55 protein-coding genes and 4 tRNA genes are annotated in these 51,083 nt (G+C 40.2%); 48 read left to right on the plus strand and 11 right to left on the minus strand.

What is annotated here, in order from left to right:
• Window positions 1-38: 38 nt before the first annotated feature.
• From KH943_RS00785 to dnaQ, 16 genes are all read left to right on the plus strand, one after another.
• The gene (locus tag KH943_RS00785; protein ID WP_304106363.1) at window positions 39-1,355 is read left to right on the plus strand and encodes a dicarboxylate/amino acid:cation symporter; all 1,317 of its coding nucleotides are present in this window, start codon (window positions 39-41) and stop codon (window positions 1,353-1,355) included.
• Between the two features lie 70 nt (window positions 1,356-1,425).
• Window positions 1,426-2,241 carry a shikimate dehydrogenase gene (gene aroE / locus KH943_RS00790; protein WP_304106364.1) on the plus strand — a complete coding sequence of 272 codons (816 nt, stop codon included), beginning with the start codon at window positions 1,426-1,428 and terminating at the stop codon, window positions 2,239-2,241.
• Window positions 2,242-2,415: 174 nt separating this feature from the next.
• Window positions 2,416-2,492 (plus strand) — tRNA-Met (locus tag KH943_RS00795).
• Between the two features lie 3 nt (window positions 2,493-2,495).
• Window positions 2,496-2,580, plus strand: a tRNA-Leu gene (locus tag KH943_RS00800).
• Window positions 2,581-2,603: 23 nt separating this feature from the next.
• Window positions 2,604-2,678 (plus strand) — tRNA-Gln (locus tag KH943_RS00805).
• 52 nt (window positions 2,679-2,730) lie between these two features.
• A tRNA-Gln gene (locus KH943_RS00810) sits at window positions 2,731-2,805 on the plus strand.
• Between the two features lie 152 nt (window positions 2,806-2,957).
• Complete coding sequence (gene pgi / locus KH943_RS00815; RefSeq protein ID WP_304106365.1) at window positions 2,958-4,598, plus strand: glucose-6-phosphate isomerase; 1,641 nt, start codon at window positions 2,958-2,960, stop codon at window positions 4,596-4,598.
• A gap of 74 nt (window positions 4,599-4,672) precedes the next feature.
• The gene (gene ruvC / locus KH943_RS00820; protein WP_304106367.1) at window positions 4,673-5,251 is read left to right on the plus strand and encodes a crossover junction endodeoxyribonuclease RuvC; all 579 of its coding nucleotides are present in this window, start codon (window positions 4,673-4,675) and stop codon (window positions 5,249-5,251) included.
• A gap of 12 nt (window positions 5,252-5,263) precedes the next feature.
• A complete protein-coding gene (locus KH943_RS00825; protein WP_304106369.1) occupies window positions 5,264-5,548 on the plus strand; it encodes an acylphosphatase in 285 nt (94 codons plus the stop codon).
• A 242-nt stretch (window positions 5,549-5,790) separates the two neighbouring features.
• Window positions 5,791-6,738, plus strand: a complete 948-nt coding sequence (locus KH943_RS00830) for a 2-hydroxyacid dehydrogenase (protein WP_304106371.1) — start codon at window positions 5,791-5,793, stop codon at window positions 6,736-6,738.
• A 110-nt stretch (window positions 6,739-6,848) separates the two neighbouring features.
• Window positions 6,849-8,021, plus strand: coding sequence for a lipoprotein-releasing ABC transporter permease subunit (locus KH943_RS00835; RefSeq protein ID WP_304106374.1), 1,173 nt, complete (start codon window positions 6,849-6,851; stop codon window positions 8,019-8,021).
• Window positions 8,022-8,089: 68 nt separating this feature from the next.
• Complete coding sequence (gene lolD, locus KH943_RS00840; RefSeq protein WP_304106376.1) at window positions 8,090-8,770, plus strand: lipoprotein-releasing ABC transporter ATP-binding protein LolD; 681 nt, start codon at window positions 8,090-8,092, stop codon at window positions 8,768-8,770.
• On the plus strand, window positions 8,770-10,020 hold the full coding sequence (lolE, locus tag KH943_RS00845; protein WP_304106377.1) for a lipoprotein-releasing ABC transporter permease subunit LolE: 1,251 nt from the start codon (window positions 8,770-8,772) through the stop codon (window positions 10,018-10,020). Before lolD ends, lolE begins: the two co-directional genes overlap by 1 nt.
• A 258-nt stretch (window positions 10,021-10,278) precedes the next feature.
• Entirely contained in the window at window positions 10,279-11,475 is a 1,197-nt protein-coding gene (gene recA / locus KH943_RS00850) for a recombinase RecA (RefSeq protein WP_304106379.1), read from the plus strand.
• A 58-nt stretch (window positions 11,476-11,533) separates the two neighbouring features.
• Window positions 11,534-12,040, plus strand: a complete 507-nt coding sequence (gene recX / locus KH943_RS00855; protein WP_304106381.1) for a recombination regulator RecX — start codon at window positions 11,534-11,536, stop codon at window positions 12,038-12,040.
• A 6-nt stretch (window positions 12,041-12,046) separates the two neighbouring features.
• Window positions 12,047-12,811 carry a DNA polymerase III subunit epsilon gene (gene dnaQ, locus KH943_RS00860; RefSeq protein ID WP_304106463.1) on the plus strand — a complete coding sequence of 255 codons (765 nt, stop codon included), beginning with the start codon at window positions 12,047-12,049 and terminating at the stop codon, window positions 12,809-12,811.
• Window positions 12,812-13,023: 212 nt separating this feature from the next.
• Here dnaQ and KH943_RS00865 read toward each other — a convergent pair whose 3' ends face one another.
• Genes KH943_RS00865 through cysB form a run of 5 tightly spaced genes read right to left on the minus strand, consistent with a single transcriptional unit; the run spans window position 13,024 to window position 16,221 of the window.
• Window positions 13,024-13,401 (minus strand): YacL family protein, encoded by a 378-nt coding sequence (locus KH943_RS00865; RefSeq protein WP_304106383.1) that lies wholly within the window; start codon window positions 13,399-13,401, stop codon window positions 13,024-13,026.
• Between the two features lie 37 nt (window positions 13,402-13,438).
• On the minus strand, window positions 13,439-14,173 hold the full coding sequence (gene mtgA, locus KH943_RS00870) for a monofunctional biosynthetic peptidoglycan transglycosylase (RefSeq protein ID WP_304106384.1): 735 nt from the start codon (window positions 14,171-14,173) through the stop codon (window positions 13,439-13,441).
• 57 nt (window positions 14,174-14,230) lie between these two features.
• Complete coding sequence (gene trpR, locus KH943_RS00875; protein WP_304106386.1) at window positions 14,231-14,539, minus strand: trp operon repressor; 309 nt, start codon at window positions 14,537-14,539, stop codon at window positions 14,231-14,233.
• A 43-nt stretch (window positions 14,540-14,582) separates the two neighbouring features.
• A complete protein-coding gene (locus KH943_RS00880) occupies window positions 14,583-15,227 on the minus strand; it encodes a hypothetical protein (RefSeq protein WP_304106388.1) in 645 nt (214 codons plus the stop codon).
• A 10-nt stretch (window positions 15,228-15,237) separates the two neighbouring features.
• Window positions 15,238-16,221 (minus strand): HTH-type transcriptional regulator CysB, encoded by a 984-nt coding sequence (gene cysB, locus KH943_RS00885; RefSeq protein WP_304106390.1) that lies wholly within the window; start codon window positions 16,219-16,221, stop codon window positions 15,238-15,240.
• Window positions 16,222-16,344: 123 nt separating this feature from the next.
• Between cysB and rsgA the strand changes: the two genes are divergently transcribed.
• The 4 genes from rsgA to KH943_RS00905 are packed head-to-tail and all read left to right on the plus strand — an operon-like array spanning window position 16,345 to window position 18,728.
• On the plus strand, window positions 16,345-17,382 hold the full coding sequence (gene rsgA / locus KH943_RS00890) for a small ribosomal subunit biogenesis GTPase RsgA (protein ID WP_304106392.1): 1,038 nt from the start codon (window positions 16,345-16,347) through the stop codon (window positions 17,380-17,382).
• Between the two features lie 3 nt (window positions 17,383-17,385).
• Window positions 17,386-17,982: a ribonuclease HII gene (rnhB, locus tag KH943_RS00895; RefSeq protein ID WP_304106394.1), complete on the plus strand. Its 597-nt coding sequence runs from the start codon at window positions 17,386-17,388 to the stop codon at window positions 17,980-17,982.
• Window positions 17,983-17,994: 12 nt separating this feature from the next.
• On the plus strand, window positions 17,995-18,360 hold the full coding sequence (locus KH943_RS00900; protein ID WP_304106396.1) for an HIT domain-containing protein: 366 nt from the start codon (window positions 17,995-17,997) through the stop codon (window positions 18,358-18,360).
• 11 nt (window positions 18,361-18,371) lie between these two features.
• Window positions 18,372-18,728 carry a YcfL family protein gene (locus tag KH943_RS00905; protein WP_304106398.1) on the plus strand — a complete coding sequence of 119 codons (357 nt, stop codon included), beginning with the start codon at window positions 18,372-18,374 and terminating at the stop codon, window positions 18,726-18,728.
• Window positions 18,729-18,801: 73 nt separating this feature from the next.
• Here KH943_RS00905 and nfuA read toward each other — a convergent pair whose 3' ends face one another.
• The gene (gene nfuA, locus KH943_RS00910; protein ID WP_005706873.1) at window positions 18,802-19,401 is read right to left on the minus strand and encodes a Fe-S biogenesis protein NfuA; all 600 of its coding nucleotides are present in this window, start codon (window positions 19,399-19,401) and stop codon (window positions 18,802-18,804) included.
• A gap of 432 nt (window positions 19,402-19,833) precedes the next feature.
• Here nfuA and KH943_RS00915 point away from each other — a divergent pair, with 432 nt between their 5' ends.
• The 14 genes from KH943_RS00915 to fbp all read left to right on the plus strand — a co-directional run bounded on the left by KH943_RS00915 (window position 19,834) and on the right by fbp (window position 32,664).
• Entirely contained in the window at window positions 19,834-21,162 is a 1,329-nt protein-coding gene (locus KH943_RS00915) for a Na(+)-translocating NADH-quinone reductase subunit A (protein WP_304106403.1), read from the plus strand.
• 2 nt (window positions 21,163-21,164) lie between these two features.
• The gene (locus KH943_RS00920; RefSeq protein WP_304106405.1) at window positions 21,165-22,418 is read left to right on the plus strand and encodes an NADH:ubiquinone reductase (Na(+)-transporting) subunit B; all 1,254 of its coding nucleotides are present in this window, start codon (window positions 21,165-21,167) and stop codon (window positions 22,416-22,418) included.
• Window positions 22,418-23,191 carry a Na(+)-translocating NADH-quinone reductase subunit C gene (locus KH943_RS00925; protein WP_304106407.1) on the plus strand — a complete coding sequence of 258 codons (774 nt, stop codon included), beginning with the start codon at window positions 22,418-22,420 and terminating at the stop codon, window positions 23,189-23,191. Before KH943_RS00920 ends, KH943_RS00925 begins: the two co-directional genes overlap by 1 nt.
• Window positions 23,191-23,814 carry an NADH:ubiquinone reductase (Na(+)-transporting) subunit D gene (locus KH943_RS00930; protein WP_005706902.1) on the plus strand — a complete coding sequence of 208 codons (624 nt, stop codon included), beginning with the start codon at window positions 23,191-23,193 and terminating at the stop codon, window positions 23,812-23,814. The genes KH943_RS00925 and KH943_RS00930 overlap by 1 nt, the downstream gene beginning before the upstream one ends.
• Before the next feature lies 1 nt (window position 23,815).
• Window positions 23,816-24,412, plus strand: coding sequence for an NADH:ubiquinone reductase (Na(+)-transporting) subunit E (nqrE, locus tag KH943_RS00935; RefSeq protein WP_005706892.1), 597 nt, complete (start codon window positions 23,816-23,818; stop codon window positions 24,410-24,412).
• A gap of 10 nt (window positions 24,413-24,422) precedes the next feature.
• Window positions 24,423-25,652, plus strand: a complete 1,230-nt coding sequence (gene nqrF, locus KH943_RS00940; RefSeq protein WP_304106411.1) for an NADH:ubiquinone reductase (Na(+)-transporting) subunit F — start codon at window positions 24,423-24,425, stop codon at window positions 25,650-25,652.
• A gap of 74 nt (window positions 25,653-25,726) precedes the next feature.
• A complete protein-coding gene (locus tag KH943_RS00945) occupies window positions 25,727-26,164 on the plus strand; it encodes a nucleotidyltransferase substrate binding protein (protein WP_304106413.1) in 438 nt (145 codons plus the stop codon).
• Window positions 26,157-26,486, plus strand: coding sequence for a nucleotidyltransferase family protein (locus KH943_RS00950; protein ID WP_304106414.1), 330 nt, complete (start codon window positions 26,157-26,159; stop codon window positions 26,484-26,486). Before KH943_RS00945 ends, KH943_RS00950 begins: the two co-directional genes overlap by 8 nt.
• The gene (locus tag KH943_RS00955) at window positions 26,486-27,526 is read left to right on the plus strand and encodes an FAD:protein FMN transferase (RefSeq protein ID WP_304106415.1); all 1,041 of its coding nucleotides are present in this window, start codon (window positions 26,486-26,488) and stop codon (window positions 27,524-27,526) included. The genes KH943_RS00950 and KH943_RS00955 overlap by 1 nt, the downstream gene beginning before the upstream one ends.
• 9 nt (window positions 27,527-27,535) lie before the next feature.
• Window positions 27,536-27,781, plus strand: a complete 246-nt coding sequence (gene nqrM, locus KH943_RS00960; RefSeq protein ID WP_304106417.1) for a (Na+)-NQR maturation NqrM — start codon at window positions 27,536-27,538, stop codon at window positions 27,779-27,781.
• A 71-nt stretch (window positions 27,782-27,852) separates the two neighbouring features.
• On the plus strand, window positions 27,853-29,139 hold the full coding sequence (locus tag KH943_RS00965; RefSeq protein WP_304106419.1) for an AmpG family muropeptide MFS transporter: 1,287 nt from the start codon (window positions 27,853-27,855) through the stop codon (window positions 29,137-29,139).
• Between the two features lie 310 nt (window positions 29,140-29,449).
• Complete coding sequence (gene leuC, locus KH943_RS00970) at window positions 29,450-30,859, plus strand: 3-isopropylmalate dehydratase large subunit (RefSeq protein ID WP_304106421.1); 1,410 nt, start codon at window positions 29,450-29,452, stop codon at window positions 30,857-30,859.
• 13 nt (window positions 30,860-30,872) lie between these two features.
• The gene (gene leuD / locus KH943_RS00975; RefSeq protein ID WP_304106423.1) at window positions 30,873-31,475 is read left to right on the plus strand and encodes a 3-isopropylmalate dehydratase small subunit; all 603 of its coding nucleotides are present in this window, start codon (window positions 30,873-30,875) and stop codon (window positions 31,473-31,475) included.
• Between the two features lie 184 nt (window positions 31,476-31,659).
• The gene (gene fbp, locus KH943_RS00980; RefSeq protein WP_304106425.1) at window positions 31,660-32,664 is read left to right on the plus strand and encodes a class 1 fructose-bisphosphatase; all 1,005 of its coding nucleotides are present in this window, start codon (window positions 31,660-31,662) and stop codon (window positions 32,662-32,664) included.
• A gap of 640 nt (window positions 32,665-33,304) precedes the next feature.
• Here the strand turns inward: fbp and metK are convergent.
• Window positions 33,305-34,453 (minus strand): methionine adenosyltransferase, encoded by a 1,149-nt coding sequence (gene metK / locus KH943_RS00990; RefSeq protein ID WP_304106427.1) that lies wholly within the window; start codon window positions 34,451-34,453, stop codon window positions 33,305-33,307.
• A gap of 335 nt (window positions 34,454-34,788) precedes the next feature.
• On the opposite strand from metK, the gene djlA reads away from it, so the two are divergent.
• From djlA to qseC, 9 genes are all read left to right on the plus strand, one after another.
• Entirely contained in the window at window positions 34,789-35,658 is an 870-nt protein-coding gene (gene djlA, locus KH943_RS00995) for a co-chaperone DjlA (RefSeq protein ID WP_304106430.1), read from the plus strand.
• Window positions 35,659-35,699: 41 nt separating this feature from the next.
• On the plus strand, window positions 35,700-36,653 hold the full coding sequence (gene dusC, locus KH943_RS01000) for a tRNA dihydrouridine(16) synthase DusC (protein ID WP_304106432.1): 954 nt from the start codon (window positions 35,700-35,702) through the stop codon (window positions 36,651-36,653).
• 1 nt (window position 36,654) lies between these two features.
• A complete protein-coding gene (locus tag KH943_RS01005; RefSeq protein WP_304106435.1) occupies window positions 36,655-37,728 on the plus strand; it encodes a YcjF family protein in 1,074 nt (357 codons plus the stop codon).
• Between the two features lie 147 nt (window positions 37,729-37,875).
• The gene (gene proB / locus KH943_RS01010) at window positions 37,876-38,967 is read left to right on the plus strand and encodes a glutamate 5-kinase (protein ID WP_304106437.1); all 1,092 of its coding nucleotides are present in this window, start codon (window positions 37,876-37,878) and stop codon (window positions 38,965-38,967) included.
• An 11-nt stretch (window positions 38,968-38,978) separates the two neighbouring features.
• The gene (locus tag KH943_RS01015) at window positions 38,979-39,743 is read left to right on the plus strand and encodes a TSUP family transporter (protein ID WP_304106439.1); all 765 of its coding nucleotides are present in this window, start codon (window positions 38,979-38,981) and stop codon (window positions 39,741-39,743) included.
• A complete protein-coding gene (gene nth / locus KH943_RS01020) occupies window positions 39,743-40,378 on the plus strand; it encodes an endonuclease III (RefSeq protein ID WP_304106441.1) in 636 nt (211 codons plus the stop codon). Before KH943_RS01015 ends, nth begins: the two co-directional genes overlap by 1 nt.
• Before the next feature lie 132 nt (window positions 40,379-40,510).
• Window positions 40,511-40,879 (plus strand): YgiW/YdeI family stress tolerance OB fold protein, encoded by a 369-nt coding sequence (locus KH943_RS01025; RefSeq protein WP_304106443.1) that lies wholly within the window; start codon window positions 40,511-40,513, stop codon window positions 40,877-40,879.
• Between the two features lie 70 nt (window positions 40,880-40,949).
• Complete coding sequence (locus tag KH943_RS01030) at window positions 40,950-41,621, plus strand: response regulator (protein WP_304106445.1); 672 nt, start codon at window positions 40,950-40,952, stop codon at window positions 41,619-41,621.
• 10 nt (window positions 41,622-41,631) lie between these two features.
• Complete coding sequence (gene qseC / locus KH943_RS01035; protein WP_304106447.1) at window positions 41,632-42,987, plus strand: quorum sensing histidine kinase QseC; 1,356 nt, start codon at window positions 41,632-41,634, stop codon at window positions 42,985-42,987.
• A gap of 98 nt (window positions 42,988-43,085) precedes the next feature.
• On the opposite strand, the gene cgtA is transcribed toward qseC, so the two are convergent.
• Window positions 43,086-44,261, minus strand: a complete 1,176-nt coding sequence (gene cgtA / locus KH943_RS01040; RefSeq protein WP_304106449.1) for an Obg family GTPase CgtA — start codon at window positions 44,259-44,261, stop codon at window positions 43,086-43,088.
• Window positions 44,262-44,404: 143 nt separating this feature from the next.
• Window positions 44,405-46,132 carry an arginine--tRNA ligase gene (gene argS, locus KH943_RS01045; RefSeq protein WP_304106451.1) on the minus strand — a complete coding sequence of 576 codons (1,728 nt, stop codon included), beginning with the start codon at window positions 46,130-46,132 and terminating at the stop codon, window positions 44,405-44,407.
• A 30-nt stretch (window positions 46,133-46,162) separates the two neighbouring features.
• Here argS and KH943_RS01050 point away from each other — a divergent pair, with 30 nt between their 5' ends.
• From KH943_RS01050 to KH943_RS01060, 3 genes are read left to right on the plus strand one after another with little or no spacing between them, the layout of a single operon-like run.
• Complete coding sequence (locus KH943_RS01050; RefSeq protein ID WP_304106465.1) at window positions 46,163-46,777, plus strand: VOC family protein; 615 nt, start codon at window positions 46,163-46,165, stop codon at window positions 46,775-46,777.
• Between the two features lie 12 nt (window positions 46,778-46,789).
• Window positions 46,790-47,254, plus strand: coding sequence for a glycine zipper 2TM domain-containing protein (locus KH943_RS01055; RefSeq protein WP_304106454.1), 465 nt, complete (start codon window positions 46,790-46,792; stop codon window positions 47,252-47,254).
• A 28-nt stretch (window positions 47,255-47,282) separates the two neighbouring features.
• On the plus strand, window positions 47,283-47,558 hold the full coding sequence (locus tag KH943_RS01060; RefSeq protein ID WP_304106456.1) for a deoxyribose-phosphate aldolase: 276 nt from the start codon (window positions 47,283-47,285) through the stop codon (window positions 47,556-47,558).
• A gap of 58 nt (window positions 47,559-47,616) precedes the next feature.
• On the opposite strand, the gene KH943_RS01065 is transcribed toward KH943_RS01060, so the two are convergent.
• The gene (locus KH943_RS01065; protein WP_005705412.1) at window positions 47,617-48,147 is read right to left on the minus strand and encodes an inorganic diphosphatase; all 531 of its coding nucleotides are present in this window, start codon (window positions 48,145-48,147) and stop codon (window positions 47,617-47,619) included.
• Window positions 48,148-48,292: 145 nt separating this feature from the next.
• The gene (locus tag KH943_RS01070; RefSeq protein WP_304106458.1) at window positions 48,293-49,708 is read right to left on the minus strand and encodes a DegQ family serine endoprotease; all 1,416 of its coding nucleotides are present in this window, start codon (window positions 49,706-49,708) and stop codon (window positions 48,293-48,295) included.
• A gap of 307 nt (window positions 49,709-50,015) precedes the next feature.
• Between KH943_RS01070 and mlaF the strand changes: the two genes are divergently transcribed.
• Both mlaF and KH943_RS01080 read left to right on the plus strand, forming a co-directional pair.
• The gene (gene mlaF, locus KH943_RS01075; protein WP_304106460.1) at window positions 50,016-50,819 is read left to right on the plus strand and encodes a phospholipid ABC transporter ATP-binding protein MlaF; all 804 of its coding nucleotides are present in this window, start codon (window positions 50,016-50,018) and stop codon (window positions 50,817-50,819) included.
• On the plus strand, window positions 50,812-51,083 hold a 272-nt coding region (locus tag KH943_RS01080), incomplete at its 3' end, for an ABC transporter permease (RefSeq protein ID WP_304106462.1). The genes mlaF and KH943_RS01080, both read left to right, overlap by 8 nt.

Here is a 51,083-nt window from a genome sequence, read left to right on the forward strand (position 1 = left end):
AAATTGCTTATTTTTTCAATGAGCTAAGAGGAGCATTTATGCTAACAATTGACGCTAATTCACCACCGTCACCACCACGTAAACCAAGGTTTTATGAGGTTTTATATGTGCAAGTTATTTTTGCCATTATTGTCGGGATTTTATTAGGGCATTTTTTTCCAGAATTCGGGGAAAGTTTAAAACCCTTGGGCGATGCGTTTATTAAACTCGTAAAAATGATTATTGCACCCGTGATTTTCCTTACTGTGGTAACGGGTATTGCGGGTATGAATGATATGAAATCGGTTGGGCGTGTAGCGGGCAAGGCAATGCTCTATTTTTTAACCTTCTCAACACTGGCATTGGTTGTGGGAATGGGTATCGCCAATATTATTCAACCAGGGGCAGGGCTAAATATTGATCCGAGCACACTGCAATCTGCGAAGGTGTCAGAATATGTGAGCAAGGCACAAGAAAGCTCAATGATTGCTTTTTTTATGAATATTATTCCAACCACGGTATTAAGCCCGCTCACGGAAGGGAATATCTTACAGGTGCTATTTGTCTCTGTATTATTTGGTATTTCCTTAGCTTCAGTCGGCGAGCGTGGTAAGCCTATTACAGATTTGCTGCAAGTTGCTGCAGCACCAATGTTTAAATTGGTTTCAATTGTAATGAAAGTCGCCCCTATTGGTGCATTAGGCGCAATGGCATTTACGATTGGCAAATATGGTTTGCATTCTATCAGTAATTTAATGTTGCTCATTGTAACCTTTTATATCACCTCGATTTTATTTGTGCTTTTAATTCTTGGAGCGGTTGCTCGCTATAACGGTTTCTCCATTGTTGGGCTTATCCGTTATATCAAAGATGAACTTTGGCTAGTTTTAGGTACTTCTTCTTCAGAAGCAGCATTGCCAAATTTAATGCAAAAAATGGAAGCTGCAGGCTGTAAAAAATCGGTGGTAGGATTGGTTGTACCAACAGGTTACTCATTTAACTTAGACGGTACAAACATTTATATGACGATGGCAGCCTTATTTATTGCTCAAGCGACCAATACCGATTTAACCATAGGGCAGCAAATCACTTTATTATTGGTGGCAATGCTGAGTTCTAAAGGTGCGGCTGGCGTAACGGGTGCTGGCTTTATTACTTTGGCGGCAACCTTGTCTGTTGTACCAGGTTTACCTGTAGAGGGGATGGCACTGATTCTAGGGATTGACCGTTTTATGTCAGAATGTCGTGCTTTAACTAATTTTATTGGTAATGCGTGTGCAACCATTGTAGTTGCTCGTTGGGAAAATGCGTTGGATAAAGAGCAATTAGGTAAAGCAATGCGTGGTGAGTTAGTGGTTAAAACAGAAATGCACTAATAGCAAATAATGTGAAATAGGCTTTGAGTATGCTATGCTCAAAGCCTATTTTTATATAAGGAATGTGAAAATGAACCAATATGCCGTGTGGGGCAATCCAATTGCTCAAAGTAAGTCACCTCGTATTCATCAGCTTTTTGCGGAACAAGCGGGCAAAAATATGAGTTATGTTGCAAAATTGGGCGATGAGCAAGATTTTGAGCAGCAGCTCACTAAGTTTTTCAAACAGGCTCAAGGTGCAAATATTACCGCACCATTTAAAGAAAGAGCATTTAAGTTAGCGGACGAGCATAGCGAAGGCTGTTTGTTAGCAGGGGCTTGTAACACGTTGAAACGCTTGGAAGATGGGCGTTTGTATGCGGATAATACGGATGGCGTGGGTTTGTGTAATGATTTGGCTCGTTTAGGTTGGCTAAAAGCGGGACAGAAAGTCTTGATTTTAGGCGCAGGCGGTGCAACAAAAGGTGTATTACTAGCAATGTTGCAGGCAGAGCAAGCTATTACGCTATATAACCGAACTTTCGAGAAAGCGGTTGATTTAGCTGAGAAATTTGCAAAATTTGGTAACATTCAAGCCGCTTGTTGGGACGAGGTATGCTCACAAAAATTTAATTTGATCATCAATGCTACTTCGTTTGGTTTACAAGGAAAATGTGTCGAATTGCCTACTCACCTTTTCCGAGATGCTTGCGTTTATGATATGCAATATGGCATTGAGATGAAAACGCCATTTTTGAATTATGCTCGCATGCAGGGTGCGAAAAAATGTCAAGATGGCTTGGGAATGCTGGTAGGGCAGGCTGCCGTTTCATTCCAATTGTGGGAAGGGGTAATGCCAGAAGTTGAGCCTGTTCTCAGACAATTAAAAGCAGAAATGAGTAAATAGCACTATTTCGAGCTGTTATTTAATAAACAAAAAAATGCTGTTTTTATGCCAAAGTGTTGAAATTGTCGGCAAAAGAGATAAAAATCCCATTTTTTGCGAAAAAAAGTTTGACGAGCAGGGATAAAATCAGCATAATGCACCCCGTAAACCGATACGGTGAACGCAAAATAAAATGGCTACATAGCTCAGCTGGTTAGAGCACAACACTCATAATGTTGGGGTCGCAAGTTCGAATCTCGCTGTAGCCACCATTTGCGGGACTGGCGAAATTGGTAGACGCACCAGATTTAGGTTCTGGCGCCGAGAGGTGTGTGGGTTCAAGTCCCTCGTCCCGCACCATTTAGGTTTACAAAAATTAGTGTTGGGGTATCGCCAAGCGGTAAGGCACCGGGTTTTGATCTCGGCATCCCTAGGTTCGAATCCTAGTACCCCAGCCATCTAATTACTTTCAATAAAATATAAAGCTAACATTTGTTAGTTTTTTTCTTTTGGGGTATCGCCAAGCGGTAAGGCACCGGGTTTTGATCTCGGCATCCCTAGGTTCGAATCCTAGTACCCCAGCCATACTTTTCAATATTTTATAATTTCCTTAATTTTCCTTTTTGATTTTATTTGTATTTTATTCTATTGCATTTGCTTCGTTTATCACTTTTGATTTCCTTAAAAATTCATTAAAATACCCCTAATTTTTTATAATTAAATTAAAGGAAATCACCATGCAAAAAATCAACCCAACAACTACAGTCGCTTGGCAAGCATTAGAAGCACATAAATCAGATAATCTTACCATTCCACAGTTTTTCGCAGAAAATCCAAACCGTTTCGAACAATACTCTTTAAATTTTGCCGATCAAATCCTTGTCGATTACTCTAAAAACGCTATCAATGAAAAAACCTTAGGTTTATTACGCCAATTAGCAAGTGAATGCGGTCTAGCATCAGCAATAGAAGCAATGTTTACAGGGCAAAAAATTAACCGCACAGAAAATCGTGCGGTACTACATACTGCATTACGTAACCGTTCAAACACTCCTGTTTTAGTGGATGATAAAGATGTTATGCCAGAGGTGAACGCTGTATTAGCCAAAATGAAAGATTTTTGTGAGCGTGTGATTTCAGGCGAGTGGAAAGGCTATACAGGTAAAGCGATTACCGATGTGATCAACATTGGTATTGGCGGTTCAGATTTAGGTCCTTATATGGTAACTGAAGCGTTACGCCCATATAAAAACCATCTCACAATGCACTTTGTGTCTAACGTGGACGGCACACACATTGCGGAAACCTTGAAAAAAGTAAATTCTGAAACCACGCTTGTGCTAGTTGCTTCAAAAACTTTCACTACACAAGAAACAATGACCAACGCTCACACTGCACGTGATTGGTTATTAAACGCAGCGAAAGATGAATCAGCGGTGGCAAAACACTTTGCAGCACTTTCAACTAACGCAAAAGAAGTGGAAAAATTTGGTATTGATACCAACAATATGTTCGAATTCTGGGATTGGGTTGGCGGTCGCTACTCGCTTTGGTCTGCGATTGGCTTATCTATCGCTCTTTCAATCGGTTTTGAAAACTTTGAGCAATTGCTTTCAGGTGCACACGAAATGGATAAACATTTCCGTACCGCACCAATTGAGCAAAACATTCCTGTAACCCTTGCATTAGTAGGTATTTGGAACAGCAACTTCTTAGGTGCAGAAACTGAAGCATTATTACCTTATGACCAATATTTACATCGTTTTGCCGCTTATTTCCAACAAGGTAATATGGAATCAAACGGTAAATTCGTTGGTCGTGATGGCAAAGTGGTAAGCTACCAAACAGGCCCAATCGTATGGGGTGAACCTGGCACAAACGGTCAGCACGCTTTCTATCAATTGATTCACCAAGGTACCAAAATTATCCCTTGTGATTTCATTGCACCTGCTCAAACACACAATGCCGTAGGCGATCACCATGCAAAATTACTTTCAAACTTCTTCGCTCAAACCGAAGCATTAGCGTTTGGTAAATCAAAAGAAGTGGTTGAACAAGAGTTCTTAAAAGCGGGCAAAAAATTGGAAGAAGTTGCAGAAATCGTGCCGTTCAAAGTATTTACAGGCAACAAACCAACTAACTCAATTTTGGTGCAAAAAATCACCCCATTTACACTAGGTGCATTGATTGCGATGTATGAACACAAAATCTTTGTTCAAGGTGTGATTTTCAATATCTACAGTTTCGACCAATGGGGAGTTGAGTTAGGTAAACAATTAGCAAACCGCATCTTACCAGAGCTTCAAAGCAACGAAAAAGTAACTAGCCACGACAGCTCGACGAATGGTTTAATCAACCAATTCAAAGCGTGGCGTTAATTTTGTAATTTAACTATGATTCAAGCGGTGCAATTCGTAAATCTTTTTGCAAATTGCACCGCTTATTTTTTGATATGGCAATTATTTTAGGCATAGACCCAGGCTCAAGGCTCACAGGCTACGGCGTTATTCGCCAAACAGGGCGACACTTAGACTATCTTGGCAGTGGTGTGATTCGCACTGCAGCAGACGATCTTCCTACGCGTTTAAAACGTATTTATGCAGGCGTCACCGAAGTGATAACCCAATTCCACCCCGAAATGTTCGCAATTGAACAAGTCTTTATGGCAAAAAATGCCGATTCGGCTCTTAAACTTGGACAAGCTCGTGGCACGGCAATTGTCGCAGCAGTGAATCACGATCTGCCTGTGTTTGAATATGCGGCTCGATTAGTGAAACAGACGGTAGTAGGTATTGGTTCAGCAGATAAAATTCAAGTACAAGATATGGTAATGCGAATGTTACAACTCTCTGCCAAACCTCAAGCCGATGCGGCAGATGCTTTAGCGATTGCTATTACTCACGCTCATTCGATCCAGCATTCTTTAGTCGTTGCAAAACAGAGTAGCCCCAAAATAAGTAACGAAAAAGAGCAGATTTTAGCTTTAATGAAAACTCGTTACAGCCGCGGGCGTTTTCGTTTAAAAGGCTAATAGGAGGGAAAAGTGATCACCAAGCAATTCTTTGTTTTTGGGCGAGTACAAGGTGTAGGCTTTCGCTTTTTCACCTTACAACAGGCGGGGAAACTAGGCTTAAAAGGCTCTGTCCGTAACCGCATTGACGGTAGTGTAGAAGTGATAGCCCAAGGCTCAGAAAATCAAATCGCCTTAATGAGAGCTTGGCTTTTAGATGGACCGAAAACAGCGAAAGTGGAAAGAGTGATTGAAAATAATTATTTTGAGAATAAGGTATTTGAGACATTTAGTATTGTATCTACTGTTGAGAAATAAATATAAATACGTTGGCACTATAGTGCCAAGGCTAGGTCATTTGAGATAGAGAAAAATTACGCTCTAATTTTTAAATACTGCTATAAAGTAAACTTTTCGTTTAAATTTTGTAAAAATAAGTGGAAGATCCCATCAAAATACATACAATGAACCAAGCGGTAATATTTGCAAAATGATTTGCAAAATTAACCGCTTGCCTTTCTTCCCCGCATAATTTTTCTTAGCATAAAAAGGAGCTTGCTATGCTAAATATTGTATTCCTAGACCGTACAGGCATTCCTGCCACACACAACATTCCTCGTCCAAGCTTTCCGCACAATTGGGTGGAGTATGACCGTACAAGTAGCGATGAAACCTTTGAGCGTGCAAAAGATGCCGATATTATCGTGACCAGCAAAGTATTGCTTGGGCGTGAATTATTAGCGAAATTACCTAAATTAAAACTGATTGCCATTACGGCAACAGGCACAAATAACGTGGATTTAGTGGCAGCAAAAGAGCTTGGTATTTGTGTGAAAAATGTGACGGGTTACTCTTCTGTTACTGTACCAGAGCACGTATTAGGGATGATTTTCTCGCTTAAACATAGCTTAATGAGTTACCATCACGACCAAGTGACCAGCGACCGTTGGGCGACTTGTGGGCAGTTCTGCTACACCGATTATCCAATTACCGATATTCGTGGTGCAACGCTTGGGGTATTCGGCAAAGGCAATACTGGTGCGGAGGTTGCTCGCCTTGCACAAGCGGTCGGAATGAACGTAATTTTTGCAGAGCATCAAGGTGCAACAACCATTCGTGAAGGCTATACACCGTTTGAGGATGTATTCAAACAAGCGGATGTGATTACTTTGCACTGCCCACTTACCGAGCAAACGCAAAATTTAATTAATGCAGAAACTTTAGCATTGATGAAGCCAACCGCTTATTTGATTAACTGCAGCCGCGGACCTGTAGTAGATGAAAAAGCATTGTTACAAGCGTTAGAATCTCGTCAAATTGCAGGGGCAGCGTTAGATGTTCTGGTAAAAGAACCGCCTGCGATCGACGATCCGTTAGTTCAAGCGGCAAAACGCTTACCGAATTTATTACTGACCCCACATATCGCGTGGGCGAGTGATTCAGCGGTAACGACTTTAGTGAATAAAGTTGCTCAAAATATTGAAGAGTTTGTAAAAACTGGTAAGTAATTAATGTTTTAGCAAAAAGAGGGAAGATGGTAAGATAGTCTTCCCTTTATTTTTTACTTCCCCCCTTCCGTAAATGGAGGGAGTGAAGTACTTTATATGATTTATATAATATGAATTTTATCCCTCTATTTATCGCTTGGCGGTATTGGCGAACGAAAAGTGCCGATCGTTTTGGGCGACTGGTGACCAACCTAGCAAGCTTTGGCATTGTGCTAGGCGTAATGGCATTGGTGATTGTGCTTTCCATTATGAACGGCTTGGAAAATATGCAAAAACGTAATTTGCTTTCCACACTGCCACATGTGGTTGTGATGCCAATTGATGGGCATTTTACAAAAAATGAGCAACTGCCCCAACCAAATTTTGTGATTCAAGCCAACCCAATTAACCGCACGAATATCATTATTCAAAGTCAGCAAGGGATTGAAGCAGGCTCGTTGATTGGCGTGCAAAATGCCCAAGATGATCCGCTTTTAAATGGTAAAAATGTGGCACAACTTCTGCCCGAAGGCGAATTTAACGTGTTAATTAACTGGCAATTGGCTCAAAAATTGAATCTGAATGTAGGTGAAAAAATCCGCATTATGATTACTGAAAACAGCCAATACACACCGATGGGACGCGTACCGATGCAACGTCTGTTTCATATTTCAGGGTTCTATTATGCGAATAGTAATGGCAGCGAACATACGCTATTTGCGAATTTAGCGGATGTGGGACGACTGCTCAGAATTGATAACGAGCATATTCAAGGTATACGCTTATATTTAAACGACCCGTTCCAAGTTACCGAATTAAGCCGTTACTTCCCTGGAGATCAATACCAAATCCACGATTGGCGTGAGCAGAAAGGCGAGTTCTTCCAAGCAGTAAGAATGGAAAAAAATATGATGGGTTTGTTGGTAAGTCTCATTGTCGTGGTCGCAATTTCTAACATTATTACCTCATTAAGCTTAATGGTGGTGGATAAGCAGGGGGAAATTGCGATTTTGCAAACTCAAGGCTTAACCAAACCGCAAGTGATGCAAATTTTTATTTTCCAAGGCTCAATTGTGGGGATTATTGGCTCGATTTTAGGTGTCGTTTTAGGTGTAGTTGCCACAATGAATTTAGATACGTTGATTGCAATGATTAACCCTGCGATTGTGTTGCCAACTTTGATTTCTCCAACACAAATTACGGTGATTGCGGTGGTATCAATTTTATTATCGCTTGCTTGCACGCTTTACCCTGCATTTAGGGCATCGAAAATTGAGCCTGCTCAGGCGTTGAGATATGAGTAAATAATAATTTTATGTAGGAAAAAATATAATTTGCCCCTACAGAAAAATAAATCTAGGTAGATAAATAAATGACAACATTACTCCGCTGTGAAAACATCAGCAAATTTTATAACGAAGGCGATCAGGAAGTGCAGGTATTGAAAGAGGTTTCTTTTTCAATGAATGCTGGCGAGCTGGTAGCGATTGTGGGCAGTTCTGGCTCGGGAAAGAGTACGCTTTTGCATACACTTGGTGGCTTAGATCAACCGAGTTCGGGTGAGGTATGGATACAAGATCAATCCTTGCAGAAACTAAGTGCGAATAAGCTAGCGAGCTTACGTAATCAGCATTTAGGCTTTGTGTATCAGTTCCATCATTTGATGGCGGATTTCACCGCATTGGAAAACGTGATGATGCCGATGTTAATTGGAAAACAGAACAAATCGGAAGCAAAAGATCGTGCTGAAAAGATGTTGCAAGCGGTCGGATTATCGCACCGAATTACACATCGCCCATCAGCACTTTCGGGCGGTGAACGTCAGCGCGTGGCAATTGCCCGTGCTTTAGTGAATAATCCTGATTTAGTGCTTGCTGATGAACCAACAGGGAACTTGGATCAGAAGACCACTGAGAGTATTTTTGATCTGATCAAACAACTCAACGCAGAACAAAATATCGCCTTTTTATTGGTGACTCACGATCTGAGTCTAGCTCAAAAACTCTCACGTCGTTTTATAATGTGTGATGGCATATTACGTGAGGAAGGCTAATGAACACTCCATTTTTTATTAGCTGGCGTTATCAAAAAGGTAAGCAAAAAAACCGCCTTGTGTCGCTGATTGCTTGGTTTTCCACCATTGGGATTGCTTTAGGCGTGGCGGTGTTGATTATCGGCTTAAGTGCAATGAATGGCTTTGAGCGTGAACTTAATCAGCGCGTACTTTCTGTTGTCCCACACGCAGAAGTCTATGCTTACGATGGCACTAAAGAGGGAGTGATTAGAGATCCTATTCAGCTCGAAAAATTGATTAAACAGAGCGGAAATGTGGTTGCTACCGCACCATTTATCACCTTTACAGCTTTGATTGAAAACGGCACTCAACTTAAAATTGCTCAAGTGAGAGGTATTGATCCGCAAAAGCAAGAGGGAGTCAGTCAACTTGGGCATTTTGTACAAGTCAATCAATGGGAAGCTTTCAAAAAAGAGGGCGGTTTAATTTTAGGTGCTGGCATTGCAAAAGCGTTAGAGGTTAATGTAGGCGATGAAGTGACTTTGTTGCTGCCACAATCCAGTGAAAATGAACGTTTGGCTCAACCGTTGCGTTTTAACTTACCGATTACGGGCATTTTGAAACTAGAGGGGCAGCTGGATTATAGTTATGCATTACTATCAATTGAAAAAGCACGAGAATTGTTAGATTACGAACGAGGAGAAGTAACGGGCGTGGAGCTAGCTTTGCGTTCACCATTTGAAGTGCAACAACTAGATCTTTCGCAATTAAATCACTTTAATCAACCGCTTTATTTGAACACTTGGGTTAATAAATTTGGATATATGTATAACGACATCCAGCTGGTTCGCACCGTGATGTATATTGCGATGGTACTTGTCATTGGCGTGGCGTGTTTCAATATTATTTCAACGTTGGTAATGGCAGTCAAAGATAAGCAAGGCGATATCGCGATTATGCGAACACTTGGAGCGAATAACGGTTTTATTAAACGGATTTTCCTCTGGTATGGTTTGCTTTCAGGAATGAAAGGGGCGCTATTAGGTATTCTACTTGGTGTGGTGTTAGCCTTAAATTTAACTAGTATTATCAAAGGGCTAGAGAACTTACTTGGCATTCACCTGCTTTCTGAAGGAATTTATTTTGTTAACTTCCTACCAAGTGAATTGCATTGGCAAGATATTGTTTATGTATTGCTTGCCACGACTGTATTGAGCTTATGTGCAAGCCTTTATCCTGCTTCTCGAGCAGCAAAATTAGAACCTGCGAAGGTGTTAAGTGGGTATTAAATTCTACCATTAAGTCCTAGGGTTTTCTGCCCTAGGAATATAAATATGATAAAATTTTAATCATTTAAAGAGTGAAACTTAATCACTTTATCCACTGTTTCGCTTGTTATCTAATCAAACGATCTCCATTTTCTTATTTTTTCTGCAAAAAAACTTGCAACTGTATAGTAAACCACTATACTGGCATCCAGTTAAATTGTTCAAAATTGAACAGAATACAACCATTTTTAAACTAATTTATGACACAAGGATTAACCTATGGCAGCAGAGAAAAAAAGCAATAAAAACGTTGTGGTAAAACAGACAGATCCAGTACAACGCGAGAAAGCCCTTGCAGCGGCATTAGCGCAAATTGAAAAACAATTTGGTAAAGGCTCAATTATGAAATTGGGTCAAACAGAGAACTTGGATATTGAAGCGGTTTCAACTGGTTCACTTGGTTTAGATATGGCGTTAGGTATTGGTGGTTTACCAATGGGGCGTATCGTTGAGATCTTCGGGCCAGAATCGTCAGGTAAAACAACTTTAACGTTATCAACCATTGCTCAAGCACAAAAAGCGGGTAAAACTTGTGCCTTTATTGATGCTGAGCACGCACTTGATCCAGTTTATGCACAAAAATTAGGCGTAAACACCGATGATTTATTGATTTCTCAGCCAGATAACGGTGAGCAAGCATTAGAAATTTGTGATGCATTAGTACGTTCTGGCGCAGTGGATGTGATTATCGTGGACTCAGTTGCAGCATTAACACCAAAAGCAGAAATTGAAGGCGATATGGGCGATTCACATATGGGTTTACAAGCTCGTTTGATGTCTCAAGCATTGCGTAAATTAACCGCTAACATCAAAACGACTAACTGCTTGGTGATTTTCATCAACCAGATTCGTATGAAAATCGGTGTGATGTTTGGTAACCCAGAAACCACAACAGGTGGTAACGCATTGAAATTCTACTCTTCTGTGCGTTTAGACATTCGTCGTTCAGGCGTGGTAAAAGATGGCGATAACATCATTGGTAGTGAAACTAAAGTGAAAGTGGTGAAAAATAAAGTTGCTCCACCATTCCGTGAAGTAAACTTCGATATTATGTATGGAGAAGGCATTGCTCGCATTAATGAACTACTTATCTTGGCGGAAAAACAAGGCTTTATTCAGAAATCAGGGGCTTGGTTCTCCTATGAAGGTGAGAAAATTGGTCAAGGTAAAAACAATGCGATTAAATGGTTGGCAGAACACCCTGAAGTAACGGCAAAAATTGAAGCTGAGTTACGCGAGCTCTTTATGAAAAACCCAAATAGTATCTTAGCACCAAGTCCGAAAAAAGGAAAAAAAGGTAAAGGAAAAGATGTTGAAGAAGCAGAAGAAATAGAAGAAATCGAAGAGATCGAAGATGATGTAGAAGAATTAGACGCAGATGCCGATGATTTCAACGAAGATGAAGAAGAACTTTAATCTATAATTATGATCAAATGCGACAGAAATGTCGCATTTTTTCTATACTCTAAGCATTATGACAGAACAAAAAACAAACGATAGAAAAACTCATAAGTACAGTGCGTTAAATTACACACTTTACCTACTTTCCAAACGAGATTACACTGAAAAGCAGTTACGTTCCAAGCTCAAATTAAAAGAGTATGAAGCGGTCGAAATTGATGAGGCTATTGCAAAAGCCCAAGAGCATAATTGGCAAAGCGATGAGCGTTTTTGCACTTCTTTTATTCGCTATCGCTCTCAACAAGGAATTGGACCGCGTCGCTTAAAGCAAGAGTTGAAAATGAAAGGCGTGCCAGAATATTTGATTACTGATGCGATAGACAATGCCGAAGCAGAAGAAGAGATTGATTTCTACGATATTGCAGAGCGAGTCTTTGAGCGAAAACGCCCACGAGTTTGGGATATGAAAGCAAAGCAGAAAATGTGGCGGTTTATGGTGAGCCGTGGGTTTTATCAGGATCATTTTAGTCATTTGATGGAAATAGATTATAATGATGACGATGATGAATTTAACGAATAAATAATGATGCAAGAACAAAAAATACACAGACAAGTGGTGCTCGATACCGAAACCACAGGGATGAACTTCAACGGTGCTCCGCACATTGGGCATAATATTATTGAGATTGGTGCGGTCGAGGTCATCAATCGCCGTTTAACAGGGCGAACCTATCACGTCTACATCAAGCCACCACGTGAAGTAGAAGAGGAGGCAATTAAAGTTCACGGTATTACCAACGAATTCTTGCAAGATAAACCCTCTTTCGCCGAAATTGCTGACGAGTTCGTAGATTTTATTAAAGGTGCGGAACTTGTGATTCATAACGCCCCCTTTGATGTGGGCTTTATGGATCATGAATTTTCATTCTTAAAAAATCCGCCACCGAAAACGGCGGAGATGTGTACAGTGACAGACAGCCTCGCAATGGCACGTAAAATGTACCCTGGCAAACGGAACAACTTAGATGCACTCTGCGACCGCTTAGGTATCGATAATAGCAAGCGTGTACTTCACGGGGCGTTACTGGATGCGGAAATTCTAGCTGATGTTTTCCTGATGATGACAGGTGGTCAAATCGCCCTGTTAGCGGATGAAACGGAAGAAAACACACAAGCGGTTGAATCTCAAGAAGAAATTGTAAGGGAGGATGTTGATTCCAGTGGAACTATTGTGTTCCAAGCCAACACTTCAGAACTTGAAGCCCACGAAGCATTTCTGGCATTAATCAATAAAAAATCGAAAGAGAATTGCATTTGGTTGGAGCGGTTGGAAAATAAAACCGAACAGTAATTGAAACAAGAATTCAATATTATAATACACAAGAATGGCTATGGTTTATTAAAAGAAAAACGCGATTACCCAGTTTCATTAGCAATTTCTCCAGGAGTAATTTTAGATTTAATTTGCTTTATAACTACAATTTAAAAAAAGATGTTTCAAAAGACCAAATTCAACTGAGTTTGGTCTTTTGCATTTTTATTAAGAAATTTTACCGCTTGCTTTTAATGGTAGGTTCTTAAAAACTTTTGATAGGCTTTTAAAAATGCTTCAAAATCATTTAAACCACAAAAAGCAACACTCTCTTCATTGTAAAAATTAAAACCTTCTTCCATTAAAGACTCATCAAAATCATCTTCTAAATTATTTGCTTTAGCTATTACCTCATCACCATTAAAATAAAGACTATATTCTTTTCCTTCAAACACAAATTCATATTGATTTGGATAAATTGCTTTGAATCGCTCAATTTCCTCTAAAATGATATGTAATGCTTTATCATTACCAATGATTTCATTATTCAACCAACGAGCAAATGCTTCATGATCCATTGAACAGCGAGCAATCACACCATGCATAGTGTGGGTAAATTGATATTCCATTTTTCCTCCATTCGAAATCTATATTAGTGATATTTAATCAGTCTAACTTATTTAGGTACTTCTGCCCACCTAATGCAGAAACTTGTTTTATAATCCAGGCCTGGCGTTTTTTCATTGTTGTATTAGGGCGATCTACCCGATAGATATTAGGATTAGGTAAAGAGGCGGCTAACAATGCGGCTTCTGATATAGTAAGATTCTTCGCTGATTTTTTAAAAAATGCTTGAGATGCGGCTTCCACTCCAAAAATACCATTACCAAATTCGGCTACATTTAAATAAACTTCTAAAATTCTTGTTTTTCCCCAAAATTGTTCAATAACAAAAGTTAAAGGAAGTTCAATTCCCTTACGAAGCCAGCTCTGCCCATGCCAAAGAAACATATTTTTGATAGTTTGTTGAGAAATTGTTGAAGCACCTCGTATAGTTTTTGATTTCGCATTTTTTTCTAATGCAATTTGAATTGCATTTAAATCAATCCCAAAATGACTTTCAAATTTCTGATCTTCTGAGGCAATTACCGCCATCTGCATCTGCCAAGAAATATTCTCCAAACTTACCCATTTTTTCTTAATGTTGTATGGTTTTCCTTCAATTAAATGACTTATCTTTTGTTGTATCATATAAGCAGAATAGGGGACAGGTACCGTACTAAATAACAAAATAATGCTGAGCAAGCTTGTCAAAATAGGCATTGCAATCCGACTTGAACCAAACCATGCCCAGCCTAATTTACTGGTAATTTCCTTTGGTATATAAAAATTTAATACCAAATGAAATAGCTTTTTAACGCTTCTAAATCCTTTTATTAAATGGCGTTTTTGGTTTTTTTACGTTTTGCCATTGAGTTTCTCATTTACCCAATCTAGAAAATGTGGATCAAGAGTTTTAAGCATATTGGATCCTCGCGTAATTGTTGCAGCACTGGTATTCAATTTTTGTTGAATTTCTCGCTGAGATAATTTATTACTTAATAGTTGTCCAACAATTTGTGTGCGTAAGCCAAGAGAACCGCGCTCATCTGGTGTTAAAAATAGAGAAAAAAATTGCTCTAATTTGTTTTCTGATACCGCTAATTCTAAGAGTTCAACAAATTCTTGCCACTCATTTTGATCTCGTTGAAGATAAACTGTTTTCATAAATAATACTTTAAAATCAATATTCTATTATCACAAAACCATCTTAGTTTATAAGCCCATCAAACTTCAACTCATAATTATCGCCATCACGATTGTAAGAAATAAAGCGTGGGAATTTTTCGCCCTCAAATTTTTTTACCGTAATTGCTTTATGGTCAGCGGTGGTGAAACTATAGGTGATTTCTTGATAAGTTTTGCCATCTTCCGTTACCGCTTTTTGCGATTTTTTCAACTTCACATTCGGTGTTGGGTAGAGTTTTTTACCGTTTGTGGTTTGGAAGCTGGTTGGCAATTTATCGTAGTAGCTCAACTGGAATGCCGTGGTAAATAAGTCAAAAGTTGGCATTGTTAAAGGCTCAGTTGTAAGTGGATCTTTCGCTTTGCCGTATTGAATGTTTTGGCTATCGATTTCCGCTAAAGCATAGGTTTTTCCATTACGAGTATCCCGGTAGCTTAACATATTAAAAATGCCGTTTTTCTCCGTACCTTTTGCAGTAAATACAATGTTATAAAGTGGCACGTTGATCTTTGATTGAATTTCATATTTTCCACTATCATGTTTGAAGTTCACATAAGCAGGCATTAAGTAGTTTGAGCTATATTTGATATTGAAATTCTCTGCGTAAGCGGTTGAAATCATCGAAAAAATTACAACACCAGTAAAGGCGATTTTTTTGAAAAATGTCATTGGGTTTTCCTTATTTTTCTTCCAATTGTGTGTGATCAAACATTCGCATAATAGCGTTGTTATCCCGCAGTTGTTCAGCTTGCTCTACCTGCATTCGAGTTAAATGCGGGGAGAAATAGTTAATAAAATCATACATATAATTACGCAAGAAAGTGCCACGTTTAAAAGCGATTTGCGTCATACTTGGCTGGAACAGATGGCTAGCGTTAATCGCAAGCAAATCGTTGTCGTTTTCAGTGTGTGCCATTGATGCCATAATCCCGACACCTAAGCCAATGCGTACATAGGTTTTAATCACATCCGCATCGGTCGCAGTAAAAACGATATTCGGTAAAATCCCCTCTTTGTTAAAGGCTTTGTCCAAATCCGATTGCCCTGTAAAGCCGAAAGTATAGGTGATTAAATCATATTTTCCGAGCTCTTCGACAGTTAATTTCTCAGGTTGGTTCATATATTTTGCGAGCGGATGATCGGGTTTTACAATCACCGAACGATTCCACATATAGCAAGGGAGCAAAATCGCATCTTCAAACAGGTATTGTGCTTCGGTCGTAATGGCTAAATCCACTTCGCCCGCCATTAATGCATCATAAATCTGGGTTGGAGAACCTTGATGTAGATGCAAACTGACGTTCGGATACCTTGCCTTAAAGAGTTCAATCACACTAGGTAGCACGTAACGTGCTTGCGTATTCGGGCTAGCAATACGAAGCACACCGCTATTCGGACGAGTTTGCTCTTCTGCCACCGCTCGAATACTTTGTGCTTTCACTAAAAGCTCACGTGAAATCGCCACAATTTTCTCACCTGCGGGCGTGAGCCCTTTGATATGCTTGCCGTTTCGCTCAAAAATGTTGATACCGAGCTCACTTTCTAGCAGTCGTACTTGTTTACTGATGCCTGGCTGAGAAGTATAAAGGGCATCCGCTGCTTCGGTAATGTTGAGGTTTTGATTGACGATTTCGACAATATAACGAAGTTGTTGTAGTTTCATATTCTTCCTTGCTAGCTGATTTTTATGCTTTAATGTTATAAGAAAAGATTGGTGGTTTCAATTGGCTATTTAAGCTAATTTTTAGTATGCTAGCCCCAATTTTATTTTTGATGAGAAATCCTTTTGAGCAAAAGAAGATTAACCCAAAACCAGCAACGCCGTATTCAATCCAATCACCATAAAAAAATCTCGAAAAAAGAAGTAGAATGGCAAGATGACATGTTAGGCGAAGTGCAACAAGGTGTGGTGGTAACTCGCCATGCTAAACATGCTGATGTAGAAACCGAACAAGGTGAGATTTATCGCTGTAATTTGCGTCGTACGCTGAAAAATTTGGTGGTTGGCGATCAGGTTTCTTGGAGACTTGGTAATGAACAACTACAAGGCATTAGCGGGGTGATTGAAGCGATTTACCCGCGTAAAAACGAACTCAGCCGCCCCGATTACTACGATGGCATCAAAGTGATGGCGTCTAACATCGACCAGATTATTATTGTCTCCGCCGTCTTGCCAACGCTTTCGCTCAACATTATCGATCGCTATTTGGTCATTTGTGAAGCGGCAAATATTCCTGCGTTAATCGTGCTCAACAAGGTTGATCTGCTCTCTGAAGAAGAGCGACAAGCGGTCAAAAAACAGTTAGCCATTTACGAAAAAATTGGCTATGGAACCTTGATGCTTTCAGCCGACACAGGCGAAAATATGGAAGCTCTGCACGCTTATTTACGCCAAGGCACTTCTATTTTCGTGGGGCAATCTGGCGTAGGGAAATCAAGCCTCATCAACCAGCTTTTGCCAGAGATCAATGCTTTAACAGGTGCTGTCAGTGATGTTTCAGGCTTAGGGCAACACACCACTACCGCTTCACGCTTATATCATCTGCCTCTTGGCGGGAATTTGATTGATTCCCCTGGAATCCGCGAATTTGGACTTTGGCATTTAGAACCGAACCAAATTACCGACGGCTACCGTGAGTTCCAAAGCGTACTCGGCACCTGCAAATTCCGCGATTGCAAACACAGCAGCGATCCAGGTTGTGCCATTCGAGAGGCGGTCGAAAAAGGCGAGATCAATCCTATCCGTTTTGAAAATTATCACCGCTTGATCGAAAGCAGAAACGAAAGCAAAAGCCAACGCCATTTTAGAACAGAAGATTTATAGAAAATGACAGAATTTGTATATCCCGACGCCAAACTCATTGCAGGCGTGGACGAAGTAGGCAGAGGCCCGTTAGTCGGGGCAGTTGTGACCGCTGCGGTAATTTTAGACCCAAATAACCCGATTGAAGGCTTGGCAGACTCGAAAAAATTGAGCGAGAAAAAACGCCTCGCCCTTGCTGAAGAGATTAAAGAGAAAGCACTATGTTGGTCACTCGGACGAGCTGAACCTGAAGAGATTGATGAGCTCAATATTCTTCACGCCACGATGCTTGCAATGCAACGTGCTGTAGATGGCTTAAGTATTCAGCCTAATTTTGTGCTTGTCGATGGCAACCGCGTGCCAGCAAGTCTTACTATTCCCGCACAAGCGGTCGTAAAAGGCGATAGTTTGGTAAAAGAGATTAGTGCTGCTTCAATTTTAGCAAAAGTCACCCGCGATCAAGAGATGGACGAACTAGACCAACAATTCCCCGAATATGGTTTCGCCAAACACAAAGGCTACCCAACCAAACTGCATTTTGAAAAACTTGCCGAACTTGGTGTAACCCAATATCATCGCAAAAGTTTTGCACCAGTGGCAAAAGCATTAAATTTAAAATAAGAGGAACAAACTATGACTACAGAAAAAAACTATGAAGAAACCATCTTCAGCAAAATCATTCGCAAAGAAATCCCTGCGAATATTGTTTACCAAGATGAATTAGTGACTGCTTTCCGAGACATCGCACCGCAAGCGGCAACACATATCTTAATCATCCCAAACAAATTCATACCAACGCTTAACCACGTAAACGCAGAAGATGAGCTTTTGCTTGGACGTTTAATCACCGTTGCCTCAAAGCTTGCTAAAGAAGAAGGCATTGCTGAAAATGGCTACCGCTTAATTATGAACTGCAATGTTCACGGCGGACAAGAAGTCTTCCACATCCATATGCACCTTGTTGGTGGTGAGCCATTAGGCAAAATGTTGAGTAAATGAGGAGAAAATGAATGCGTAAATTATTAACTTTGGTAATCTGTCCGCTATTTTTAACCGCTTGTGGAAGTAATCCTCAAAGTTATCTTGCTGCCAAATCTGCTCCTATTGTGAATATTGATTCAAACCTTCATTCAGTGCTTAACGTTAAAGCCAATGCAGATAGTTTAACAGTCAAAAACTTGAGTGAACGATCCGTTAATTTTTCTTATAAATTGTTTTGGTATGATAGTAATGGCGTAAGTCAAGAATTGCTATCTTCTCAACAGAATTGGCAAGCGGTTACTATTGATGCAAAAAAAATAAATCATATTGAATTAATGAAACCAACAGAAGAGAGTGATAATTATCGAATTTATATTAAGCCTTAATATTTTTAAAGAGATATAATAGACAAAAGTGTTGCTGATTTAGCAACACTTTTGTCTATTATTCTATCATCCATTAATAGTAAGAATGCTCACCGCGTTGGTGTTCGGTTACATCTTTTACGCCTACAAGTTCTTCTGGGAACATTGCAAGCAGTTGTTTTTCAATACCTTCTTTTAAGGTAACATCCACCATTGAGCAACCGTTACAACCGCCGCCGAATTGTAGAATAGCGATTTTGTTGTCGGTAACTTCAATCAAGGTAATTTTACCGCCGTGGCTGGCTAATTGTGGGTTGATTTGGGTTTGAATTACATAATCTAAACGCTCAATAAATGGTGCATCGTCTGCCACTTTACGCATTTTGGCATTGGGAGCTTTTAGGGTCAGTTGTGAGCCCATTGGGTCTGTAATGTAATCAATTTCCGCTTCATCTAAGAATGGCAAGCTGATTTCATCCACAAAGGCAGAAAAGCCATTGTAGTCAAATTGACTATCGGTTTCTTCTACTGCGTTTGGTGGGCAGTAAGATACGCCACATTCTGCACCAGGTGTGCCTGGATTAACCACAAAAATACGGATATTTGTGCCTTCTTCTTGTTGTTCCAATAAGCGGCGGAAATGGGCTTGGGCATCTTCAGAAATAGTGATGTGGGTAAGTTGTTCTTGTTCCATTTTTTCTCTCTAATTTGCTAAATAGTTGACTAAAACTATTGGATATTCTACGCCTAAAAGCGGTTTTAGGCTAGTTAAGCGGTCAATTTCTTTGATAGTTTTACTTACTTTTGTGTAGAAATGGCGTAACCTATTTGGGGTGTTTGTTAAAATTTTTTGAGTAAAATGTTGATAAAGTTCAAACTTTTCAAGAGTAAAATGTAAAAAAGTAGGGATTTTATAGAAAGTTTTTGCCATTTTAGGTAGAATAGGGCGTTTTATTTTGCATCTTTGAGATTGATTTTCGAGAGGATGCAGAAACGATTTGAGAACTTTTTGTAACCTTTAATTATCAGTGGGGGAATTCGCTTATGATTAAATTAGTTACGACTCAATACGCGATTGCGATTGTTCGCAATCATTTTTTAACCCAAGAGAAGTAGTGCAAATAATATGATTACAATCAAAAAAGGCTTGGATTTACCTATTGCAGGTGCTCCAGCACAAGTAATCCATAACGGCAATACCGTGACGGAAGTTGCGATCCTTGGCGAAGAATATGTGGGTATGCGTCCTTCAATGAAAGTGCGTGAAGGCGATGTGGTGAAAAAAGGTCAGGTACTTTTTGAAGACAAAAAGAACGCTGGCGTGGTATTCACCTCTCCTGCAAGCGGTACTGTGGTTGCAATCAACCGTGGTGAGAAGCGTGTTCTTCAGTCTGTAGTGATCAAAGTTGAGGGTGATGAACAAATTACCTTTACTCGCTATGAAGTGGCTCAATTAGCTTCTTTAACAGCTGAGCAAGTAAAACAAAATTTAGTGGAATCTGGTTTATGGACTGCGTTACGCACTCGTCCATTTAGTAAGGTGCCAACATTAGATGCAACGCCATATTCTATTTTCGTTAATGCAATGGATACCAACCCATTAGCGGCAGATCCAACTGTGATTATTAACGAATATAAAGCAGATTTTGAGCACGGTTTAACTGTGTTAACCAAATTAGGCAAAATCAACCTTGTTAAAGCAACGGGCAGTAATGTGCCATCTGTTTCAGGTGTGAATGTACACGAATTTGCAGGCGTTCACCCAGCAGGTCTTGTGGGTACGCATATCCACTTTATTGATCCAGTAGGAATTAACAAACAAGTATGGCACTTGAACTATGAAGATGTAATCGCTATCGGTAAATTATTCACCACTGGTGAATTATTCACAGACCGAGTGGTGGCTCTTGCTGGTCCGCAGGTGAAAAATCCTCGTTTAATCCGTACTCGCATTGGTGCGAATCTTTCACAATTAACTGCAAATGAATTAAATGCAGGTAACAATCGAGTGATTTCAGGTTCTGTGCTTTATGGAGCGAAAGCCGCGGGTGCTCACGATTATTTAGGTCGTTATGTATTACAAGTATCTGTGATTGCAGAAGATACAACAAAAGAATTTATGGGCTGGATTTCTCCACAAGCAAACAAATTCTCAATTACGCGTACGGTGTTAGGGCACTTTGGTCGTAAGTTATTTAACTTTACTACGGCTGAAAATGGTGGTCATCGTGCAATGGTGCCAATCGGTAACTATGAGCGTGTAATGCCGTTAGATATTCTTCCATCACACTTGCTTCGTGATTTAGAAGTGGGTGATACAGACTCAGCACAATTATTAGGTGCATTAGAGTTAGATGAAGAAGATCTGGCGTTATGTACTTTCGTCTGTCCAGGTAAAACCGATTACGGTTTCTTCTTGCGTCAAGCATTAGACAAGATTGAGAAGGAAGGTTAGAAATGGGTTTGAAAAATCTTTTTGAAAAAATGGAACCCGCGTTTCTTCCTGGTGGTAAATACGCAAAATTATACCCTTTATTTGAATCGGTATTTACTTTGTTCTATACACCGGGTACAGCAACGCAAAAAACGACTCACGTACGTGATGCTTTAGACTCAAAACGTATGATGATTATCGTTTGGTTAGCATTGTTCCCAGCGTTATTCTACGGTATGTATAACGTGGGGCATCAATCAATTCAAGCGATTACTAGTTTAGGCAACTTGCAACAAGTAATTGCAAACGACTGGCACTATGCTGTAGCACAAGCGGTCGGAATTGACTTAACTTCTGCAGCAGGTTGGGGAAGCAAAATGGCACTGGGTGCGATTTTCTTCTTACCTATCTATATCGTCGCATTCGCAGTGGGTATGTTCTGGGAATTATTATTTGCTATCGTGCGTGGTCACGAAGTGAATGAGGGTTTCTTCGTAACAACCATTTTATTCGCGTTAATCGTTCCACCAACATTACCATTATGGCAAGCTGCTCTTGGTATTACTTTCGGTTTAGTTGTTGCGAAAGAAGTCTTCGGTGGTGTAGGTAAAAACTTTATGAACCCAGCATTAGCAGGTCGTGCGTTTTTATTCTTCGCATATCCAGCACAAATTTCGGGTGACTTAGTTTGGACGGCTGCGGATGGTTTCTCAGGTGCGACTGCACTTTCACAATGGGCTGCAGGTGGTGAAACAGCATTAAAACATGTTGCAACAGGCGAACCTATTACTTGGATGGATGCATTCTTAGGTAACTTACCTGGTTCAATGGGTGAAGTTTCAACTCTTGCTTTAATCATTGGTGCAGCAATCATTGTATTTGCACGTATTGCTTCGTGGCGTATTATTGCTGGTGTAATGATCGGTATGGCGGCAACTGCAACGATGTTTAATATTATTGGTTCAGATACTAACCCAATGTTCTCAATGCCATGGCATTGGCACTTCGTGTTAGGTGGTTTCGCAATTGGTATGTTCTTTATGGCAACCGACCCAGTATCTGCATCATTTACCAATAAAGGTAAGTGGTGGTACGGTATTTTAATCGGTTTCATGGCGGTGCTTGTTCGTGTCGTAAACCCTGCGTATCCAGAAGGTATGATGCTAGCAATCTTATTCGCTAACTTGTTCGCACCAATCTTCGACTACTTAGTGGTTCAAGGTAACATTAAACGCAGAAAAGCGAGAACTGCTGTAAAAACGGGGGAAGCTGCATAATGGCTAAATTTAATAAAGATAGCGTTGGCGGTACTTTAACTGTCGTTGTGTTGTTGAGCTTAGTCTGTTCTCTTATCGTAGCGGGTGCTGCGGTGTTGTTAAAACCAACACAAGAGATCCAAAAACAGCTTGATAAACAGAAAAACATCTTACAAGCGGCTGGTTTAATGCAAAAAAATACCAATGTGCAAGACACTTACGCAAAATTCATTGAGCCAAAAATTGTGGATTTAGCAACAGGTGATTATGTTGATGGTATTACTAACTTTGATGCAAAAGCAGCAGCAAAAGATCCTGCACAAAACGTGCAAATTGCCCAAGCAGATGACAAAGCAAACATTAAAGTGCGTGCAAAATATGCTGAAATTTATCTTGTAAAAGATGAAACAGGTAAAGTGAGCCAAGCCGTATTACCAATGTATGGCAATGGTTTATGGTCAATTATGTACGGCTTTGTGGCAGTTCAACCAGATGCAAATACCATCAATGGTATTACCTACTATGAACAAGGTGAAACCGCAGGTCTTGGTGGCGAAATTGCAAATCCGAACTGGCAAAAACATTTTGTAGGCAAAAAATTATTTGACGAACAAGGCAATGTGGCTTTAACCGTCGGTAAAGGTGCATCAGCAAATAAAGAACACGGTATTGATGGTCTTTCAGGTGCTACCTTAACTTCAAAAGGTGTGGATGGTTCATTCAAATACTGGTTCGGTCAAAATGGTTTTGGTCCATTCTTAGCGAAATTTAAAGCAACAGCAGGAGCTAACTAATGGCAGGCAACAACCTTAAAAAACTCTTGTTATCGCCAGTGGTTGATAACAACCCAATTGCATTACAAATCTTAGGTATCTGTTCTGCACTTGCGGTAACCACACAGCTACAAACAGCGGTGGTAATGGCGATTGCGGTAAGTTTAGTAACCGCTTTCTCTAGTATGTTCATCTCAATGATCCGTAACTATATTCCAAATAGTATCCGTATCATTGTGCAAATGGCGATCATTGCATCATTAGTAATCTTGGTTGACCAAGTATTACGTGCGTATGCTTACGAACTTTCAAAACAATTATCGGTATTCGTTGGTTTGATCATTACTAACTGTATCGTAATGGGGCGTGCAGAAGCCTTTGCAATGAAATCAGGTCCTGTAGAAAGCTTTGTCGACGGTATCGGTAACGGTTTAGGTTACGGTGCAATGTTAATTATTGTCGCTTTCTTACGCGAGCTTATCGGTTCAGGTAAACTCTTTGGTGTGACTATCTTCCAAACTATCCAAGATGGTGGTTGGTATCAAGCAAATGGTTTATTCCTTTTAGCACCGAGTGCGTTTTTTATCATTGGTTTCGTGATCTGGGGTATCAGAACATGGAAACCAGAACAAGTGGAGAAATAAGATGCAAGAATTACTCAGTATTTTTGTAAAATCCGTATTCATTGAGAATATGGCACTTTCTTTCTTCCTTGGTATGTGTACATTCCTTGCGGTGTCTAAGAAAGTTTCGACAGCTTTCGGTTTAGGGATTGCGGTAATCGTTGTATTAGGTATTGCCGTACCAGCAAACCAATTAGTTTATACTCATGTATTAAAAGATGGTGCTTTAATCGAAGGTGTTGATTTAAGTTTCTTAAACTTCATTACATTTATCGGTGTAATTGCAGCACTTGTTCAAGTGTTGGAAATGATTTTAGATAAATTCTTCCCAGCACTTTATAGTGCGTTAGGTATTTTCTTACCATTGATTACCGTAAACTGTGCGATCTTCGGTGGCGTATCATTCATGGTTCAACGTGAATATAATTTCACAGAATCAGTAGTTTACGGTATTGGGGCTGGTACAGGCTGGATGCTGGCTATTGTAGCTCTTGCAGGTTTAACTGAGAAAATGAAATACTCAGATGTGCCAGCAGGTTTACGTGGTTTGGGTATCACTTTCATCACTGTAGGTTTAATGGCATTAGGCTTTATGTCATTCTCAGGCATTCAATTATAAGGAGCATATCGTGGATAGTAATTTTATTTTCGGTATCGTGGTATTTACTGCCCTTGTATTAGTGCTTGCAGTATTTATCCTTTTAGCAAAATCTAAGTTAGTGGATTCAGGTGACATCACCATTACTATTAACGACGATCCTGAAAAATCAATCACCCTTCCAGCGGGCGGAAAATTACTTGGTGCTTTAGCGAGCAAAGGGATTTTCGTCTCATCGGCTTGTGGTGGTGGTGGCTCATGTGGTCAATGTATCGTGAAAGTAAAATCAGGCGGTGGTGAAATCCTTCCAACTGAACTTTCTCACATCACCAAACGTGAGGCAAAAGAAGGTTACCGTTTATCTTGCCAAGTAAATGTAAAAGGTAATATGGACGTTGAACTCCCAGAAGAAATCTTCGGCGTGAAAAAATGGCAATGTACCGTTATTTCTAACGATAACAAAGCAACCTTTATTAAAGAGCTTAAATTAGCGATTCCTGAAGGTGAAGAAGTGCCATTCCGTGCAGGTGGTTATATCCAAATTGAAGCCGATCCTCACACAGTTAATTATAAAGACTTTGATATTCCAAAAGAGTATCACGAGGACTGGGACAAATATAACCTATGGCGTTATGTGTCTAAAGTGGACGAGCATATCATTCGTGCTTACTCAATGGCTTCATACCCAGAAGAGAAAGGCATCATTATGCTTAACGTGCGTATTGCAACACCACCACCAAGCAACCCAGATGCACCTCCAGGTCAAATGTCTTCATACATTTGGTCATTAAAACCAGGTGATAAAGTAACAATTTCTGGCCCATTCGGTGAATTCTTCGCGAAAGAAACCGATGCAGAAATGGTATTTATCGGTGGTGGTGCGGGTATGGCACCAATGCGTTCACACATCTTCGACCAGTTAAAACGCTTACACTCTAAACGTAAAATGTCATTCTGGTATGGTGCACGTTCTAAACGTGAAATCTTCTATCAAGAAGACTTCGACCAACTCCAAGCTGAAAACGATAATTTCGTATGGTATGTGGCGTTGTCAGACGCATTACCAGAAGATAACGGGACAGGTTACACAGGCTTTATCCACAATGTACTTTATGAAAACTACTTAAAAGATCATGAGGCACCAGAAGATTGTGAATACTATATGTGTGGACCACCAATTATGAACGCATCGGTAATCAAGATGCTGAAAGATTTAGGTGTGGAAGACGAAAACATCTTATTAGATGATTTCGGTGGTTAATCTCACTTAATCGATTAAAAGCGGTTCGATTTGTAAAAAGTTTTGCAAATCGCACCGCTTGTTACATATAAGCAATGACAGAGATATTAGATACAACTGCACTTGAAAAGGCTGTTACTTCCTTAGAGGAAACCTTAAAAAGCCTTGAAAATCACGAATGGTTTAACACTCCACAGCCGATTATTCAAGATACACTGATCGCAGGTGCGATCCAAAAATTTGAATTTGTCTATGAGCTAGATATTAAAATGCTCAAACGACAATTAAAACGTATTGCTTCTAATGATCTAGATATTGATAGTGCTGACTTTAGAGATATGCTACGCCTCTCTCTGCAATATGGCTTAATTGAACGAATGGAAGATTGGCTGGATTATCGTAAAATGAGAAATATCACCTCTCATACCTATAATGAAAGCAAAGCTCAGCAAGTTTATAATGGCATATCTGATTTTTTAGAAAGTAGTCGTTTTTTGCTTAAACAGTTACAACAACGTAATCAATATGATTGATCTTAGTGTGAACCAGTTAGTGATTGTACAAAAAATCCTAGCCGAGCACTTGCCCACCACAAAGGTATGGGCGTTTGGTTCTCGCATTAAAGGAACTGCAAAGCACTATTCTGACTTAGATTTGGCATTGCTTACCGAAATACCGCTCACGATTCGTCAACAGCGAGAATTAGCAGAAGCCTTTTCTGATTCTGATTTGCCCTTTAAAGTGGATCTGATTGATTGGGCAAGTTGTAGTAACAGCTTTAAACAGATTATATTAGCTCGCTACGAAGAATTTCCTTTGTTAAATAAACCTTTATCAGCCAAAACAGTAGAATAATGAAACTCAAATCTCTTTTACTTCTTGCAATCGGTTTACTTTTTTTAACCGCTTGTGAAAAAGCACCTGAACAGATTTCGTTTGAAGGTAAAACGATGGGCACGACCTATCACGTTAAATATATTGATGATGGTAAGGTACAACTCCCAAAAGCTGAAGATGTGCAAAAGCAACTCAATGGCTTGCTCAAAACGGTAAATGATGAAATGTCCACTTACCAAAAAGATTCGGAGATCAGTCAGTTTAATTACAATACTGAAGCCAATCAATCTTTTGCGATTTCTAAAGATTTTGCCAAAGTAGTGCAAGAAGCGATTAGACTGAATAAAGTGACTGATGGAGCCTTAGATGTGACTGTCGGTCCTCTTGTGAATTTATGGGGCTTCGGGCCAGATAAACGCTTAAACAAAGTACCAAGCGAAGCACAAATTGCAGAACGAGCTGCTTTGGTAGGGATTGATAAATTCAATCTTGATATGACGAGTGAAAAGCCAATGCTCACTAAAAGCGTAAAAGGGCTTTATCTCGATCTCTCTTCGATTGCCAAAGGTTTTGGCGTAGATAAACTTGCCGAATATTTAGAGCAGTTGGGCATAAGTAACTACTTAGTTGAAATAGGGGGAGAATTGCGTGGCAAGGGCAACAATTTACAAAATGAACCGTGGCGAATTGCAATTGAGCAACCGACTTTAGTCCAAGGTGAATCAGTGCAAATCATCACTCCATTGCATAATTTAGGAATGGCAACTTCAGGCAACTACCGCAACTATTTCGAAGATGAAAATGGTAGCCGTATGTCTCATATTATCGACCCCGCAAAGCTTAGCCCTGTCAGTCATAATCTTGCTTCGATAACTGTTCTTGCTCCAACTACAATGACCGCTGATGGCTTATCTACAGGTTTATTTGTGCTTGGTGCAGAAAAGGCATTAACAATTGCTGAAAAAGAGAAATTAGCAGTATTTTTAATCGTCAAAAAAGGTGATAATTTCGAAACCCAAATGTCGAGCGAGTTTAAAAAACTTATCGAATCTAAATAGGAGTGAATAATGGAAACCCTTTTAATTACTTTCGGCTTTTTCATCGCCGTGATTTTTGCTATGTCTATCGGCTTTATTATCAAAGGTAAAACTATCAAAGGTAGCTGTGGAGGTATTACAGCCTTAGGTATGAAAAAAATGTGCGACTGTGAAGAGCCTTGCGATAACTTAAAAGCAAAAATCGCAGATGGTACCGTAGATCCAGAAGAGGTAGCACGTTTTAATAAAGAACCGCAGTTTTATGAAGTGAAATAAATCAAATCCTGATAAAAGCACAAGTATTGGACTTGTGCTTTTTTACTTGGTTTGCAAATTTAAGGAAAAAAATGACCGCTTCTCCATCTTCTCAACCGTCCATCTGGCAACAAATTTTTACGAAGAATATGTTGCTTTGCCTTTATACAGGCTTCTGTTCTGGCTTGCCGCTATTTGTGTTAATCCAACTGCTGCCTGCGTGGTTTACTTCAATGAATTTGGATATAAAAACCATTGCAGCTTTCACATTAACTTCGCTACCGTACACTTGGAAATTTCTTTGGGCTGCCTTATTAGATCGCTATTTCCCACCAATTTTAGGGCGTCGTCGCAGTTGGATTTTTCTCTCACAAATCGGGCTATTCTTGATTTTAATTAGCTACGGCTTTTTTGATCCTGTGCAAGATATAAGCGTCATCACACTTCTCTCGATTGTGTTGGCATTTCTCTCAGCGACACAAGATATTGTGATTGATGCGTTTCGTCGCGAGCTTTTAAGCGACAATGAACTCGGTTTGGGTAATTCCATTCACGTGAATGCTTACCGCATTGCGGGACTCATTCCTGGCGGATTATCACTCTTTTTAGCAGATCATTACCCTTGGCAAACGGTGTTTATTATCACCGCAAGTTTTATGTTGCCTTGTTTGTTGATTACCCTGATTGCCAAAGAACCGCAACATTCGCCCATAGATAAAAGCAAACCCTTTTACACCGCTTTTGTTGATCCTTTTATGGAGTTTTTCACACGTAAAGGCGTGATGGGAGCCTTGGGGTTAATCCTTTTTATTTTTCTTTATAAGCTGGGCGACTCACTCGCTACTTCGCTACAAACCAAATTTATTTTGGATATGGGATTTACTAAATCACATATTGCCGCTGTGGTAAAAACGACTTCACTTTGGTGTAGTATCGCAGGCGGTATTGTAGGCGGCATAGCTATGCTTAAACTTGGCGTAAACCGTTCTTTGTGGATATTCGGTAGCGTGCAATTGGTTACCATCTTGGGCTTTGCCTATCTTGCAAGTTTTGGGCATTTTGAGACCGCTTCTATCGGCACAAATGAGCTTTTAAAATTGGGACTCGTGATGGCGGGAGAATACTTAGGTGTAGGCTTAGGCACAGCTGCTTTCGTTGCTTTTATGGCTCGTGAAACTAATCCGCTTTATACTGCAATGCAATTGGCTATTTTCACAAGCCTTGCCGCCTTACCGAGTAAATTCTTAGGGGCTTATACAGGGCATTTGGTGGAAGAGTTTGGTTACTATCGCTTTTTCTGGCTTTGTTTTTTTGTTGCAATCCCTGGGATGTTAATGTTATTTAAAGTTGCGCCTTGGAATGAGCATCCTAAATGTTAAACTTGATAGTTTTTTCCTTTTAATATTAAAATAGAGGAAAAACTCTTTTAAGCAAATCACGCTATAAAGCAGTGAAATTGCTAGATAACCCTCTAAGTTTGTTTTTAGTTCTAATATTTTATTCTGTTAAAAGCCTAAAATACCTCGTTTTAGGCTTTTTTACTAGCATAAAAATCGTCTATTCTCATTAAATTAGCATTTTACTTTCATTTATTGAACCGTTATAGTTAAAGTGTTTTAGGCAAGCGGTTAAAAAAGTAAAATTTTTTACAATTGCACTCTTTGATTTTATTTTGAGTTGGAATTTATTATGGCAAAAACACTATACGAAAAACTTTTCGATGCACACGTCGTTTATGAAGCCAAAGGCGAAACGCCGATTCTTTATATCAACCGTCATCTTATTCACGAAGTAACCAGTCCGCAGGCATTTGATGGCTTACGTGTAGCTGGGCGTCAAGTTCGCCAAGTAGGCAAAACATTTGGAACGATGGATCACAGTATTTCTACCCAAGTGCGTGATGTAAACAAACTTGAAGGTCAGGCGAAGATCCAAGTTCTGGAACTGGCAAAAAACACGAAAACAACAGGTATTCAATTGTTTGATATGAGTACAAAAGAACAAGGTATCGTGCACGTAATGGGGCCAGAGCAAGGCTTAACCCTTCCAGGAATGACGATTGTGTGTGGTGACTCTCACACTGCAACTCACGGGGCATTCGGAGCATTGGCGTTCGGTATTGGTACTTCAGAAGTGGAACACGTGTTAGCGACCCAAACCCTTAAACAAGCTCGTGCGAAAAGTATGAAAATTGAAGTACGTGGTAAAGTAAATCCAGGTATTACCGCAAAAGACATCGTACTTGCAATTATCGGTAAAACCACGATGGCAGGCGGTACAGGGCATGTTGTAGAATTTTGCGGTGAAGCCATTCGAGATCTTTCAATGGAAGGTCGAATGACGGTATGTAATATGGCAATCGAATTGGGTGCAAAAGCGGGCTTAATCGCACCAGATGAAACCACTTTCGCCTACTTAAAAGGTCGTCCACACGCACCACAAGGCAAAGATTGGGATGATGCAGTTGAATATTGGAAAACCTTAAAATCAGATGATGATGCACAATTTGACACTGTTGTTGTGTTGGAAGCAAAAGACATCGCTCCACAAGTAACTTGGGGAACAAACCCTGGTCAAGTAATCGGGATCGACCAGGTTGTGCCAAATCCTGAAGAGATGGCAGATCCTGTCACGAAAGCCTCTGCAGAAAAAGCCTTAGCCTATATTGGGCTTGAGCCAAATACCGATCTTCAAGAAATTCCTGTCGATCAGGTGTTTATCGGTTCTTGCACCAACTCTCGTATTGAAGATTTACGTGCAGCTGCAGCAGTGATGAAAGGGCGTAAAAAGGCGGATAATGTCAAACGTGTGCTTGTTGTGCCAGGTTCAGGCTTAGTAAAAGAGCAAGCAGAAAAAGAGGGATTAGACAAAATCTTTATCGAAGCAGGTGCAGAATGGCGTAATCCAGGTTGCTCTATGTGCTTAGGAATGAATGATGACCGCTTAGGTGAGTGGGAACGTTGTGCTTCAACCTCTAACCGTAACTTCGAAGGTCGTCAAGGTCGTAATGGCCGCACGCACTTAGTGAGCCCAGCAATGGCAGCAGCCGCGGCAATGTTCGGTAAATTTGTAGATATTCGCCAAGTGGCATTAAATTAATAAGGATAAAATAATGGCAGGTTTTAAACAACTTTCAGGCTTAGTCGTGCCTCTTGATGCAGCAAATGTGGATACCGATGCAATCATCCCAAAACAATTCTTACAAGCCATTACCAGAGTGGGCTTTGGGAAACATCTTTTCCATGAATGGCGTTATTTAGACGCTGAAGGCACAAAGCCTAACCCAGATTTTGTATTGAACTATCCGCAATATCAAGGAGCAAAAATCTTACTTGCCCGTAAAAATTTAGGCTGTGGCTCATCACGCGAGCACGCACCTTGGGCGTTAGCGGATTACGGTTTTAAAGTAATGATTGCACCAAGTTTTGCAGATATTTTCTATAACAATAGCTTGAATAACCATATGCTACCGATTCGCTTAAGCGAAGAAGAAGTAGAAGAGATTTTCCAATGGGTATGGGCAAATGAGGGCAAGCAAATTGATGTGGATTTAGAAGCAATGACCGTGACTACTGGCGATAAAGTTTACCACTTTGAGCTAGATGAATTCCGTCGCCACTGCTTGCTTGAAGGCTTAGACAATATTGGTTTAACCCTTCAGCACGAAGATAAAATCGTAGAATACGAGAAAAATATTCCTAGATTCTTACGTTAATCTCAAAAAAATCAAGCGGTTATGTTTTTACTTAGCCGCTTTATCTATTCTTTTTATAGCTAAAACTGTGTGATCTAGTTCACATTTTTCAACATTTCTATTATATCTTTTCTATAAATACTTTCTATAATAAAGTTAATACACTGTTTTTCATTAACTGAACGATTCATAAAAAGGAGTGATTATGAAAACATTAGGTGAATTTATCATTGAGAAACAATCGGAATATCCACAAGCAAAAGGGGAGCTTAGTGGCATTCTCTCTTCCATCCGCTTGGCGGCAAAATTTATCCACCGCGAAATTAACCACGCGGGGTTGAGTAAGGATATTTTAGGTGTTGCAGGATCGGAAAATATTCAAGGCGAAGCCCAAATGAAACTAGATGTATTTGCCAATGAAACAATGAAAAAAGCTCTTATTGCACGCGAAGAAGTAGCGGGCTTTGCTTCTGAAGAAGATGACAGTTTTATCTCATTTGATACTGAGCGTTCCCGTAATGCAAAATATATTTTAATGACAGACCCGCTTGATGGCTCATCCAATATTGATGTGAATGTTTCTGTCGGGACGATTTTCTCTATCTACAAACGTGTGTCACCAATCGGCACGCCAGTGACAATGGAAGATTTTTTGCAAGAAGGAAGAAAACAAGTAGCGGCTGGTTATATCACTTACGGTTCATCTACAATGTTGGTTTATACCACGGGCAACGGCGTAAACGGCTTTACTTATGAGCCATCGCTTGGCTTGTTTATTCTCTCTCATCCTGATATGCAAATGCCCGAAAAAGGTAAATATTATTCTATCAACGAAGGGCAATATGTCACCTTTCCTCAAGGCGTGAAACGCTTTATTAAATATTGCCAAGAGAGTGATGAAGCAACCAAGCGCCCGTATTCTTCTCGTTATATCGGCTCATTGGTTTCCGACTTCCATCGTAACTTGCTCAAAGGTGGGATTTATATCTACCCAACATCAACTGTTTATCCGCAAGGTAAACTGCGTTTACTTTATGAAGGTAACCCAATGGCATTCTTAGCCGAACAAGCAGGTGGCTTAGCAACAGATGGTATTAACCCAATTTTAGATATCAAACCAACCAAGCTACACCAACGAGTCCCGTTCTTTACAGGTTCTAAAGAGATGGTTGAAAAAGCGGTTGAATTTATGCAGGAATTTGCGGAATAGATTATTTAAAAAATAGCACTTCAAAATAGCCTCAATTTAATATGATTAAAGTACGGCTTGTTAGCGGAAAATTTACAATCATAAGAAATAAGGCATATAGGAAAAATAGTTGATTAAATGTGCTTAAAGCCTTTTGCTATAAGGCTTTAAGCACACTTTTTGAAAAATAAATAAAAGCGATCTATTTTACCAAAGTGCGAGTATAAAGAAATATAACAAACAAAATAATACTCAACGTTATTTTTGTAATCAATATTATAAAATATCAATGTTCGGTTAGAACCAGTCAACAATATATTGATAAATCACCTAAAACTCATCTAAAGTAGCCTGAAAATAAATTCTTGAACATCATTATGGATACTACCTTTTAGTCTGAAAGAAATATGGATAGAACTACAAATAGACTTGGGGGATTATTTAAACATCTAAAACGTTAATTAAATAATCATAATGGATTAACGAGAATTCGTAAGATTATGTTTATAAAGGATTTTTTAAATAAAAACAGTTGTTAACATTTTTTTAATAAATGTTAACAACTGTTTTATCAACTATGCCTTTTGGTTTTATATATCTTATTTTTGAAAATTCTTTTTAAAAACAAGTTATTTATTACTTATTTTTAAATGAGGAACTTTTATTTTATACTCGCTCTCAATGCATCCGCTTTATCAGTTTGTTCCCAAGGAAAGTGTGAACGACCGAAATGACCGTAAGCAGCTGTTTCACGGTAGATTGGGCGGATCAAATCTAACATTTTGATTAAACCATAAGGGCGTAAATCGAAGTTTTCACGGATTAAACGCACTAATACTTCATTGCTCACTTTACCTGTGCCGAAGGTTTCCACCATAATTGAGGTTGGTTCAGCCACACCGATTGCATAAGAAAGTTGGATTTCACAACGATCTGCTAACCCTGCAGCTACGATATTTTTTGCCACATAACGTGCTGCATAGGCTGCAGATCGGTCAACTTTTGATGGATCTTTACCAGAGAACGCACCGCCACCGTGACGTGCTGCACCACCGTAGGTATCGACGATGATTTTACGTCCTGTTAAGCCACAATCGCCCATTGGCCCGCCAATCACGAAACGACCCGTTGGGTTGATAAAATATTTGGTGTTTTGGCTTAACCATTCTCTTGGCAAGATTGGTTTAATGATCTCTTCCATCACGCCTTCAAAAACCTCTTTTTGTGAAACAGATTCTGCATGTTGGGTTGAGAGTACGACCGCATCAATACCTTTGATTTGATTGCCTTCATAAATGAAGGTTAATTGGCTTTTCGCATCTGGGCGTAACCAGTCTAATTTGCCTGATTTACGTACTTTCGCTTGTTGTTCCATTAAACGGTGAGCATAAGTGATTGGTGCTGGCATTAACACATCGGTTTCATTGGTTGCATAACCGAACATAATCCCTTGGTCGCCTGCGCCTTGTTCTAGCGGATCAGCACGGTCTACACCTTGATTGATGTCTGGCGATTGTTTACCAATGGCGTTTAATACCGCACAAGAGTGTGCGTCAAAGCCCATATCTGAATGGTTGTAACCGATGTCTGCAATCACTTGGCGAGTTAAGTTTTCAATATCTACCCAAGCTGAAGTAGTGATTTCACCGCCCACCAATGCCATACCTGTTTTCACATAGGTTTCACACGCCACGCGTGCTTTTGGGTCTTGTTTTAAAATTTCGTCTAATACTGCATCTGAAATTTGGTCTGCGATTTTATCTGGATGCCCTTCAGAAACAGACTCTGAAGTAAATAAATTGATAGCCATACATTATCCTTTGTTGATAAACGTGTTATGAAATGGAATGAAACAAGCGGTACAATTTGCAAAAGTTTTGCAAAATCTGACCGCTTGCTTTCAAATATACTTAAATTTGATTAGCCGTTTTTCCGTCTAGACGTCTATAATACATTTTTTGAGCATCTAAGGCAATGCTTTTTTAAATATGAATGTGAGGCTAAATATGCTAGAGTTTGCATCTTAATCCATCAATTTCTGAGAAAATCTCGGATTTTGTGGTCATATTACTCGATAAAGGTTGTTTTTCCTAAAAACGTCATTATTAAGCAAAAAATTTAATACAATAAAATAAGGAAATAGCTATGCAATATATTGGAAAGATCATCGGTTTCTTTCTAGGTTATCAAATTTTTCACGGATTATTCGGCGGGATTTTCGGTGCATTTTTAGGGCATTTAGCAGATAAAAAACTCTATGAACTAGGTAGCGTACGTTCTTCCATTTTTGGTAAAAACTTAACCCGTCAAACACTGTTTACACTGACCACTTTTGCCGTCCTTGGACACTTGGCAAAAGCCAAAGGGCGTGTCACTGAAGAGGATATTCAAAACGCTCGAAACTTAATGGCACATCTGAATTTAGATGCCAAAGCACAGCAAGAAGCACAAAAAGCGTTTACCTTAGGTAAAGAGGCGGATTTCCCGCTTCGTAATGTAATTCGTGAATTTCGTGAGGCTTGTGCAAGACGCCAAGATTTATTGCGTTTCTTTATTCAAGTGCAAATTACCGCAGCGATTCAAGATGGCGAATTAGACGCACAAGAGCAACAAGTGTTGTTTACCATTGCCGAAGCGATGGGCATGAGTCGCATGCAATTTGAGCAAATGCTTGGCATGATTATGGCAGCACAGCAATTCAGCCGTGGCGGTTTCCATCAACAATATTCACAGCAAAGTGACTATTCACAAGGCAGTTATTCACAAGGCGGATATAGTGGCTATCAACAAAGCCACCAGCCAAGCATTGATGCCGCTTACAAAGTATTGGGCGTAACGGCTAATGATGATCAAAATACCGTGAAACGTGCTTATCGTAAATTGATGAATGAAAACCACCCAGACAAATTAGCGGCAAAAGGCTTGCCAGATGAGATGATGGAATTAGCCAAAGAGAAAACTCAACAAATTCAAGCCGCTTACGATCTGATTTGCAAACAAAAAGGTTGGAAATAGGAGTTTATAACGGATAACACAGGTTATCCGTTCTTTTTTGTATGATACCTCAAGTAATTTTAGCCCCAATGCAGGGCGTATTAGATCCCTTTGTTCGTCAGCTTTTAACCGCAGTGAATGATTACGATCTTTGTATTTCCGAATTTGTCCGCGTGGTTGATCAAAAACTGCCACGCAAAACTTTTTATCGCCTCTGCCCTGAATTACATAATCAAGGCTTAACCACTTCAGGCGCGCCTGTCCGCGTGCAGCTATTGGGGCAATATCCAGAATGGCTTGCTGAAAATGCCGAGCTTGCAATTGAACTTGGTTCACACGGCGTTGATCTCAACTGTGGTTGCCCGTCCAAAACGGTAAATGGCAGTCAAGGCGGTGCGGCATTATTAAAAACGCCCGAATTGATTTATCAAGCCACAAAAGCCATTCGAGCCGCGGTGCCTAAAGAGCAACCTGTTTCGGTGAAAGTTCGTTTAGGTTGGGATAGCAGTGAGCAATGCTTTGACATTGCAGATGCGGTAGCACAAGGCGGGGCGAATGAAATCACCGTGCACGGTCGAACCAAAATGGACGGCTACCGAGCCGAACGCATTAACTGGCAAGCGATTAGCGAAATTCAAAAACGCTTGGCAATTCCAGTGATTGCCAATGGCGAAATTTGGGACTACGCCTCTGCAAAAAAATGCCAAGAAATTACCGCTTGTAACCGCATTATGATTGGTCGAGGGGCGTTAAATACTCCAAATTTAAGCCGTGTGGTGAAATTTAATCAAGCCAAAATGCCGTGGGCAGAAGTGCTGCAACTGCTTTATCAATATGTACAAATGGAAAATGAGCACGATTCTGGCTTTTACCACGTGGCACGCATCAAACAGTGGCTGCATTATTTGGATAAAGAATACCCAGAAGCAATGCAGCTGTTCCAAATTTTGAAAACCGAACACGGATATGAGGGCTTGAAAAAGCATATTGAGCAAGCGGTCGAAAAAGGAGCGTAAAATGCAAAAACAGATTTTTAGCGAAGAAGATATTGTTCAGCCAACGGAAATATTTCAAGCTAAACAAATTTTTGATGAAAAAGAGGTTGTGATTGAGGAAGATCTCAATGCTTACCAATATTTAGACGAAAGCGAATCGGCTGAAAAAGAATTGCTTTTTGAAGAAGATTTCAAACCTTCACGTTTCCGTATTCGGTTAATTATGGCAGCCCTCGTGTTATTTTGTATTGCCTTGCTTGCCCAAGGCGTGCAATGGATTGTAAATGCGATTACGGATCAACAATGGATTACGCTTTTCTTTGCGGTTGCCTTTTTGTTAATCAGCTTAACAGGCGTGGGAACCATTTTCCAAGAGTGGCGAAAACTACGTAAACTTAGACAGCACGAACTGATGCAACAAGAGGCGGAGCAGTACCGTATAGTATTACCGACTACAAGCGGTGAAAAATCGCAAGCCTTTTGCAAAAATCTGTTGGCGCAGATGAAGACGACGCCCCAGCTTGAACAACGCCAAACTGCGTGGCAAGCACAAATTAATGAATATCTCAACGCAGAACAAGTGATGACACTATTTAGTGAAACCGTACTTTCTCCGCTTGATAAGCAAGCGCAAAAGCTGATCGCCAAACACGCCAGAGATAATGCCGTGATTGTAGCGTTAAGCCCTGTCGCCATTGCTGACGTGTTAATGGTTGCATGGCGAAATTTTGCATTAATCAACAAAATTACCCGCATTTATGGTATGGAACTAGGCTATTTCAGTCGCCTACATCTATTCAAAATGGTAATCAAAAATATGGTTTTTACAGGCACGACAGAGTTACTCGCAGGCATGTTGTCGCACAACGTATTACGTAGACTCTTCGGGCAAGCTATCCAAGGCTTAGGCGTAGGGATTTTAACCGCCCGATTAGGCATTAAAGCAATGGAATTTTGCCGCCCTATTACCTTTAAAAATGAGGAAAAACCGAACTTAAAAGTGATGAGTAAAGAGATTTATTTGTCGTTGGTAAATTCAGAGCAAAAAGATGTGTTGGTAAAAAAGATATTAGACAGACAAGCGGTTGAAATTTAAGAGAATCTTACCGATAAAATGTCAATAAAGTATCGTATAAATCACGCCCACAAGCCCTATTTTATCGCCTGTACTTTTTTTATTTTATTTAACTCTATTTTTAAGTAAGATGAACGTATTCCATTTGCACAAAATTCAGGAAATTCTATGTCAAAAACCATCGTTATCAAATTCGGTACAAGCACTTTAACCCACGGAGGGAAAAGCCTTAGCCGTCCTTATATGTTGGAGCTAGTAAAACAAATTGCCGAGCTTCATCAACATCATCGCGTTATTGTCGTGACTTCTGGTGCGGCGGCGGCAGGGCGTGATTATTTAGGGCATCCAGAACTGCCAAAAACGCTTGCTTATAAACAGATGCTTGCTGCGGTTGGGCAAAGTCAGTTAATCCGCACTTGGGAAAATCTTTTTGATATTTACGGTATCAATATCGGGCAAATTCTCTTGACCCGTGCTGATATTGATGATCGCGAACGTTTCTTAAATGCACGCGATACGCTCAATGCCTTGCTTGAACAAAAAATTATCCCTGTTATCAATGAAAATGACACCGTGGCAACCGAAGAGTTTAAAGTAGGCGATAACGATAACTTATCTGCCTTAGTGGCAATTTTAGCTCAAGCTGATCAGCTCTATTTATTAACCGACCAAGAAGGCTTATTTACAGCCGATCCGCGTAAAGATCCAAGTGCAACTTTACTTTCTGTAGTTGAAAAAATCACACCTGAAATTCGCCAAATTGCGGGCGGAAGCTCAACTGGGCTTGGCACTGGCGGAATGAGTACCAAAATTATTGCCGCTGATATTGCAACTCGTTCAGGCGTAGAAACCATTATAGCCTCTGGTTCACGTGAAAATGTGCTGGTCGATTTAGCCAATGGAAAAGCGATTGGTAGCAAATTTTTGGTACAATCCGACCGCTTGGAAGGGCGCAAGCAGTGGCTTTTTGCCGCACCTCAAGTAGGAAGCATTGTAGTGGATAAAGGGGCAGAAACCGCATTATTGCAGCACAAATCGCTCTTACCTGTTGGGATTTTAGAAGTCAAAGGTGAGTTTGCTCGCGGTGAATTGGTGAAAGTATTTAACACCGAAAATAAACCGTTAGCACTTGGTTTGGTTCGTTACGGTGATGAGGCTTTACGCCGTATTAAAGGACGAAAATCAGCTGAAATTGAGCACTTGCTCGGCTATGAATTTGGTACGGTGGCAATTCATAGCGATGAAATGGTCGTTTATTAGGAGGAAAACCTATGGAATTTGGATTTGATGTGATCGCAATACTTTTTGGCGTTGCGACAGTTGCAGGTTTTATTGATGCGATTGCGGGCGGTGGCGGGTTATTAACCATTCCTGCCTTGCTTTCAACAGGCTTGCCGCCTGCAGTTGCTTTAGGTACGAATAAATTGCAAGCGTGCGGTGGTTCGTTTTCAGCTTCGCTCTATTTTGTTCGCAAAAAAGCGGTCGATTTAAAACAGGTTGCACTGCTGATTTTACTGACATTTATCGGTGCCGCTCTTGGTACGATCGTGGTACAAAATATTGATGTGAATGCATTGAAAATCGGCTTGCCTTTTCTAATTTTTGCTATCGGCATCTATTTTTTATTTAGCCCAAACATTGGCGATCAAGATCGCAAACAACGCATCAGCTACCCGCTGTTCGGCTTTACGGCGGGAATGGGATTAGGCTTTTACGATGGTGTTTTCGGACCTGCAGTCGGCTCATTTTACACACTCGCTTTCGTGCTTTTACTTGGTTTTAATCTCACCAAAGCGGTTGCTCACGCTAAAGTATTGAACTTTACCTCTAACTTCGCATCGCTACTTTTCTTCATTTTTGGCGGTGCCGTCGTATGGGAAATTGGCTTTATTATGCTTATTGGGCAATTTATCGGAGCAACATTGGGGGCGAGAATGGTAGTAACTAAAGGCAAAAAACTAATTCGCCCAATGTTAGTGACAATTTCGTTTATAATGGTCGCCAAAATGCTCTATGAACAAGGATTTTTTGGATAATGAACCAAGCAAAACGTATTGAAATTTTAACAAGATTGCGGAATGAAAACCCGCATCCTACCACTGAATTAAATTATTCTTCACCTTTTGAATTGTTGATCGCAGTCATTCTTTCTGCTCAAGCGACAGACAAAGGCGTGAACAAAGCAACAGATAAACTTTTCCCCGTTGCTAATACGCCTGAAGCGATTTTAGCCTTGGGCGTTGATGGCTTAAAAGAGTACATCAAAACCATTGGGCTTTTTAATAGTAAGGCGGAAAATATCATCAAAACGTGCCGTGATTTGATTGAAAAACACAACGGCATTGTGCCCGAAGATCGTGATGCGTTAGAAGCCCTTGCGGGTGTTGGGCGAAAAACCGCTAACGTGGTGTTGAATACCGCATTTGGTCATCCAACCATTGCCGTTGATACGCATATTTTCCGTGTTTCGAACCGCACAGGTTTTGCTCCTGGGAAGAACGTGGTTGAGGTGGAGAAGAAACTACTGAAAGTTGTACCTGATGAGTTTAAAGTTGATGTGCACCATTGGTTGATTTTGCACGGTCGCTACACCTGCATCGCCCGCAAACCCCGTTGTGGCTCGTGCATTATTGAAGATTTGTGTGAGTATAAAGAGAAAACAGAGGTTTAAACCTTAATTTAACTATTTTTTCATCGCTATGCGAAATTAACCGTTTCTTAACTTTTGCTTAAGATTTCTTTGGTTTAATACACACATCAAAGCAATACTGCTTGAGAAAACAACTTAAAAAGGAAAAACATTATGAAAAAATTTGCCTTAGCAACTATTTTAGCTTTATCTACAACTTCAGCGTTTGCTGGCTTTAACGGTAATACGACACCAAATGGTGGCTTCCAATCAGGCACTCAATCAGCAATTAGCGTAAAACAAGCATTAAAAGCAGCAGATAACTCAATGATTACCTTAGAGGGTAACATCACACAACAAATCGATGACGATGAGTTCTTATTTACTGACGGCACAGCACAAATTAAAGTGGAAATTAAACGCCGTGCTTGGAATGGCTTAAATGTAGGTCCGAATGATAAAATCCGTATTAGTGGTAAATTAGACAACGAAGCTTTCGAAAAAGCCGAACTTGAAGTTTATCGTGTTGAAAAAGCAAGATAATTTACTCAAAAAAATAGCGAGCTCAGCTCGCTGTTTTTGTTTTTTAACTGTAAAAGAGCGGTCAATTTCTATGAGAATTTTACTAATTGAGGACGATAGCCTCATCGGTAATGGTTTACAGATTGGCTTAACCCAGCTTGGCTTTGCGGTGGATTGGTTTACTGATGGCAAAACTGGGCTGGATGCACTGACTTCCGCACCTTACGATGCCGTGGTGCTCGATCTGACCTTGCCCAAATTAGATGGCTTGGACGTACTTCAACAATGGCGAGCGAACAATCAAGATGTTCCCGTGCTGATTTTAACCGCTCGCGACACTTTGGATGAACGCGTAAAAGGTTTGCAACATGGGGCGGATGATTATCTCTGCAAACCTTTTGCGTTGGCGGAAGTGGCGGCTCGTTTGCAGGCGTTAATTCGTCGCCGTTATGGGCATCACAACCCAGTGATTGAACACGCGGGTGTCAAACTCGATCCAAATCAACGCACCGTTTCACTTAACGAGCAAGCGATTCCTCTTACCACGCGCGAATATAAATTACTGGAGCTTTTTATGCTCAATAAAGATCGCGTGCTCTCACGTGCTGTGATTGAAGAAAAACTCTCGTCTTGGGATGAAGAAATCAGCAGCAGTGCTTTAGATGTGCATATTTACAATCTTCGCCAAAAGCTTGGTAAGCAGTTTATCCGCACCGTACACGGCGTGGGATACGCCTTAGGGCAAGCATCGGTACAGCCGTAAGTGGTCGAAAATGGAAAATAAACGCTTAACGCTCCGTCTCATTTCTGTCCTTTCTCTTACTGCACTTTTCGTTTGGCTTATTTCCACGACTGTTGCGTGGTGGCAAGTGCGAAATGAAGTGAATGACGTGTTTGATGCCCAGCAAATTCTGTTTGCTGAGCGACTCGCCAACTCTGATTTAAGCTATATCCTGCTTGAACACGCTAAAGATAGAAACAAAATCCAAACCCATTCGTTTAAGAAAAATTATGACGATGATGCTCTTGCCTTTGCGATTTTTTCCAAACAAGGCAAGCGGCTTCTGACCGATGGACGCAATGGCGATAATTTTGTGTTCGATAACGAAATCGGCTTCGCCAAAGGCTATATGCTTAATGATGACGATGAATGGCGGATTTTCTGGCAGCCTGTGGCAAATGGCGATCTGATTATCGCCGTTGGGCAAGAGCTGGAATATCGCGAAGAGTTGATTAACGAAATGATTTTCGGGCAGATGTGGATCTGGTTTGCTAGCCTGCCGATTTTAATTATTGTGCTTGCGTGGCTTATTCACAAAGAGTTGCAGCCAATTAAACGCTTAAGCCAAGAAGTGCAAAGCAGAAAATCGGGCGATGTCTCACTGCTCAATACACAATCTTTGCCTCTGGAAATTCTGCCACTGGTACAAAATTTAAACCAATTTTTTGACCGCACTTCGGCAATGTTGCAACGCGAGCGCCGTTTTACGTCTGATGCCGCCCACGAATTGCGTACCCCTTTGGCAGCCCTTCGCATTCAAACTGAAGTAGCACAGCTGGCGGGTGATAATGCCCAGCTTCGCGAGCAGGCTCTTTCCCATTTAATCCAAGGGATTGACCGTGCATCACAGCTTATCGAGCAACTGCTGACGCTTTCTAAGCTGGATAATTTGCAAGAGTTGAAAGAAATTCAACCGCTTGATTGGGAAGGCATTATCCAATCGCTGATTGCCGAACGCTATTTTGTGGCGGAAAAACGCCACATATCGCTGGCTTTTGAAAAAGAAGCCGAACCCAAAGCGAAACAAGGACAGCCACTTTTAATTTCCTTAATGATCAGAAACCTAATCGATAATGCGATTAAATATTGCCCTGAAGGTGCAAACATCTCAGTAAAAATGACCGCTTGTCAAATTATTGTGGAAGACAACGGTGGCGGCGTTGAGCCTGACGATTTGAAAAAACTCGGGCAACGTTTCTACCGTCCCGCAGGACAAAATGAAAAAGGCAGTGGCTTAGGGCTTTCAATTGTGATGCGAATTGCGGAATTACACGGGTTGAAAGTGCGGTTGGAAAATGTGATGGAGAATAATAGAAGAATTGGATTGCGGGTGGTGATTTTAGTTTAATTAAAAAGTGTTGGTAAAGATAAAGAAGATCAAACCCAATCTGACAGTCTCCCGTTTAAAAACTCGAGTCTGTCAGATTAAGTCTGATCTTCTACATATTAGCGGGTATAAACGAACTCGACACCTTCTTCATCTTCTTCCGACCAATCATCGTCGAAGTCATCCCAGTCATCTTCTTCGATTGCATTTTGTATTGCTTCTTGGTGATAGTCGTCCCATTTGAATTTCACTTCATCGGCTTCTTTATTTTCTTCTTCCACTTCACGTGGGTTCGCTTCAATAAAGTCCATAATGTCGTGCGTCAATGCTGGCACGCCTTGCCCTGTTGCAGCGGAAATCAGGTAGTAATCTCCTTCCCATCCTAAGCGTGCAACGATCTCTTTGGCACACTCTTGAGCCTCTTCTTCGCTCATCGTGTCGATTTTATTAAACACTAGCCAAGTCGGTTTTTCTGCTAATTTTTCGCTGTATTTGAACAATTCACTTTCTATAATTGCCACGTTATCCGCTGGATCACTTTCATCAATTGGCATAATATCCACTAAGTGAATTAAAATGCGGCAACGCTCCAAGTGTTTTAAGAAACGAATACCTAAGCCCGCACCATCAGCTGCTCCTTCAATTAAACCTGGAATATCTGCCACCACAAAGCTGCGGTCTGATCCCACTCGTGCCACGCCTAAACTTGGCACAAGAGTAGTAAATGGATAATCTGCCACTTTCGGTTTTGCTGCTGACACGCTACGAATAAAGGTTGATTTTCCTGCATTAGGTAAACCGAGCATACCCACATCAGCTAAGAGCATTAATTCAAGCAATAAATCGCGTTTTTCCCCTGGTGTGCCGTTGGTTTTTTGGCGTGGAGCTCGGTTCACGGAAGATTTAAAACGAGTATTACCTAAGCCGTGATAGCCACCTTTTGCCACCAACATTTTCATTCCGTGTTTAGTTAAATCACCAATGACTTCTTGGGTGTCATTGTCAATCGCACGGGTGCCGACTGGTACGCGTAATGTGATGTCGTTACCACGATGTCCAGTACAGCCTGCACTGCGTCCATTCTCTCCACGCCCTGCGGCATAGCGTTTTTCAAAGCGATAGTCGATAAGAGTATTTAAGTTTTCGTCTGCGATTAAATAAACATCACCGCCATCGCCACCATCTCCCCCGTCAGGCCCACCTTTTGGGATATATTTTTCACGGCGGAAGCTTACACAGCCATTACCGCCATCACCTGCTTCAATGCGAATCAGGGCTTCATCAATAGATTTCATTTTTGTTCCTTATTTTAGCTCCCCTCTTTAGAAAAGAGGGGCTGGGGGAGATTTGATAAGCGGTCTTTTTTGACCTATTTTTTGCAAATTGAGATCGCTGAAATCTCCCCTACCCCCTCTTTGCAAAAGAGAGGGATCTATCATTACATTTTCTCTACAGTCTTAATCCCTAACAGATCTAAACCTTGTTTCAATGTTTTTGCGGTTAATGCCGCCAAACGTAAACGGCTATTTTTCACACTTTCTTCTGCATTCAAAATTGGGCAAGCCTCGTAGAAGCTCGAAAATGTGCCCGCTAATTCGTATAAGTATTGGCAAAGAATATGCGGCATACCGTCTTTTGCTACGCCATTTAAAGCTTCTTCAAATTGCAATAATTTCACTGCCAGTGCACGCTCTTTATCTTCGGTTAATACGATGTCGCCAGTTAATTGGTCTGCATCAATGCCACTGCGTGCGAAAATCGAACGAATACGGGTGTAAGCGTATTGCATATAAGGTGCGGTGTTACCCTCAAAGGTCAGCATATTGTCCCAATCGAACACATAATCGGTGGTACGGTTTTTCGAGAGATCTGAGTATTTCACCGAGCCAATTGCTACCGCTTCCACCACCGCTGCTTTTTCTTCAGAGGTGAGTTCTTGGCTACGTTCTGAGATGAGTTTATCTGCACGTTCTACCGCTTCATCAAGCAAATCTTTCAGTTTCACTGTGCCACCTGAACGGGTTTTGAACGGCTTACCATCTTTGCCCAACATCATACCGAAAAATGGGTGTTCAAAGCTGAAAGAGTCTGGTACATAGCCCGCTTTACGGGTAATTAACCAAGCTTGTTGCATATGTTGTGCTTGACGGCTATCTGAGAATACTAAAGCACGATCTGCTTTTAAAGTTTCATAACGATATTTTGCTGCAGCCACATCAGTAGTCGTGTATAAGAAACCGCCATCTTTTTTCTGCACGATAACGCCCATTGGATCGCCATCTTTATTTTTGAACTCAGAAAGGAAAACGACTAAAGCGCCATCATCTTCTACTGCCAATCCTTTTGCTTTTAAATCCGCCACAATTTCTGGCAACATTGGATTGTAAAGGCTTTCGCCCATCACATCTTTTTCGGTTAAAGTTACGTTCAAGCGGTCGTAATTTTCTTGGTTGTGGTGCATTGTAATATCAACCAATTTTTTCCACATTGTGCGGCAATATTCATCGCCACCTTGCAGTTTCACCACATAATTACGTGCTTTTTCTGCGAATGCTTCATCACTATCGTAATGCTCTTTAGCCGCACGGTAGAAAGCTTCAAGGTCGCTTAACTCCATTGCTGTTGCATTTTCATTTTCCATTTTTTCAAGGTAAGCGATAAGCATACCGAACTGGGTTCCCCAGTCGCCAACGTGGTTAGCACGGATCACTTTATTGCCTAAAAACTCAAGAGTACGCACCACCGCATCGCCAATAATGGTCGAACGCAAATGCCCAACGTGCATCTCTTTCGCCACGTTTGGAGAAGAGTAATCGATGACAATCGTTTGTGGATTTGCGGTTTGAATGCCAAAATTAACCGCTTGTAAGGCTAAATTAGCGTTCTTTGCTAACCAATCTTTATTTAAGAAAATATTGATAAAGCCTGGACCCGCAATTTCTAATTTTTCAGCGATACCGTCTAAGTTCACATTAGCCAAAATTTTTTGAGCAAAATCACGCGGGTTCATTCCTAATTTTTTTGCCGCCCCCATCGCACCATTCGCTTGATAATCACCAAACTCTGGCTTGCCTGATTGACGCACTAACGGCTCAACGTTTTCTTCTGCCCCTGCAAGAACCATTGCTTGCTTAATTTTATCTGATAAAATTTGTTGAATATTCACTTTTTAACCTATTGCATTTACATTCAAAAAATGGACAAAATTATACCTGAAAACGCAAACTTTTACGAGAAAATGACCGCTTGTTTTGGTGATTTATCTCAATTCGAGCAAAAAATTCAGCAAATTGCAGAAATCGCAGGGATTGATCTCAGCAAATATGAAATCGATCATCTTGCGGTTCGCATGAATACACTTGAAACTGCTAAAAAATGGCGAAATCTTTTGGTGGAAAATGTAAAGATTCTTAAAGAAAGTAAAGTTAATGGCCGCCCAATTGGACTGTTTGAGCTAACGCAAGTGGTTGATTTTTGTGGACAAAAAGTCAAAATCATAGAACTTCCCTTTCCTAAAGGCAAAATTTATCCACAAGAGGGATGGGAACATATTGAAGCTGTAATCCCTATGCAGCAAAGTGAAAACGTGGATTCTTGGATTGAACGTGTGCTAAAAATGTTTGCACTTAATGAGAATCCTAAACTTAATATTAAAATTAGCCAGCCTGAAGTGGAAGGTGAACAACTACCTAATCCGACCATTGCGATAAATGTAAAGAATGCAACTTTAGGTAATCATTCTTGTCTAAAACTACATCCTTATGATATAAATAGTATCATTTGCTCAGAAATTATTTCTGATAAATTTTAGTTGGGGTACAATATGAAAAAAATTGGATTAGCAGCAGCTTTGTTTTCAAGCTTTTTAGTGGTTGGGTGTGGCAATTCTGATATTTATAGTGGGAGTGTTTATACCACTTCGCAAGTAAAGGAAGCTAGAGCGATCTCTTATGGAACGATTGTTTCTATTCGTGATGTAAAAATTCAAGGAGGTACAGAAGGGATTGCAGGTACTCTTGGTGGCGGTGTATTAGGTGGCATAGCAGCATCAGCTATTGGTGGAGGTAAAGGTCAGGCGATTGCAACAGCTGTAGGTGCTGTTGCAGGGGCAATGGCGGGTAGTACTATAGAAGAAAAAGCTACTCAGATTGCATCAATGGAAATTGTAATCCGTAAAGATGATGGAAAAGAAATTGCTGTAGTACAGAAAAAAGAAGCAGGATTTATACCAGGTAAAAGAGTTAGAATCGTAGGATCTAATTCTGACTTGAATGTTTCATTACTATAATTTTAAATTCTAAAAGGTGTTATTAATAATGAAAAAAATATCTTTAGCAGCATTAGCTTGTATAGCTCTTGTTGGTTGTACAGCGGAAATTTATTCAAATAAAGGCGATGCAACTGTTTTAAGTAGTAAAGACATTTCTAAAGATGTTGTTGAGTTAACAGTTAAAAAAGATAGCGGTGAGGTAGTTACTTTAATGCGCAAATATGATGCTCATGCAGCAGTAGGGGCAAGAATCAATTCAGCAGATAAAGATAACCATCAAGATTCTGATTTAAATACTATTCGCCGTTACGAATTTAAATAATCTTAAAAATAACCCAACAGTTGTTGGGTTATTTTTATTTAGTCTCAGAAATTCAAGATTAACGCTCGTTCCAACGTTTTATTGATTCGCGAATCACTTCTTTCGCTTCTTCTACATCGCCCCAGTGAGTTACTTTAGTGGAACCTGGTTTTTTCAATGCTTTGTAGTTGTTGAAGTGGAACTCAATTTGTTTAATTAAGTTCGCTGGTAAATCTGCTAATGTATTGTACGCATTGCCTGTATCGCGGTCATCTGCTGGTACGCACACAATTTTATCATCCACTTCGCCATCATCTACGAATTTCATTACCCCAATTACTTTCGCTTCAAGGAATACACCTGTTGCTAATGGTTGGCGAGTGATCAATAATACATCTAACTCGTCGCCATCTTCATCTAAAGTTTGTGGAATGAATCCATAGTTAGTTGGTTTTGCGAAGATCGCAGGTTCAACACGGTCTAATTGGAATGCCGCTACTTTACGATTCCATTCGATTTTGTGGCAGCTGCCTTCAGGAATTTCGTTTACTACATTGATAATACCAGCGTCTACATCGCCTGGTGTTAAAATTTGATTAAAATCAGCCATTGAAAAATCCTCATTGGTTGGGTTAAAAAACTGAAAAAGTATAGCAGCTTTTATAAACCTTACCAGTAGAATTCTATTTTTAGTGTAAAATAACTTAGTTATTCATGTACAAAAAAAGATGGGATTGTAACCCATCTTTAATTCTTTACTGAACTATCAAGAAGAAATTTGCCCCATCACGTACGATATTTAAATAAACCACTGATGGTTTTTCGCCTAATACTTTGCGTAATTCACTTACATTTTCAACACGATGACGGTTTACTCCTATGATTAAATCGCCTTTTTTCAATCCACGAGCCTCCGCTAATGAGCCTTTTTCAACTTTAGTAATTGAAACGCCTTTCACTCCTTTTTCATCTTGATTAGTATATTCCACACCTTTCAATTCTGGCAATAAATCTATGACTGAACCTGTGCTACCAATTTCTGATTGAAGAGTTACTTTCGCTTTTGCCGTTTTTCCATCGCGTAAGTAGGTTAACTCAATATCTTTGCCTACACCAGAGGTTGCAATTTTTGCACGTAATTCACTAAAGCTATGCAATTTTTGACCATTTAATTCGGTAATCACATCCCCAGCTTTTAAACCAGCTTTTGCGGCTGCTGATTCTGGGAATACTTCGCTGATAAATGCCCCTTGTTGAGCATCTACGCCAAATTCTTTCGCTAAATCTGCATTCAGCTCACCACCTTTAATACCAAGCATCCCACGTTTTACGTCCCCAAATTCGATGATTTGTTGCACAAGATTGTTCACCATATTTGATGGAATAGCGAATGCAATACCCGCATTGCCACCACTTGGCGAGATGATTGCCGTATTAATACCAATTAACTCACCTTTTAGGTTGATTAACGGACCACCAGAGTTACCTTGGTTCACAGCCGCATCAGTTTGAATATAGTTTTGATAACCTTCATCTGCATCGCCAGTTGAGCGACTTAATGCTGAGATGATTCCTGAAGTTACGGTTTGACCTAAACCAAATGGATTACCAATTGCCACGCTAAAATCGCCCACACGTAATTTATCTGAGTCAGCAAATTTTAATGCCGTTAAGTTTTTCGGATTTTCAATTTGGACTAACGCCACGTCAGACTGCGGATCTGCACCTACCAATTTTGCTTTAAACTCTCGACCATCATCTAATTGAATGGTGATTTTATCCGCATCTTTGATCACGTGATTGTTAGTAATGACATAACCTTTTTCTGCGTTAATAATCACGCCAGAACCTAAACCACGAAATTGGCGAGGGTGCGCATCTTGTCCACCAAAACGGTTACCAAACATATCACCAAAGAAGAATTGAAATTCATCAGGCAAATCACGCATACTGTTACGACCTTGCGTCTCTTTTGCTTTACCTTCTACTGAGATGCTTACCACTGCTGGGCGAACTTTATCTAACATATCAGCTAGTGATGACGTTGCTGGGTTGTTTTGACCAGACACTGCTGAAATAAATGGAATGTTAATTTCCGCTTTGACTGGCATTGTAGCTATACCTAAAGCTAAAATGGATGCTGCGATAAGGGATTTTTTCATTGTTTTCATATTGTTTTTGTTTCCTATTGATCTCTCTTGTAAGGTGGACTTTAGTCCGTCATAAAAAGATAAATATCACGGTGGATTAAAATCTATTCTACGAGAAATAGACGTTAAATTCATACAAACAAGACAGATGAACCTGCCTTACTCGTGTCAGATAGGACAGGCAAATTTTGCGAGAGTTCGAGAGGTTGCAAAAATTTCTAGCAATTTAACCGCTTGTATTTTTAAACAAAAGCTTTTTGGCTTTATTTTATTGAATAGGGTATAATTTCCACTTATTTTTGTCTTTAACAGAAAGGTATTAAATTCAATGCAACACACTGAAAACCTAGTTGAAGTAAATAATCTTACCTTTAAACGTGGTGATCGAGTGATTTATGACAACCTTAATCTGCACGTTCAAAAAGGTAAAGTGACTGCAATTATGGGGCCCTCAGGAATTGGTAAGACTACTCTATTACGCTTAATTGGCGGTCAAATAATACCAGAATCAGGCGAAATTTTATTTGATGGACAAGATATTTGTACAGCCTCAAATAAAACACTTTATCAAATCCGTCAACGAATGGGGATGCTATTCCAATCAGGGGCGCTGTTTACTGATTTATCTACATTTGACAATGTTGCCTACCCAATTCGTGAACATACAAACTTGCCCGAAGAGTTGATTCGCAAGTTGGTGTTAATGAAATTAGAATCGGTAGGCTTACGAGGAGCTGCTCATCTCATGCCATCAGAACTCTCTGGCGGTATGGCTCGTCGTGCGGCACTTGCTCGTGCAATTGCATTAGATCCTGATTTAATTATGTATGATGAACCTTTTACAGGTCAGGATCCAATCAGTATGGGGGTGATTGTTGAGCTCATTAAGAAGCTAAATCAAGCATTAAACCTAACATCTATTGTTGTTTCACATGATGTAACAGAAATATTAAGTATTGCTGATTATGCTTATATTGTGGCAAATAAAACTGTCATTGCACATGGGACTCCAGAGCAGTTAATGGCGAGTGAAGATCCACAAGTAATACAATTCTTAGCAGGTAAAGCTGATGGACCTGTACGTTTTCATTATCCAGCCAAAGATTATATAGAGGATTTGTTTAATGATTAATTTTATCAACCAAATTGGGGCTTCAACTATCCAATTTATCCGAGCATTCGGACGAGCTATCTTTATGTTATGGGGAGCATTAATTGGCAGGCCACAATTTCGTAAACATACGCCACTTTTAATCAAGCAACTTCATGTGGTTGGTGTACAATCTTTGCTAATCATTATGCTTTCTGGTTTATTTATCGGGATGGTTTTAGGCTTGCAAGGTTATGTTGTATTAGTGGATTTTGCCGCAGATAGTAGTTTAGGTACATTGGTGTC

Source organism: Haemophilus parahaemolyticus (genome assembly GCF_018373095.1).
GTDB classification, from domain to species: domain Bacteria; phylum Pseudomonadota; class Gammaproteobacteria; order Enterobacterales; family Pasteurellaceae; genus Haemophilus_A; species Haemophilus_A parahaemolyticus_A.

Coding starts and splice junctions, on each gene's coding strand:
- trpR (WP_304106386.1), bottom strand. CDS start 14,539: ATGAAAACAGTTTATCTTCAACGAGATCAAAATGAGTGGCAAGAATTT.
- nth (WP_304106441.1), top strand. CDS start 39,743: ATGAACCAAGCAAAACGTATTGAAATTTTAACAAGATTGCGGAATGAA.
- lolE (WP_304106377.1), top strand. CDS start 8,770: ATGAACACTCCATTTTTTATTAGCTGGCGTTATCAAAAAGGTAAGCAA.
- KH943_RS01070 (WP_304106458.1), bottom strand. CDS start 49,708: ATGAAAACAATGAAAAAATCCCTTATCGCAGCATCCATTTTAGCTTTA.
- nqrM (WP_304106417.1), top strand. CDS start 27,536: ATGGAAACCCTTTTAATTACTTTCGGCTTTTTCATCGCCGTGATTTTT.
- KH943_RS00915 (WP_304106403.1), top strand. CDS start 19,834: ATGATTACAATCAAAAAAGGCTTGGATTTACCTATTGCAGGTGCTCCA.
- KH943_RS01060 (WP_304106456.1), top strand. CDS start 47,283: ATGAAAAAAATATCTTTAGCAGCATTAGCTTGTATAGCTCTTGTTGGT.
- KH943_RS00905 (WP_304106398.1), top strand. CDS start 18,372: ATGCGTAAATTATTAACTTTGGTAATCTGTCCGCTATTTTTAACCGCT.
- KH943_RS01005 (WP_304106435.1), top strand. CDS start 36,655: ATGCAAAAACAGATTTTTAGCGAAGAAGATATTGTTCAGCCAACGGAA.
- metK (WP_304106427.1), bottom strand. CDS start 34,453: ATGGCTATCAATTTATTTACTTCAGAGTCTGTTTCTGAAGGGCATCCA.
- dusC (WP_304106432.1), top strand. CDS start 35,700: ATGATACCTCAAGTAATTTTAGCCCCAATGCAGGGCGTATTAGATCCC.
- pgi (WP_304106365.1), top strand. CDS start 2,958: ATGCAAAAAATCAACCCAACAACTACAGTCGCTTGGCAAGCATTAGAA.
- cgtA (WP_304106449.1), bottom strand. CDS start 44,261: ATGAAATCTATTGATGAAGCCCTGATTCGCATTGAAGCAGGTGATGGC.
- KH943_RS00900 (WP_304106396.1), top strand. CDS start 17,995: ATGACTACAGAAAAAAACTATGAAGAAACCATCTTCAGCAAAATCATT.
- KH943_RS00955 (WP_304106415.1), top strand. CDS start 26,486: ATGAAACTCAAATCTCTTTTACTTCTTGCAATCGGTTTACTTTTTTTA.
- aroE (WP_304106364.1), top strand. CDS start 1,426: ATGAACCAATATGCCGTGTGGGGCAATCCAATTGCTCAAAGTAAGTCA.
- mlaF (WP_304106460.1), top strand. CDS start 50,016: ATGCAACACACTGAAAACCTAGTTGAAGTAAATAATCTTACCTTTAAA.
- KH943_RS00925 (WP_304106407.1), top strand. CDS start 22,418: ATGGCTAAATTTAATAAAGATAGCGTTGGCGGTACTTTAACTGTCGTT.
- KH943_RS00785 (WP_304106363.1), top strand. CDS start 39: ATGCTAACAATTGACGCTAATTCACCACCGTCACCACCACGTAAACCA.
- ruvC (WP_304106367.1), top strand. CDS start 4,673: ATGGCAATTATTTTAGGCATAGACCCAGGCTCAAGGCTCACAGGCTAC.
- dnaQ (WP_304106463.1), top strand. CDS start 12,047: ATGCAAGAACAAAAAATACACAGACAAGTGGTGCTCGATACCGAAACC.
- KH943_RS00835 (WP_304106374.1), top strand. CDS start 6,849: ATGAATTTTATCCCTCTATTTATCGCTTGGCGGTATTGGCGAACGAAA.
- fbp (WP_304106425.1), top strand. CDS start 31,660: ATGAAAACATTAGGTGAATTTATCATTGAGAAACAATCGGAATATCCA.
- leuC (WP_304106421.1), top strand. CDS start 29,450: ATGGCAAAAACACTATACGAAAAACTTTTCGATGCACACGTCGTTTAT.
- KH943_RS01050 (WP_304106465.1), top strand. CDS start 46,163: ATGGACAAAATTATACCTGAAAACGCAAACTTTTACGAGAAAATGACC.
- KH943_RS00930 (WP_005706902.1), top strand. CDS start 23,191: ATGGCAGGCAACAACCTTAAAAAACTCTTGTTATCGCCAGTGGTTGAT.
- lolD (WP_304106376.1), top strand. CDS start 8,090: ATGACAACATTACTCCGCTGTGAAAACATCAGCAAATTTTATAACGAA.
- leuD (WP_304106423.1), top strand. CDS start 30,873: ATGGCAGGTTTTAAACAACTTTCAGGCTTAGTCGTGCCTCTTGATGCA.
- KH943_RS01065 (WP_005705412.1), bottom strand. CDS start 48,147: ATGGCTGATTTTAATCAAATTTTAACACCAGGCGATGTAGACGCTGGT.
- recX (WP_304106381.1), top strand. CDS start 11,534: ATGACAGAACAAAAAACAAACGATAGAAAAACTCATAAGTACAGTGCG.
- KH943_RS00945 (WP_304106413.1), top strand. CDS start 25,727: ATGACAGAGATATTAGATACAACTGCACTTGAAAAGGCTGTTACTTCC.
- nfuA (WP_005706873.1), bottom strand. CDS start 19,401: ATGGAACAAGAACAACTTACCCACATCACTATTTCTGAAGATGCCCAA.
- KH943_RS00880 (WP_304106388.1), bottom strand. CDS start 15,227: ATGACATTTTTCAAAAAAATCGCCTTTACTGGTGTTGTAATTTTTTCG.
- KH943_RS01030 (WP_304106445.1), top strand. CDS start 40,950: ATGAGAATTTTACTAATTGAGGACGATAGCCTCATCGGTAATGGTTTA.
- recA (WP_304106379.1), top strand. CDS start 10,279: ATGGCAGCAGAGAAAAAAAGCAATAAAAACGTTGTGGTAAAACAGACA.
- KH943_RS00830 (WP_304106371.1), top strand. CDS start 5,791: ATGCTAAATATTGTATTCCTAGACCGTACAGGCATTCCTGCCACACAC.
- proB (WP_304106437.1), top strand. CDS start 37,876: ATGTCAAAAACCATCGTTATCAAATTCGGTACAAGCACTTTAACCCAC.
- rnhB (WP_304106394.1), top strand. CDS start 17,386: ATGACAGAATTTGTATATCCCGACGCCAAACTCATTGCAGGCGTGGAC.
- KH943_RS01025 (WP_304106443.1), top strand. CDS start 40,511: ATGAAAAAATTTGCCTTAGCAACTATTTTAGCTTTATCTACAACTTCA.
- cysB (WP_304106390.1), bottom strand. CDS start 16,221: ATGAAACTACAACAACTTCGTTATATTGTCGAAATCGTCAATCAAAAC.
- qseC (WP_304106447.1), top strand. CDS start 41,632: ATGGAAAATAAACGCTTAACGCTCCGTCTCATTTCTGTCCTTTCTCTT.
- KH943_RS00950 (WP_304106414.1), top strand. CDS start 26,157: ATGATTGATCTTAGTGTGAACCAGTTAGTGATTGTACAAAAAATCCTA.
- djlA (WP_304106430.1), top strand. CDS start 34,789: ATGCAATATATTGGAAAGATCATCGGTTTCTTTCTAGGTTATCAAATT.
- nqrE (WP_005706892.1), top strand. CDS start 23,816: ATGCAAGAATTACTCAGTATTTTTGTAAAATCCGTATTCATTGAGAAT.
- KH943_RS00920 (WP_304106405.1), top strand. CDS start 21,165: ATGGGTTTGAAAAATCTTTTTGAAAAAATGGAACCCGCGTTTCTTCCT.
- KH943_RS01055 (WP_304106454.1), top strand. CDS start 46,790: ATGAAAAAAATTGGATTAGCAGCAGCTTTGTTTTCAAGCTTTTTAGTG.
- KH943_RS01015 (WP_304106439.1), top strand. CDS start 38,979: ATGGAATTTGGATTTGATGTGATCGCAATACTTTTTGGCGTTGCGACA.
- KH943_RS00965 (WP_304106419.1), top strand. CDS start 27,853: ATGACCGCTTCTCCATCTTCTCAACCGTCCATCTGGCAACAAATTTTT.
- KH943_RS00865 (WP_304106383.1), bottom strand. CDS start 13,401: ATGGAATATCAATTTACCCACACTATGCATGGTGTGATTGCTCGCTGT.